The sequence below is a fragment of the Bacillus sp. ok061 genome (assembly GCF_900108285.1).
Taxonomy (GTDB): Bacteria; Bacillota; Bacilli; order Bacillales; family Bacillaceae_G; genus Bacillus_A; species Bacillus_A thuringiensis_S.
The window spans coordinates 1-56,815 of sequence record NZ_FNUW01000016.1 but is presented as its reverse complement, the minus strand read 5'-3'; the positions used below and the strand labels follow the sequence as shown (position 1 = coordinate 56,815).

Sequence of the window (56,815 nt, the reverse complement as noted above, 5' to 3'; positions counted from 1 at the left end):
AATTTACAGATTTATCAATAGAAGCACAAACATATAACGGAAAAATATACGGTTTACCAAAAGCGATTGAAACACCAATCTTTATTTATAATAAAAAAATGATGCAAAAAGCACCCGAAACGATGGATGAACTGTTTAACTTCTCAAAAGACTTTACGAAAGATGGAAAATACGGATTTTTAGCACTAGGAGATAACTTCTACTTCGCTAATGCATTTATGGCAGGTATGGGTGGTTATGTATTTGGTGAAAAAGATGGAAAGCCAAATGCAAATGATATTGGATTAAATAATAGCGGTGCGGTACAAGGTGCTGAATATATTCAAAAATGGTACAAAGAAAAGTTATTCCCGAAAGGTATTATCGGTGAATCTGGTGGTTCAGCTGCAGATGGATTGTTTAATGAAGGAAAAGCAGCATCTATTATGAATGGTCCATGGGCATTCCAAGCGATGGAAAAGGCTGGAATAGATTATGGTGTTGCTCCAATGCCGAAATTACCAAATGGTCAACCGATGAAAACGTTCGTTGGCGTAAAAGGATGGCATGTAACAAGCTTCTCTAAACAAAATGATTTAGCTACAAAATTTACTGAGTGGGTTACAAATGAAGAAAATGCTAAAATTCGCTTTGAGAAAACGAAAGAAATTCCACCAGTAAAATCAGTAATGGAAGATCCAATCATTAAAGAAAATGAGGCTGCAAAAGCGGTTGCGACGCAATCGGAAAATGGAATTCCAATGCCGAATATTCCAGAAATGCAGGAAGTTTGGAAACCAGCTGGGGATGCGCTTCAATTAGTTGTATCAGATAAAGAAGCACCAAAATCCGCACTTGATAGTGCAGTGAAACAAATTAAAGGTAATATTGAGGCAAATCATAGTAAGAAAAAATAAGGTGAAATTCGTGCCTCTAATATGAGGGGCACGAATTCTCTCCCTTCCATGTGGGAAGAAAAAAGGGGGAAGGAACATGCAAACATCTATGGAACCTGCAAAGGGGTTAAACCATTCAAAGCATAGGAAAATGGCAACCGTGTTATCAATCATTCCGGGCATGGGCCAAATATATAATAAACAATTTGTAAAAGGTCTTATTTTTCTAGTATTAACAGGTTCATTTATTGTAGCCTTTGCTGATTTATTAAATATGGGATTATGGGGCATTGTAACGCTCGGTACAGAAGTTCCACGTGACCATTCTGTCTTTCTATTAGTAGAAGGGATCTTGGCACTTATCGTTATCGCGTTTGGGCTCGGCATATATGCATTTAACTTATATGATGCATATCAAAATGGAAAGAAACGTGATATAGGAACACCGTTAAATTCTGTAAAAGAGCAATACCGTAATTTGTTAGATCAAGGCTTTCCTTATTTAATGGTTTCACCAGGTTTTCTACTACTTATCTTTGTTGTCGTATTTCCAATCATCTTCGTAATTTTAATTGGATTTACAAACTATGATTTATATCATTCTCCTCCAGCTAAATTAGTAGATTGGGTGGGTTTTAAAAACTTTATTGATATTTTCACATTACCGATGTGGAGAGATACATTTTTAAGTGTATTTTCTTGGACTGTCATTTGGACATTCGTTGCAACAACATTACAAGTTGCACTTGGTATTTTTTTAGCGATTATCGTAAATCAGCCTGGTATTAAAGGTAAGGCAATTATTCGAACAATCTTTATTTTACCGTGGGCTGTTCCAGCATTTGTATCTATTCTTGTATTTGCTGGTATGTTTAATGAAACATTTGGAGCAATTAACAACCAAGTATTAGCTTTATTCGGGATTGAAAAGATTGCTTGGATGACAGACCCGTTTTGGTCAAAGATTGCTTTAATTATGATTCAAACATGGCTTGGTTTCCCGTTCGTCTTTGCAATGACAACAGGTATATTGCAATCGATTCCAGGAGAATTATATGAAGCGGCTACAGTAGATGGAGCAACTGCTTGGCAACAGTTTCGTAAAATTACATTGCCACTTGTGTTATATGCAACAGCACCAATATTAATTACGCAATATACGTTTAACTTTAATAACTTTAGTATCATCTATCTATTTAATGGTGGAGGTCCTGCTGTAGCTGGACAAGACGCAGGTGGAACGGATATTTTAATTTCATGGATCTATAAGTTAACGATGACTTCGGCTCAGTACGGTAAAGCAGCAGCTCTTACAATGATTTTATCGTTAATTGTTATTACAGTTGCGTTATGGCAATTTAAGAGAACAAAATCATTCCAAGAAGAGGATATGATGTAAATGAATATTAAACGACAAAAGATCCTACGTCTTTCATTAAGTTATTTAGTTATCTTCATAATGTGTGCGATTATTTTCTATCCATTACTATGGATAATTGGCTCATCGTTTAATCCAGGGGATAGTTTATCTGGGTCAAGTATTATTCCGAAAAATGCCACATTAGATCATTATCGCAAGCTACTTGATCTCGATTCAAGTAATTACTTACTTTGGTATAAAAATACTTTGAAAGTTAGCGTAATGACGATGATTTTCTCTGTACTAGCTATTAGTTTTACTGCTTATGCATTTTCGAGATATCGTTTTGTTGGAAGAAAGAATGGTTTATTAACATTTTTAATTCTGCAAATGATCCCGAATTTTGCAGCGTTAATCGCACTATATATATTAGCTCAGTTAACAGGATTACTTGATACACATCTTGCATTAATTTTAATTTATGTGGGCGGAGCAATTCCGATGAATACATGGCTTATGAAAGGGTATTTTGATACGATTCCGAAAGAGTTGGATGAATCAGCTCGAATGGATGGAGCAGGGCATTTTCGTATTTTTTGGCAAATCATTATGCCACTTGCAAAGCCAATCGTAGCGGTTGTAGCGTTATTTACTTTCATTGGTCCATTTACAGATTTCATTTTAGCGAGTATTATTTTGCGAACACCAGAAAATTATACTTTAGCAGTTGGATTATATGAAATGGTTGCGAAGAAATTCGGTAATGAATTTACAACGTTTGCAGCGGGTTCTGTGTTAATTGCGATCCCAATTTCAATTTTATTCCTATCACTACAAAAATACTTTATTTCTGGTTTAACAGCTGGAGGTACAAAAGGATGAAAAATGGGACATTACGTCCCATTTTTCTTTTCATCTCCCTATAAATAAGTTTATAGGGAGATGAAAAGAGATTTGACATCACATGTGAAAAGAAGTGAAATAAATAGTATATTATAGTATAGGAAAAAATAGCTATATCCCTTACAATACATGAAGAGGGAGAATAGGATTAGTTTTGCAAGATATAAGAAATGAAAGTTTATGACTTGCAATGAGTGCGAGATAAAATATATGAAAAATGGCAGAGAAATGAGAGGAGGGGGATTTTTATGACAGTTACAATTAAAGATGTGGCGAAGCAAGCGAATGTTGCACCATCAACAGTTTCTCGTGTAATTGCTGATAATCCAAGTATAAGTGAAAAGACAAAGCGCCGTGTTAGGAAAGTGATGAGTGAATTAGGGTATCATCCCAATTTAAATGCGAGAAATCTTGCGAACCAAACGACGAAAACACTTGGTCTTGTTATGCCAAGTTCTGCAAGTAAAGCTTTTCAAAATCCATTTTTCCCAGAAGTTATAAGAGGGATTAGTTCATTTGCACACGTAGAAGGTTATGCGCTTTACATGTCGACAGGTGAAACGGAAGAAGAAATTTTTAATGGTGTCGTAAAGATGGTACAGGGACGCCAAATTGGTGGCATTATTCTTTTATATTCAAGGGAGAATGATCGGATTATTCAATATTTACATGAACAAAATTTCCCGTTTGTTTTAATAGGAAAACCATATGATCGAAAAGATGAAATTACATATGTAGATAATGACAATTATACAGCTGCAAGAGAAGTGGCAGAATATTTAATTTCATTAGGGCATAAGCAAATCGCGTTCATTGGTGGTGGATCAGATTTACTTGTAACGAGAGATCGTTTAGCTGGTATGAGTGATGCCTTGAAATTAGCAGACATTGTATTACCAAAAGAATATATTTTACATTTTGATTTTTCGAGGGAAAGTGGTCAACAAGCTGTTGAGGAATTAATGGGACTGCAGCAACCGCCAACGGCAATTATGGCAACGGATGACTTAATTGGACTTGGTGTGTTAAGTGCTCTTTCTAAAAAAGGATTCGTTGTACCGAAAGATGTTTCTATTGTAAGCTTTAATAATGCTTTATTATCAGAAATTGCGAGCCCTCCACTTTCGACAGTTGATGTGAATATTTATCAGCTAGGATATGAGGCAGCAAAAGCTTTAGTTGATAAAGTAGAGAATGCAGAATCCGCTGCAAAGTGTATCATTATTCCTCATAAATTACTAAAACGTCAAACTTGTGATCATTATGCATAAAAAAGCTAAGAGTTTAACTCTTAGCTTTTTTCATTAGAAAGGCTTCTAATCGGTCGCAGCCTTCTTTTAAAATTTCGATACTATACGCATAGGACAAGCGAAGGTAGCCTTCACCGTATTCAGAGAATGCTGTTCCAGGAACTACAGCTAGTCCCGCTTCTTTGACAAGATCAAGTGCAAAATCAAATGATGAAGATGTCAAATGACCAACATATGGGAATAAGTAAAATGCACCTGTTGGCTTTTCAACTGTTAATCCCATTTGAGTGAGTCTATTATATACGTAATCACGGCGTTTTTTATATTGGTGGCGCATCATTTTTGGTGCGTCTTTAGCTGCTGTTAATGCTTCAATTGCAGCGTATTGAGCGATTGAAGTAGCACACGTTACATTGTATTGATGAACTTTTAATATGTGTCCTGCTAAATAGCTTGGTGCGAATAAAAGTCCAACACGCCAGCCGGTCATAGAATGTGATTTAGATAAACCGTTAATGACAATTGTCTTTTCACGCATTTCTGGGAAATGTGCGATAGATGTATGCTTTTGTTCATATACAAGCTCGCTATAAATTTCATCTGAAAGGACGAAAATATTTTTATCTTTTAAAACATCTACAATATCTTTTAATTCTTCTGTGGATAAAGTTACACCAGTTGGATTAGAAGGATACGGTAGTACGATACATCTTGTTTTTTCTGTAATAGCATTTTTAAGCGCTTCAGCTGTTAAACGAAATCCAGTTTCACGAACATCTACAAAAATAGGCGTTGCACCGCATAATCGAATAATAGGTTCGTAGCCTGGATAAATAGGAGCAGGTAAAATTACTTCTGTTCCTGGCTCTAAAATCGTTCGGAATGCAACATCAATTGCTTCGCTAGCACCGATTGTAACGATGGTTTCGTTTTCAGGTGAGTAATGTAAATCGTAGTTATCTTTTACGAAGTTACAAGCTGCCTTACGTAATTCTAGTAAACCAGCGTTATGTGTATAGCTTGTATAGTTTTCTGTAATAGCCCGTTTTGCCGCTTCTTTCACGAGAGAAGGTGTAGGGAAATCGGGTTGTCCAATTGTTAAAGAAATCAAATTACCATAGTTTTGAATCATGTTAGAGAATTGACGGATTCCAGAAATTTGGATGTCCTTCACTCTAGGGTTAATGAATTGTTCCATTGTATCTCCCTTTCTTCCGTTTGAAAATTAAGTTCATTTTATCATATTTTCTATGATCGCGCTTTGTATATGTAATTTAGAAAGAGAGAGAAAAGAGAAAAAAAGCCGCTATAAGCGACTTTTTAATATCCGTATTCCCAATCTATTTCATCTTCATTCCAGAGTACAGAGGATACCTTGCCAAGGTGAACAACTGATTCGTTCACAGCACATGTGCAATTTTCATCTCCTGCTTTATGCTGTAACTCTTCATATACTGATTTTTCAACATTTTCTAGAACAACCAAATTTTCTTCTTTTAAAACAAGCGTAGTACCCGCCATATTTATCTTCCTCCTACTAAAGTAATGATCACTTATTTGTAAACATAGATAGTATGGATTATATGCTGTATTTTGCTATAGTTGTCCGTCTAAAAAAGTATTTTTATATTTTCTTTGTAATCCGTATTCATTGTATACTGCACGAAGGAAATTTGGTACAGGGTTTACAATCATTTCGAAAATCTGTAACAATTATGATGAGTTGTTAACAAAGAATTAACAAATATATTAAGAAAAATCAAAATTTTAAAACAAATACACCTATAAAATGATATAATCATATCAAAATACATATAGGGGATGAGAGGTTATGGAGCTTATCCGTGATTTATTGATTCAAATTGCCATCATAATTTTGCCACTATTTTTATATGAAGCGATTCGTTTAAATCGCTATCAAGAAATGCCTCCGAAGCCAAATCGTTACTTTATTATGTTTTTATCTAGCGTTACGCTCATTCTCTCCATGACATACTCTATTTGTTTTGGCAATGTGTGTGGATATAACTTTCACCCCATTCCAATTGTCAGTGGTTTTTTATATGGTGGGATTGTTGGTTTAATCCCAGCGGTTATTTTTGTTGCATATGAATGGTTACTAAAGGGAATGAGCTTTCTTCCAGTTTTAGAAGTAATATTTCTATTGATAGTTCCGCTATTTTTATCAAAGAAATGGTCTCTTTTTTCAAGGGATAAGAAATTAATTTTAGCATTTATGATTTCATCATTTTATGTGCTTGTTTCTTTAGTATTAGGCATGATTAATGTTCTTTTGGAAACAGGATTTACACCGTATATTTCGCAAATATATAGCGGATTTATATTTGCCTCGCTTATCATGGTCATGACAATGGTATTTCAGGTGTATTTAACTGAATATTTAAATGAAAATGCATTGCTACGTACAGAGATGCAAAAATCAGAAAAGCTTAATATTGTAAGTGAGTTAGCAGCAAGTGTGGCACATGAAGTTCGAAATCCACTTACTGTTGTTCGTGGATTTATCCAATTGTTAGAAAGTACGGAAGATGTGAAGAATAAGGATTATATGCGTCTCGTATTAGCTGAATTGGATCGGGCGGAACAAATTATTTCAGATTACTTGAATTTAGCAAGGCCGCAAATTGAGAAAAAAGAACACATTTGTTTATCAGCCCAATTAATAGAAATGACCACTCTCATGTCGTCATTTGCAGCGATGCAAGGTGTATATTTACAAGTTGAAATTTCAGAAAGTCTTTATACGATTGGTGATAAGACAAAATTGAAGCAAGCTATTATGAATGTTGTTAAAAATGGTATTGAAGCAATTCAAGGAAATAAAGGATATTTAAAAGTAACAGCTATTCAAAAAGACGAAACAATCATAATAAGAGTTAAAGATAGTGGTGTTGGTATGACAAAAGAACAGTTAGCAAGACTGGGACAACCATATTATTCTTTAAAAGAAAAAGGGACAGGATTAGGGCTTATGGTAACATTTAGTATTTTACAAGCGCATAATGGTACATTGGAATATAAGAGTGAAAGTGGAAAAGGCACTGAAGCAATTATTATATTACCAGCTGTACAAAATAAGGAATAAAAGTTACCGATGGAAGGTAACTTTTTATTTTATATTGTTTATTCATTTGTTTTTTCTTGTTTTGCTCGGTTAAATAAACTTTTAAATGATTGAAAGAAGCTTTGCTCTTTTGAGGCAGCAACCATTCTTTTTGTTTCTTGAATTTCTCGAATAACTTGCATAAGCTGTGCATCACGGTTACTGTCCTTGTTATAAATTTGACTAACAAGTTTATTCATTTTTTCTTCCTGTTTGGATTCTCGTTTATACATATGATTCATTAATAAGTCCATCTTTTCTTTTTGCAATGCATCTGTTTGAGCGGCGTGATCGACTAACTCTTGAAGCATTTTTTCTTGAGAGCCTTCTTTTACATAAACTTGTTGCATCAATTCGTCTAGTTTCTCATCCTTTAAACGATTTTGTGTAATTAGAGTAGAATTTTGATGAATAATTGCCTCATTTAATTGAGCTAGCATTTCAAGTTTTAACATGAACTCCTCAAAGTTACGCCCATCTTCTTTTTCTTTCGGTTGTATCTCTTGTTTATCTTGTATAACTGGTACAGGTGGGGCCTCTTTTTCTTTTAAAATAATCGGTATCGTTTCTGAAATGTCTTCTTGTAATGTAGCAGCTCTTTCATGTATAGATTTCAATAGTTTTAAATCATCAAGTTTATAAATACGAGCATCAGCTGTTTTGGAAATCATATAACCATGTTCCTCTAACAGTTGACTATATTTGCGGACTATATGTTTTGGGATGCCTGTTTTATTCGTAACATCTTTCGTTTTATAGGTAGCTTCCATGATATTTCCTCCCCAAAAAGTATCGTATATATCATTTCAATCTTTTATGAGGACTTCCTTTGAAAAAGAATGTCGGAAGTCTATTAGTTTTCTACAGCATTAGTGAAAAAATGAAAGTTTTTGGCGGAATGGCAAGGAATAACTAAGATAATGTCTGAAAACATATACAGGAGAAGTTTGTTATAATAACGGAGGAAAAAAGAAACTGGTAGAAACATGGAGGTATACATGAAGCAATTAAAAGGTATTATCATTTCAATTATCGCAATTCTGTCTATTGTAGTAGCAGTTTATGAAGTACTTGTGCCAGAGGAAACAAGTGTAAAGAAAACGAATACGTATGATCAAGTGTTAGAATTTCCGAAAGAACGTTATCCAGAGACAGGAAAACATATTACGGATGCTATAAAAGAAGGGCATTCAGAAGTTTGTACAATCGATCGTGGTGGTGCTGCAGATAGAAGGAAATTGTCGTTAGCACCATATCCTTCAAAAAAAGGGTATGATCGTGATGAATGGCCAATGGCGATGTGCAAGGAAGGCGGAAAAGGAGCACATATTGAATATATAAGTCCGGCGGATAACCGCGGAGCAGGCTCTTGGGTAGGGAATAAGTTAGATAAATATCCAGATGGTACGCGTGTGAAATTTGAAGTGAAGTAGTAGTTGTACATTTCATAATGAAGGAGAATGGGAACTATGGAGTTAACAATTTCTTATTCGCAATTAATGTTGATGAACTATGACGGTGAGCAGCCTTATGTAGACTGGACGGATGAAGATTTTGAAAGAGGTTATGCTCAGGCAGAGGGAACTGTTATTTTTGAAGCACTTTCTGATTATACTTGTGAAGTGAAAGTGACTTGCGAGAAACATATTGAAAAAGAAGAAGTGGTTAGAACGATTACGGTTCCTTTTACAGTTGAAAATGAAAGTATCGTTATAACGAGTATTCTTTCAAATAAATTTCAAATACCTATTCCAAATGGTGAGTATACAGTGGTCTTACAAGCAATTCCTCTTGAAGAGCCAACGGATGATGAATTATATAAAATACAATACGAATTCTTTTTTGAAAGTAAAGAATAAAAAATGGGTTATCCTGAGAAAAGGATAACCCATTTTTGTTATGCGTTTGTTTTTAAAAGGGAACGAGCATCTTTCGCTGCTTGCACCATATGTTCTAAAGCTGGAATAACTTCTTCTGTTCTTCTCGTTTTTAAACCACAATCAGGATTAATCCAGAAATATTTAGGATCGCATACTTCTAAAGATTGTTCTACAATTTTATACATTTCATCTTTACTCGGTACACGTGGGCTATGAATATCATATACACCTAGGCCGATGCCTTTTTCATATGTTGTATGTTTTAAAGTATCAATAAATTCTCCGTGACTTCTTGATGTTTCAATAGAAATCACATCTGCATCTAATGCGCGAATCGCGTCAACAATATCTTCGAAGTTACTGTAACACATATGAGTATGAATTTGTGTTTCATTTGCTACAGAAGAAGTTGCTAAAAGGAAGGATTGTACTGCCCATGTAATATAAGCATCCCAATCTTTTTCTTTTAGTGGCATTCCTTCACGAAGTGCGGGCTCATCGACTTGGATTACTCTAATTCCGGAAGATTCAAGTAGTTCAATTTCGTGACGAAGAGCTAGTGCAATTTGATACGAAACTTCTTTTCTTGGAATGTCATTTCGAACGAAGGACCAATTTAAAATTGTAACAGGGCCAGTTAACATTCCTTTTACAACTTTCTCCGTTAAGCTTTGTGCATAAACTGTTTCCTTAATAGTCATTCCGTTAATAAAGGCTACATCACCATAGATAACAGGTGGTTTTACGCAACGGGAACCGTATGATTGTACCCAACCGTTTTTAGTGAATGAGAAACCAGCAAGGCGCTCACCAAAATATTCGACCATGTCAGTTCTTTCAAATTCACCATGTACAAGGACATCAAGCCCAATTTCTTCTTGGTAACGAATCCATTTTTCTGTCTCTTTTTCAATAAATTGTTCATATTGTTCATTTGAAATAACACCGTTACGCCATTCTTTTCGCGTTTGACGAACTTCAGTTGTTTGCGGGAAGCTACCAATAGTCGTTGTTGGTAATAGCGGTAACTCCAGGGCAACTTGTTGTAATTCGTATCGTTTTTCAAATGGAAGAGGACGTGAAAAATCTTCTTCTTTTAGTGCTGTTCGTGCTGCTTTGACATCTTCACGGTTACGTGCAGCAGATGAACGAATTGTATGATGTACATTTCGGTATGTTTCCAGCTCATTACTAATGCTTTCTGTACCTTGAGTGAGAGCGGAATGAATAAGAACTAACTCTTCTAATTTTTGATTTGCAAATGCTAACGCATCAAACAGCTCACTCGATAAGTGAGTTTCTTCTGTTTTATCGATTGGTGTATGCAATAAGCTACAAGAAGGCTGAACGATGAAATCTTTCGTTTGGACTTGTTTTTGTAACGTTGTAAATAACGCAAGAACTTCATCAAGGTCAGCTCTCCAAATGTTACGGCCGTCTATACAACCGACAGCTAAAGTTTTATCAGCTGGGAATCCATATTTTGAAATAGCATGTAAATTACCTTCTTTACCATGAATGAAATCTAATCCAATACCGGATACCGGGAATGTAATAATTTCTTCATAGTTTTCTTCTACGCTATCAAAATATGTTTGTAAAAGAAGAGTCGCATTTGGAACTTCTTTACGAATAGCTTCATAAATTTCTTTTGCTTGTTGAACTTCTTCTTTAGTTAAAGAAGCGAAAATCGGTTCATCAACTTGAATGGCTTGTGCACCAGCTGCATGTAGTTCTGAAAGCAGTTGTACGTAAGGTGCAACTAACTGTTTTAAAATGGTAGAAAATTGTTCTTGTGTATAGCCTTTTGCTAATTTTAAGAAAGTATATGGTCCTAAAATAACAGGCTTGCCATCTACTCCTAATTCTTGTTTTGCCTCTTCGTATAAGCGAAGTGGACGATTATCTTTTAAAGAGATTTGTAATCCCTCTTCATATTCAGGAACGATATAGTGATAGTTTGTGTTAAACCATTTTGTCATTTCGGAAGCTACGTGATCTTTAGAGCCACGCGCCATTGCGAAATATACATCAAGGTAAGATGTAAACTCAGAAAAACGTGATGGGATAAATCCTAGCATATAGGCAGTATCCAAAACGTGATCATAATATGTAAAGTCGCCAATTGGAATGAGTTCAATCCCTTTTTCTTGCTGTACTTTTACGTGTTGAAGGCGAATTTCTTTCATTGTTGTTAAAAATTGTTCTTCATCGATTTTATTGGACCAAAAAGCTTCCAATGTTTTTTTCCACTCTCGTTGTAGTCCGATACGTGGATAACCTAAGTTACTTGTTTGAATTGCCATTTTAAATTCCTCCCTAATTGAAAGTAAGCATTTCCGTTTACTAGGAAATACCTATAACAAAAAGTACAAAGACATAGAAAATAAGCCTTCCTTTTTGTTTTAACACCTCATCATCATCCGTGAATCTATCAGTGTTGTTAAAACAGGCAGGTCTCCTGACTTATGCTTCATATAATTTCTTTCACCTTCCCGTTTTCACAGTGGCACTAAAAAGAAATCTCAGCATTTACAGTGGCGGGACCGTGTTGGAGTTTCACCAAGCTTCCCTTTTAAACACGAAACGAAACTTTCGTGTACCTATTTTCCTTTTGAAAGGAATTTAACAAGCGATATGATATTGAAACAAATTCTAACACAATTTTTGGAATTTTGTCTACTGTTTTAAAATAAGAAAATTCCAAAGTTTTTATTTCTTATTATTCTGACTTTTTTATTCTGAAGTAACTAATAATATTACAGTATAAAAAGAGAAATTGAGCTATGAAAGAAGTAGGGATGTCTTCTTTCATAGCTCAATTTTCATCTATAGCAACTTCTGAAAGTCGGCCTGCTATAGCATCTTTAAGGAGGGTGTTTAGCCATTTTAATTCAACTGTAATATGCTCAATTACACTTTGTAAAATATATAGTTGTGCACGTGGAACTTTTCCTTTATTACAATCATATATCGTTTGCATAGTATGTAAATATTGAAGAGTATCGTTTTTCTTTTTTTCTAAAATAGGAACTAATTCGTGATCATTGCTAAAGTGAGCGAAAGATAAGGCTGAATAAATAGGTTTATATATTTGGTTTTTTGCTTCGAATTGTTTTAATAGTAAAGTGTGGAATAGTTTTTTGCCTTCTTCTGTTATATGAAAAATCGTTTTGTCAGGTCGATTTGTGTCTCTAATTACATTTGTAATATGAATTGCGCCTTGCTTTTCTAATTGCTCGAATGCGTAATAAAGTGATCCTTTAGCATATTTAATGTAACAATCCATTTGTCGTTCTTTCATAATATGCTGCACTTCATATGGATGTTTATCTCCTTCGAGTAGCAAGCCGAGAATGACTAATTTCATGCTCATGCTGTCTCAACTCCTGTATATAAAAACTTTATCCGGCATTAACGGGCAGCAAGACACCCACCCAAAAATTCAGCAGAACCAAAGAAGTTAGGTGGGGGGGCGGGCTGTCCATAAAAGCCCGATTGGTTCAATTAATAATCAGTGGGGGATGAACAAAACCGCCACTGATTAAAGATTCACTTTATACATATTATAAACGGCATATCCTTTTTCATAAAGGGATATGCCGCTTCTTTTTTATATTAACTGACTTGCTTTTGTTTTTCTTTCTTTTTAGGGCCTGTAAAGAGGCGTTCATTTCCCATAAGTAAAATACAAATAATACTTAGTACAGCCGGAATAAGTGCCCAGAAGAATGTGTTCGCAATAGATGTAGCGAGAGCTTCTTTAATACCCGCTAATATTTCAGCAGGAATTTTTGCGGTAGCGCCTGGTGATAATAAGAAACTTGTGTCTCCACCTTTTGGAGCTAATTTTGCTAGTTCAGGGGGGAACACAGAGTTTAGTTTATCTGTAAAAATATGATTTTGAATTGTACCGAAAATCGTTACACCAAGAGTCATACCGAGTGATCGGAAGAATGAGTTTGTTGATGTCGCCGAACCACGGTCTCGCATTTCTAACTTGTGAATAGAAGACATACTTAATACTGAGAATGAGAAGCCAACACCAAGCCCAGCGAGAATCATAAATAGTGTTACGAGTAAACGAGGTGTGTCCATTGTTAAAGTACTTAATAAATAAATACCAAGAACGAAGAAGACGCCAGATACCATCATAATGTTACGATAGCTTGTTCGAGAAGCTAATTGTCCTCCTGTTTGACTTCCAATTACAGAACCAACCATCATTGGTGTTAAAATTAATCCAGCATTAGAGGCGGAACCTCCAAGAACGCCTTGAATGAAGATTGGAATATAAACTGTACAGATAATAAAAGCGGCACCATAGAAAAAGGCAACTCCTTGACTAGCTGCGAATAAAGGTTTTTTAAATAGATGGAACGAAATAATAGGCTCGGTTGCTTTTCGTTCTACAAAGAAGAAAATAATAAGCTTAATAACTACTGTTGTAAATAAGCCAATAATTACATTGGAATTCCAGGCATACTCCTTACCACCAAGTTCTAATGCGAACATTAAGCAAACGATACTTATGACAAGTGTAATAGAACCAGCCCAATCAATTTTTTGTTTTCTAAATTCTAGAGACTCACTGTAGTATTTAGTAATGAAGAAAAAGGAGATAAGTCCTAATGGAATATTGATATAGAAGACCCAATGCCAACTTATATAGTCTGTAATATAAGCGCCTAATAAAGGACCGAATACACTAGAGGTCCCGAAAACAGCACCGAATAGTCCTGTCATCTTCCCGCGTTTTTCTGGTGGGAAGATATCGTACATAATTGTGAAGGCGATAGGCATAAGAGCACCACCACCGATACCTTGAATAGCTCTATAAATACTTAATTGCTCAATACTTGAAGCTGTTCCGCAGAGCGCAGAACCGAATAAGAAAAGAATGAGGCCACCAATATAAAAACGTTTCCGCCCATACATATCAGAAAGTTTCCCGAAGATAGGCATCCCTGCCATTGTTGCTACCATATAAGCTGATGTGACCCAAACAAACTTATCAAATCCTCCTAAGTCTCCAACAATTGTTGCCATTGCGGTTGCAACGATTGTATTATCCATTGCGGCCATTAATATACCAAGCAGTAAACCAGCAACAACAAATTTTGTCTTGTTGGCGTCTTTTTTTAATGGTTGAGTTTCCAAATATAACCCTCCTTTAGAAATAAGTAAACTATATTAAGTTTTGAGTGCAGTGGATAAAAAATTTAAATGTATAGTTGATTTTAATTTCTTTTCCATAAGTGCACTGATATGCCATAAAGAATATTATAGTCAAATTTGACTATAAGGCAAACTTTTTCTTCCGTCAAAATATTCTTTCGTATGAGTAGAGAACGAGTGAGCCATACTGAATATTGCCATAAAGTAAATTGTAAAAAAATTTCATTAAGAACACCTTCTGTTAATAGATGAAAAATGGTTTTTTCTTCATATTGTCGAATAGGATAAAAGGAAGAGAAATATTAAACATTGCTTGTAGTAAGCTTTAGTAATTTGGGGAATTCATTGTGTGTATGATACATCTGAAATGAGGTGAATATATATTATGAAAATATGGGGGCGAATTTCGGATACAGGAAAGTATTCAATACCGCTACAACCAGTATTGTGGATTGACGGATCGAAAAAGGAAAATGAATTTCCTCAAGTAGCCGTTACATTAAAAATTGGTAGTATGTATACAGAACAATTTTCGTATGAATTGACCTACGATGTAAACGACATACTTATTATGAGAATTGAAGTGGAAAATAAAGGGGTAGAAATGATTTCGAGAGTTGTTGTAAGTCATATGATTCGAGATTACTTTGCTTATATTCCTAATTCTTTAAAAGTTGATAAGGGGATAAGTGAGTTTTTATTCCAGCTTGTAAGGTGGCGAATTGATGATTTGTTACCGAATGAAAAGGTGGAACTACGTTGTAAAATAAAAGCTAATAAAGATAAAGCTCTTAAACAAGCATTCTTTCAGGCTACATATACATTTCAAGATAAAGAGATATCATATGGTCCACTGCAAACAAATGAAGTTGTTGTGCGTCAATAATAAAAAGGAACCTGTACAAAAGGTTCCTTTTTTTAGTGAAGGTTGTGTTTTTTGAGTATTTTCTTTTGCTCCATTCCTTTTTTTCCTACATAGTTATTTTTGTAGCCAAAGTATAGAATAAATAAAAATGAAACAACATTAACAATAGCGTCGATTTGATCGTTTGTAATAAAGTGTATGCCGAAAGAGGTAAATAATAATTTTAATGATAATAGAAAACCAGCTAGTAAACGCATAGCATCTGATAGATTCTCTTTTTGTAGCATATAGATTACTCCTTTCTATAAAAGTTATATATTATATATATGAAATAGAGTAGAAAAGGTATACAAGCTTAAGCAGAAATGTACATTGGATATGTACATTTTTTATTTTGTAGAAAAACATTATTGATATAGAAACATATATTGGTATAAAAGGGGGAGAAGTATGAAACATAAAGGGAAAATTAGTGGATTATTACTTGGAAATACAGTGGCAGTTACAGAATGGATTGCACTTCAGGATGTAATTGCAAAACTGGATTCACGATCATTTTATACCGTCTTTATTATTTATATATTGCAAATGATACTAAGTTATTATTTTGGACATTGGTACGATAAAAGAGCGAACAAGCGTATGAATGTAGAAGTAGGAGGAATGGCAAGCAACGATTTTGTTGTTGATTTTTTTGGGAAAGTAGCCGCTTTATCTGAAAGAGCTTCCCGTAATATTACAGTTTACATTCTTTCTGTAAAAGAATGGGAAGGATTAAAAGACGCGTTGCAAGAAAAAAAATTGGGAGTGTTAGTACAAAAATTAGAGAGTACCATTGTAAAGTCAATTCGGAAGGGAGATGTTGTTACAAAGTGGGATGAAAATAAGTATGTTATTGTAGCAATTGATAATGGTCATGAAACATCAACAATAACAAACAGATTAATGAAAAATATTGAAAGTGAAATAGAAGGTGATTTACTCAGTGTCACTCTTTTATTTGGAGCAGCTAGCTATCCAGTAGAAGGAAAAACGTTTGAAGAACTGTTGAGAAAGTCGCAAAATCAATTGTACCAGTATAGAAATTTGCAAGAAAATGAGTGAAGCTTTGATTTGAAGATATTTGATAGGAAGAAGTTTTATTTGTAACATTTTTTTGACTTTTATTACAAAAAAACGCTTCGTTTGTAATAAAAGTCTTTAAAAATATATGAAATAAGCATATAATTATGATGGTAGTGCCAATGCAATTTGCACAATGTGTTTTATTTTAAAAGTGTAGAGGAAAGCAAGCTCTACACTTTTCCTTTTTAGGAAATGAAAAGAATATTTGTAAGTTGTTGCGAGATATCGATTGTACTGTGTAAAATGAACAAAGAGATTATTTGATAGAAAGCTGGAAAGGGAATGATAGACGTGAGAGCGGAACGATCACCTTTTATCAGGTGAACTATTATAGTCTTATTAAGACTGAGGTGAAATTCTGTGGCCATTAAGGTAATACATAGTGTGAACAGGTTTTAAAAAACACGAAGTACTATACTTAAAGATGGAGATGGAACTGCTAAATACTTCAAAAAGAATAATGTAATATTAAGTAATAATTTGTACAAACAATATTAATGATCTTCGTAAAAAAGATGCGAGTGTATAGAACAATTACATATTTTATAACTTTTTTATATTACACGATGGTCGTTTATAAGTAGGAGGAAGAGATGTTGAAATATAGTAAATTAGCAATTATAACTGCATTATCAATGACTTTATTAGCTGGTTGTTTTGGACCGAAACCAGAAGAAGAATTATATGTAGCGTTTGAAAACGCTGCTAAACAAGAAAAAACAATGTTTGAAGATGCAAAAAAACTTGAGGCTTTAGAGAAAGAAGGACAAGAATTATATAACCAGATTGTGCAAGAAGGAAAAGATAATAATCAAACTGTTAAAGAAAAACTGAATCAAGCAGAAAAGAATACAACTGAACGAGAAAAAGTACTTACAAAAGAAAAAGAGGCCTTAAATAAAGCGCAAGAAGAAGTGAAGTCAGCTGATAAGTATGTGAAGAAAATTGAAGATAATAAGTTGAAAGATCAAGCTGATAAAGTGAAAAGTATGTATGAGAAACGACACGATTCATTTAATAAAATGTATGACAGCTATAATAAATCTTTAAAACAAGAAAAAGAGTTATATACAATGTTACAAGATAAAGGTACTAAATTAAAAGATATTAGTGAAAAAGTAAAAGTAGTAAATCAATCTTATAAGGATATTGAGTCAGAAAAAGATAAATTTAATGAATTCACAAAGTCTTATAATACAGAAAAAGTAGCTTTTTATAAACAAGCAAATATTAAAATTAAAGAAGAGAAAAAATAAAACAGTTTGGCCTACACTTGGCCAAACTGTTTTATTTTTTTGTATAAGTACGACTATACCATGGAACCGGTTCACTTAATTTTTTTTCTTGTTTCAATGCTTCAGGCCCAATATAATCTTGAAGTGTTTTTTTTGCTACTGTTAAAGATAAGGTTGTTTTCGGATTTCGATAGGAGGATTCAAGATGACCAAGATGCGGTAGAATTCGAAAATCTTCTTTCGTAGGAGGGATGTGGAAAAAATAATCGCCTAAACGTATAAGGACATCAGATTGTTGTTGGCTAAAACGTGGGTTTCTAGAAAAATGTAATCCTTCTTTAATTGCTTTTTTTTCAGCAATCAAACGCTCTAAAGCTGTCTTTTTTAACCAGTATAAATATTTAGGATTAGTAGCTGCTTTAGCATGACGATTCACAACGAAAATAGATTGAGCTAGTCGATTAATAGAATGTTGGTTTTGTAATTGAGATTGTGGTTGTGAAGGTTTCATATTGAATCTCCTTTCAATTTTTCATTATTATAGCATAAATAAAATAGGTTTTTATTATATGCAAAAAGTGATTGTATATATTTTCAATATTAAAGCAATATTGTTACAAAAAACAACTATTTTGTATAATAGTAATAGAATATGTTTTTGAAATTTGATAATGAAAGAGTGAGAAGTTTGAAAGAAATATTAAAACAACAGTATGCCATTATAGATATTGGATCTAATACAATGCGTTTAGTTATTTATGAAAAGCAAAATGGAGGTTTTTATAAAGAGATTGAAAATACGAAAGTGGTTGCTAGGTTAAGAAATTACTTAATTGATGGTGTGTTGAATGAAGAGGGAATAGAAGTATTATTACAGACATTATTTCAATTTCAAGAAAGTACAAGGTTCCATCAGTTGCATCATGTACTTTGTGTTGCAACAGCAACAATTAGACAGTCTGAGAATCAAGAGGAAATTAAGAAGCTTATTGAAGGACAAACGGACTTTACTCTTAGAGTATTATCAGAATATGAGGAAGCGCGTTACGGATACTTGGCGGTTATGAATTCTACATCGTTTTCAGAAGGAATAACGGTAGATATTGGTGGGGGAAGTACGGAAGTTACATACTTTAGAAATAGAGAGATTTTAGAGTACCATAGTTTTCCTTTTGGGGCACTTTCTTTAAAGCAACAATTTATTAAAGGTGATATTCCTACTAAAGATGAGTTAGAGGGAATGCAACAGTATTTAGAATTTCAATTTCAAACGTTACCATGGTTAATCAATAAGAAATTGCCTCTTATTGCAATTGGTGGTAGTGCGAGGAACTTAGTAAAAATCCATCAAAATTTAATATGTTATCCTATAGCAGGATTACATTTATACAAGATGAAAGAAGAAGATATTGAAAATGTAAAAGATGAATTGGAAAAATTGTCGTTCATAGAACTTCAGAAATTGGAAGGATTGGCAAAAGATCGAGCGGATACGATTATTCCAGCGGTTGAAGTATTTCATACACTTGCTAATGTTATAGAGGCACCGGCATTTGTATTAAGTAGAAAAGGGTTAAGAGAAGGTGTTTTCTATGAAGAGTTGACAAAAGATTTGGGGATTTCATATTATCCGAACGTAGTTGAAGAAAGTTTGCATTTACTATCACATGAATACGAAATGGATATGGAATTTGTTATTCAACTTATTAAACATGGAAGACTAATTTGCAAACAACTTGAGGAAATAGGGCTTATTTCTATGTCAGTAAAAGACTGGGAAGTGTTCCATCAAGCAGCGAAAGTATTTAATATAGGCAAATATATAGACGAAGAAGCGAGCCGTTTACATACGTTTTATTTATTGGCGAATAAAACAATTGATGGCATGATGCATAAAGATAGAGTGAGGTTAGCGCTTATTGCATCTTATAAATCAAAAATGCTATTTAAACAACATTTATCTCCATTTGAAGGTTGGTTTGATAAAAGTGAACAAAAAAAAATCCGCCTATTAGGAGCTGTTTTACAATTTTCAGCTGCTTTAAATGCAAGGCAACGATCGCTTGTTGAAACCATATCTATAACAGAAAGCAAAGAGGCATTAACGTTTAAAGTTTTATGTGAACAGTCTGCATTAGCAGAAAAAGTGCAAGCTGAAAAACAAAAAAAACAGTTAGAAAGAGTATTAAAAACGAATATTAACTTGTTATTTGAACTAAAACATTAGGTCGTACGGATGTCTTTACGAAAAATTTACACTTTGTAATATTGTAATTTGATAAAATAAAATTAACTAAATTATAGTAAAAAAGTTTCAAGGGGAAGTGTGAAGAGAATGGAATTATTGAAGGGGAATGCAGTAAATTTAAATGATACAGCTTATTACAATAATCGAGAGTTAAGCTGGCTAGCATTTAATGAACGTGTACTACAAGAAGCGCAAGATGGAAATAATCCACTTTTGGAAAGATTGAAATTTATTAGTATTTTTAGTTCGAATTTAGATGAATTCTTTATGGTACGTGTAGCGGGATTAAAGGATCAAGTGAGTGCTGGATTTAATCAGCCAGAAAATAAAGCTGGCTTAACACCAAAAAAGCAACTAAATAAAATTGCGATAAAAGCCCATGAACTAATGACAGTACAATATGATACATTTAAAAATTATGTATTGCCAGCGCTTGAGTTAGAGGGAATTGAACGTTTAACATTCCATGATTTGACGAAAGAGCAGCGAGAATTTATAGAAGAGTATTTTGATGAGCAAATTTTTCCGGTGTTAACCCCTGTAGCTATTGATGCATATCGCCCATTTCCAATGTTATTAAATAAAAGTTTGAATTTAGCTACTCTTTTATATGATGAGAAGCAAGCGGAGGAAGAGAATCGGACGAAGCTAGGAATTGTACAAGTTCCTTCATTACTTGAGCGCTTCATATTTTTACCGAGCGAAGGGCAAAAGTATAAATTTATTTTATTAGAAGACGTAATTAGTAGTTTTACTCATAAATTATTTACGGGATATACAGTATCATCTGTTACTCGTTTCCGTATTACACGCAATGCAGATTTAACGATTCATGAAGAAGGTGCGAGAGATTTATTAAAGGTAATTGAAAAAGAATTAAAAAAGCGTAAGTGGGGGGGGGCTGTACGTTTAGAAGTTGGGAAAGAACACATTGATGAAAGAGTATTAGCGTTATTATATGAGGTTCTGGAAGTAAAAGATGAAGATGTATATATAATGGATGGGCCATTAGATTTAACATGTTTGTTTTCTTTATATAAAAAACTAGCTCCTTTATATGAACATCTTGTATATCCGGCTCTTATTCCGCAACCGCCTCAAGATTTAGGTGATGAAGAAGATGTATTTGAAAAAGCAATTGAGCATGATATTTTATTACATCATCCTTTTGAATCATTTCAGCCGGTAGTTGATTTTGTCCGTGATGCGGCAGACGATCCGAATGTACTTGCGATTAAACAAACGTTATATCGAGTAAGTGGTGATTCACCAATTATTCAGGCGTTAAAGATAGCGGCTGAAAAGGGAAAACAAGTGACGGTATTAGTTGAATTAAAGGCAAGATTTGATGAAGAAAACAATGTTCATTGGGCTAAAGAATTGGAACAGGCAGGCTGTCATGTTATTTACGGTGTAAGTCACTTGAAAACACATAGTAAAATTACGTTAGTTGTAAGAAGAAAAAACGGAAAAATTGAAAGGTTCGTACATCTTGGAACTGGAAACTATAATGATGCAACAGCGAAGTTATATACTGATTTTGGATATATTACATCAAGAAAAGACTTTGGGGTTGATGCAACCAATTTCTTTAATTATTTAAGTGGTTATACAACAAAGCCACATTTTCATCATTTATCGGTTGCTCCATTTGATATAAGAGAACAATTTATGGATTTAATAGATGAAGAAATCCGTTATCATAGGCAATATGGAAATGGATATATTATCGCTAAGATGAATTCATTAACAGATAAACCATTAATTAAAAAAATGTACGAAGCATCACAAGCTGGAGTAAAGGTAGAGCTCATTGTTCGAGGAACATGTTGTTTAAGACCTGGTATTCCAAATGTAAGTGAAAATATTCGTGTAGTTAGTGTTGTTGGAAGATATTTAGAACATAGCCGTATTTATTATTTCCATCATAATGGGGAGGAGAAAATATATTTATCTTCAGCTGATTGGATGACGCGAAATATGGAGAAGCGAGTGGAAATATCTTTCCCGATATTAGATATTGAAATGAAGGCACGAATTAAGGCGATTTTACAGCTTACATTAGCTGATAATGTGAAAACACGTGAACAAAATAAAGATGGTGATTACTATTATGTTATTAATGGTAGTACAGAAGAAATTGATAGCCAAGTGAAGTTGTTTAAGATGGCGTATCAAAATACAGATGCTGAATAATGAAAAAAGTAAAAACCTCTTATGTCTATAAGAGGTTTTTACTTTTTTCTACTCATATGCTCCCAAAATGGAAGGATGAGTAGAAACAATAGTTTTATTATAAGCGTGTAATAAGATGGCTCGTTGAGAGAATAACATTTGAAATAATCGTTATTTTAACTTAGTAATAGTATGGTTGTTGACATGGTCCACCGTAACAAGGATAAGGTGCTGGCGGCGGGAAAGGTGGTGGATAAGGTGGGTAAAATGGTCGAGGGCCGAAAGCTAATGCTCCGCCGAGTAATCCACCAGCAATTCCAGCTAGAAAGGGAACGCCAAAAAACGGGAAGAAGCGTGAGTCGCCTACTGGACCAATAGGTGCTGAACGGACTGGGATTGGTTGATAATATGGATACATGAACATACCTCCTTTATTGGACTCACTTTCATCATATGGTAAATGAAACGTGGATGAGCGCGTACAAGAAAGGATGTGCAAGAAAATAGGCGAATTATTACGAATGTTGGAGTGTAAAAAGTGTAATTTCAGGTTTTGACATAAAACGAAATGGGACACGTGTTCTTCCCAGGCCTCGATTAACATAGAGAGTTAAATCCTGAATTGTATAGAAGCCTTCAATATAGTCTTTGGCGAGTGAAGGTGTAATAATAGCTCCTAAAAAAGGAATTTGTACTTGTCCGCCGTGACTATGACCAGAAAGTTGCAAGTTGATTGGATATCTAGAAACTTGGGGCGCGATATCTGGTTCGTGAACAAGAACAATGTTATAAGTATTTTGCCGTGCATGCGCTAATGTTTTCTCTATTTTTGGTTTGCCTAGTAGTATATCATCGAGACCGAAAATAGAAATTTCACTATTATCCATTAGACGAATTCTTTTTTCACTATTTAGCAATAGTTCAAATCCTGATTCACGCATGATGTGCTCATAGTATTCAGTTCCATATCCACCGTGATCATGGTTACCATAAATAGCGAATTTACCGAAGGGGGCTTGTATATTTTTTAAAATGGATGCAACGAAAGGAGTGTCAGTATACGTTTGATAATTATCAATGAGATCTCCAGTAAAAAGGACAATATCTGGATTTACAGCATTAATTTTAGAAACAACTTGAGATAAATGTTGAAGCGAGAAATAGTATCCGAGATGTAAATCGCTGAATTGAAGAATTTTCATCCCATGAAAACTTTTTGGGATGAGTTGTGATTTTAATGTGTGCTGTGTAAAAGAAATGAAATGGGGCTCTATATATTTAGCATAGTAGTATCCGATGCTACTGGTTATAAATGAATAGAGACAAGTACGCATACCAATTTTTAAAAAATTTCTTCTTGTAATGTGCTTCATAAAAATATGAGTATACCTCAATGTTTTCATTCTATTTATAGGCTACTCAAATCTCCTTTCAGTTTATTTAAAATATACTTTACATAATAAAAAGTAGTATAGATTACGAAAAAAAATGAGTAAAAAGAAAGTTCTTTACGCTAAAATATCAGAAAAGTTTAAAAATATAAAGATTTCTATTAAATAAAGTGATAAAATGAATGTGTATTCATTTTTTGGAGGGGATGTATGTGAAAGAAAAGGTAGTTATTATAACAGGTGGATCGAGTGGAATGGGAAAAGGAATGGCGACTCGTTTTGCAAAAGAAGGGGCACGAGTTGTTATTACAGGACGTACAAAGGAAAAACTAGAGGAAACAAAGTTGGAAATTGAACAATTTCCAGGGCAAGTATTACCTGTACAAATGGATGTAAGAAATACGGATGACATTCAGAAAATGATTGAACAGATTGATGAGAAGTTTGGTAGAATTGATGTTTTAATAAATAATGCAGCTGGAAACTTTATTTGTCCAGCAGAAGATTTATCTGTGAATGGCTGGAATTCAGTCATTAATATTGTATTAAACGGTACGTTTTACTGTAGTCATGCTGTCGGAAAATATTGGATTGAAAAAGGTATAAAAGGGAATATCATTAACATGGTAGCAACATATGCATGGGATGCTGGTCCAGGAGTTATTCATTCGGCTGCAGCGAAGGCAGGAGTATTAGCGATGACGAAGACGCTCGCTGTTGAGTGGGGACGTAAATATGGAATACGAGTTAACGCTATCGCGCCAGGACCAATTGAACGTACGGGCGGTGCTGATAAATTATGGATTTCAGAAGAAATGGCTAAACGTACGATACAAAGTGTTCCGCTTGGAAGGCTGGGTACGCCAGAAGAAATCGCTGGTCTAGCTTATTATTTATGTTCAGATGAAGCTGCGTACATAAATGGAACTTGCATGACAATGGATGGAGGACAACATTTACATCAATATCCATTTTAAAAGGGATAAAAAAATGAATATTTGATTCATTTTTTTATGGCTAAATGTGACGGAATTGTGACATATGAAAGAAAAGTGTTTACAAGAGGTCATATATACGTTATATTTAAGACCTCTTTTTTCTTCATAGTAGAATTGCTAATTCCCCTTAGCATTTTACCCCTCTAATCCCTTCAGGAAAACTGAAGGGATTTTTTATTATTTTTCCGTAAATATCATGTTATAATTTTTGAAAAGTAAAGGGAGGGAAGCACGTTGATAGATGCATTAGATGTAATGAGTAACTTGGATAAAGTCCTTCCTTATTATCAAGCTATTTTTAGTGCTGATGAGCATACTGTAATTGGATACGAAGTAGTAGGACGTATTCAAACAGAAGAGGGCATACAAAGTTTAGCTTCTTTCTTTCACGATGATTCGATTCCAAGTGAATTTCAACTGGAAGCGGATAATATTATAGTAGAAAAAGCTTTAAATCGTTATTTAGAAAGCAATCAAAAATTATTATTATTTATACATCGGAATGCTAATGTATTAATGAATGATGATGATGAAAGCTTGCTTCAACTTTTATTGAGGTATGAAGAACAAGGTTTAAATTTAAAACAAATTGTTTTAGAGATTACAGAGCATGAATGTAAAGAAGATATAGAGCAATTTAATCATTTGCTTATGTATTATCGTACATATGGTATTCAAATTTCGATTAATAAAGTCGGAACGGGCACAAGTAATTTAGAGCGTATTAGCGTGTTAGCACCTGATATTTTAAAAGTAGATTTAACGAACTTAAGGCAAACAGCACTTTTACAATCTTATCAAGATATTTTATATTCTTTATCATTACTTGCTAGAAGAATTGGTGCAACTTTGTTATATGAAGAAATAGATGCTTTTTATCAACTGCAATATGCTTGGAAGAACGGCGGAAGATATTATCAAGGTAATTATTTGAAAGAATGTTTACCTGATTTTATTGAAACGAATGTTTTGAAAGAGCGACTTGGTAATGAATGTCATCAGTTTATTCAGCATGAAAAGAAGAAGTTACAAAAAATTTATAATTTAACAGAGATGTTACGCGATCGCATTGGCGATGTTTTATCAAAACAAAAAAAGAATGAAGATATAAATGATTGGTTATTACAATTTAGTCAAAGTGTATCACAGTGTAGTTTTCGTATATTTATTTGTAATGAAGATGGTTTCCAACAATCAGGAAATGTTATGAAAAAAGATGGAGAATGGATTGTGATGCCGGATTATTATATGAAGAACTGGAGTTGGCGCCCGTATTTTCTCGAGAATATCATGAAAATGCGTTTTGAGAATAAGGCGAGGCTTTCAGATTTATATGCAGATATTGAAACGGGAGAAATGGTACGAACATTTTCTTTCCCGATTGATGATGACAACTTTTTATTTATAGATTTATCTTATGAATATTTATATGAAGAAGATGTTTTATTTTAATGCACGAAGAGATTCGTGCATTTTTTGTTTGTTTTTATCATAAATTGGTAATAGTGAAAATGGTGATGAAAATGCTGTCTATCGTTGTAAAGATTTTACGAACGAAATCTGTCCTGTCTTTGCATAATCATTGTTACAATGAATACTACAAAGACAAGTTCTTTTAAAAGGAAGGTGAAAAAATGAGGAAATATGGAATATGGCTTGTTCTATTTGTATGTGTTGCCTTTCTAGTTGGTTATAGTGTTACGACTGTTTTAGGAAAAGAGGAAGTGGAAGTCGATCGGAAAGAAGTATTTACAACGATACAAAAAGGCTATGAAACCCAGTTTTCAATTCGTGGGAAGCATTTGCCGATGAATAAGATGATAGAGACGTTATCACCGTATTTTACAGATAATTTCCTTCAAGTATTTACAGATGAAAATAGCAGAAGTGATAAACAAAGTGGTGAATATTTACTTCCGGCAAAAGAAGCACCGTTTTCTTTTAATTCAGAAACGAAAATGTCGTATGATGAAGAACATAAAAATTTATATGTATATGAGCGGACAAAAAGTGGACAATATCAAATTGTAACATTGAAAAGGGATCAAGATAAATGGAAGTTAGCAGGATATCATGAAAGTCAGGAACTCTTAACTGAAATAAAAAGGTTGCAACAATTATAAAGTGAAACTTTTAACCAGTGGGAGGGATTACTAGCCCATCTAACTCCTTTGCTTTAGCTAAATTTTTTGGGTTTTACTACCTACAAATAGCGGGATAAGAATAGGAATAGGCATTTACCTATTCCTATTCTATATTGAGTAGTTTTTGTAACTTTTCAATTTGAAAACCTGCAACTACTTCGCCATCAATTACGACTGTTGGAGTTGAATAAGAATCATAGTCGTTTAAAAGACGATTGCGAGCAGCAGCGTCTTTTTTTACGTCAAATTCTTCATATGCAACGTTATTATGCTTCAAAAATTCTTTAACAATAACACATGGCGTACAATCAGGTTGTGTATAAACCTCAATTTTTTTCATTGTAATTCCTCCTTTTTTCTGTTTTTTATTATATTCTTCCAGTATAAAAACCGCAATAAAGAAGGGGAAATATGTTCTTTCTGTTTTTTCCTTCGCATTTCGACAAATTTTTAGTTGAGTTTCTGGCCAATAACCTTTATCCTAGAGTGTGGAACATTTTTTCTGTTATGACGGATAGAATGAGTATAGCTGTAAAACCTATTGGTAGGAAGATCAGAGAAAGGAGAGATTTCATGTCTCTACTCCAAGGAATTTTAACTCGACTTGTTAGTCTACAAGAACAAGCTGAAAGCGGTGAAGTAGCACAACGCTATTTTGAAGTGAACGGTGAGCGCAAATGTAGCGTGAAATTTTTCGATAAAAGTGAAATGTATGAGTTAGAAGTGTATCAACAAGGTGAAAAACCTCAAGTGTACCAATTCGATAATATCGACATGGTTGCAATTGAGATTTACGATATCATTTCTTGATACATATAAAAAAGGTACTGCCATGTGGCAGTACCTTTTTTAGTTCTATTACTTTCCAGCGTAATGTATAGAAGTTTTTTATTTTTCCTACAATGGTATTAAAATGAAAATTTAATCTGTGTAAGTTTGCCTATCTATGTGGATAAGTAGTCCCGCTAACCGGATGAATATGTGAAGCTAAACTTCTCACAATTGCTGGGTTCTGCAAATAGTGGGAGAAATATAACTAGGAGGTTATCGTATGGAACATTTACCAATTGTGATTTGTCCTAATTGTCAAAGTTCTGCTGAGATTATTCATGTATTAACGGCTCAATCTAATCAAAATGTAATTTATACGTGCCAAGTTTGTCACTTTGTAATTCGAAATATTGAAACGAATAAAGGATAGGAAGTTATAATTTTAGTTTTTGTCCCATACAATGAGAATACGAAAAGTCTGTCTAATTGAAAGGACGTGACTCTGTGGACGGTGCACATAAATTTTACAATGTTTCAGAGAGACATTTAAATTTTGATATGGTCTTTAACCGTATTTGTAGTTTCATTGAAAAGGATCCACGAAATTTATATCGATTATCCATTGGGACAGACTCGCAAGCACATCAAAAGGATACGAGGTTTATTACAGCAATCCATATTCATCGTGTTGGAAAAGGTGCCTGGGGTTGTTTACACCATAGATCAGTAAAAGATAAGCCAGCAACCTTACGTGAGAAAATATATTTAGAAACGCAGTTTAGTCAAGAAATCGCATGTCTATTTACACCTACTCATATACAAACAATATGGGAGTTATTGCATCCTTATGCTCAAGATGGGGCTGGATTCATAATGGAAATTCATTTAGACATTGGGAATGATGGTTTAACAAAGGAATTTATTTTAGATATGACAGAAAAAATTCGAGCGATGGGATTAACTGCAAAAATTAAGCCGGATGCTTATGCGGCGTTTAGCTATGCAAATCGATATACGAAATGATTTTTTGTATGTTTACAATTGCTACATATCTTTTGGTAAAAACTGAATATTACATCTATTAAATAGGTTAAATTTTTTATATAATAAGAGTAACGATGCGATTGTAAGGAGAGGGGTATATGCAAAGGGAAGTTGTTTTAACGAAGGAAGAAGAAAGTTTACTACTAGATATTTTATTTCAGCAAAATTATGCAAGTGAAATTTTAGCTGTGGAACTTACAGATATTGAGAATGGTTTGAAACAGACGGATGTGATGCAATATAAAAAAATCACAAGGTTATTTTACAGATTAAAAAATAAAGGGTATTAAGCGCTACCGGAATGGTAGTCTTTTTTTTGTGCTGTATGCTAAAATAGCTGTGTGATTGTATTTTTATTGAAATAAATTTAGGACAAAATAATAATATGAAAACGCTGTCATAAAATGTGAATAGAGTTATGAACATAAGCAGGAAAAAGGGAAAATGGGGGATGTAATATGATTAGTATTCCGAAAGACGAATTTCAACAAATTCTTGTGAAGGATTTAATGATTTCATCGGAAAAAGTAGCTCATGTCCAAATTGGAAATGGTTTAGAACATGCTTTACTCGTTCTTGTGAAATCTGGATATTCGGCGATACCTGTCTTAGATCCAATGTATAAATTACATGGTTTGATTAGTACTGCCATGATATTAGATGGTATGTTAGGATTAGAGCGTATTGAGTTTGAAAGACTTGATGATATGAAAGTAGAGCAGGTGATGAAGGAAGATATACCTTTTCTTAAATTAGAAGATTCGTTTGCAAAAGCTTTAGAAATGACAATTGATCATCCTTTTATTTGTGCTGTTAATGAAGAAGGCTATTTTGAGGGGATTTTAACACGTCGTGCTATTTTAAAATTGTTGAATAAGAAAGTAAGGCAACATAATCGATAACGTGAGAAAAGTGACTTCATGGAAACGAAGAAGTCACTTTTTTTCGTGCATATCACTTGTGTATGTATTATATTTAAAAAGACATAAAACATAAGGAAAGTTTGCGCTGGAAAATTGTATTTTCTGAATGAAAGCTTGTTGAAATAAGGTGTATGGAAGCTAAGGAAAGAGGGAGAAAGTTGCAAATTGATGATTTTCAAATGATGGTTGTGTTAGCTCAGGAATCAAATATGAGAAAAGCGGCGGAACGTTTATTTGTTTCCCAACCTGCGCTGAGTCAACGATTACAATCTATGGAGAAACAATGGGGAATGAAGTTTTTTATTCGCTCACAAAAAGGATTGACAATTACACCTGAAGGGGAAAAAGTTGCAAATTATGCCAAAGAAATGTTGCAAAAGGAAGAGGATATAAAAAGTGAGCTAGCTGTTTTTAGAACGGAAACTCATGGAACGTTAAAAATAGCTGTTGCATCAGTTATTGGTCAATATTGGCTTCCTCCTGTTTTGAAAAAGTTTGTGCATAAATATCCTTCTGTAAAGATATCACTGTTTACTGGTTGGAGTAGTGAAGTGCAAAAGCAGTTTTATGAAGGAGACGTTCATGTTGCTATACTGAGGGGAACACAAGAATATAAAGGTCAAAAGCAAAAATTATTTGAAGATGAACTGTATTTAGTTGATAAAGAAATAAAAGATATTTCGATGCTAAAAGAAACAAATAGGCCGTTCATTCAATTTAAAAGTGACTCGACTTATTATGGACAAATACAAAATTGGTGGTATGGTTTATTTTCTAATCCGCCTAAGCGAACGATTGTAGTTGACCAAATTGAAACATGCAAACAACTTGTTTTAAATGGTATAGGTTATGCCCTTTTACCTTCTACTGTTTTAAAGGAAGTACAGGAAAATATGTATAAAACACCTGTTCAATTGACGAGAGAAACATGGTTGTTAACAAGTGACTCAGCAAGGCAGTTGAAGCAAGTACAAGCATTTTTAGAAATTATAGAAGAAATTCAAAGGGAAAAATAAGATTATTATCTTGCTACTCGCTCTTTCGTTTGGTAGAGTAACATTATAAATGGATTTAGGAGGCAACAAGAATGAAAATGATGGACGCTAACGAAATTATTTCGTTTATTCAAAAAAGTGAAAAGAAAACTCCTGTAAAGGTATACATAAAAGGGGATTTAAAAGAAGTAACATTCCCTGAAACAGTACAAGCATTTGTGAATAAAAAATCAGGTGTATTATTCGGAGAATGGTCTGAAATTAAGACAATTCTTGATGAGAATAATAAGCACATCGTTGACTACGTTGTAGAAAACGATCGTCGTAATTCTGCAATCCCAATGCTTGATTTAAAAGGTATTAAAGCTCGCATCGAGCCAGGTGCTATTATTCGTGACCATGTTGAAATTGGTGACAACGCTGTAATTATGATGAATGCAACAATTAACATTGGTGCTGTAATTGGTGAAGGTTCTATGATCGACATGAACGCAGTACTTGGTGGACGTGCAACAGTCGGTAAAAACTGTCACGTAGGTGCAGGTGCTGTACTTGCAGGTGTTATTGAGCCACCTTCTGCGAAACCAGTTATCGTTGAAGATGATGTAGTAATCGGTGCAAACGTAGTTGTTTTAGAGGGTGTTACAGTAGGTAAAGGTGCAGTTGTAGCAGCGGGAGCTGTTGTAACAGAAGATGTGCCTCCATACACAGTTGTTGCAGGTACTCCAGCACGTGTAATTAAAGAAATTGATGAGAAGACAAAAGCAAAAACAGAAATTAAACAAGAGCTTCGTCAATTAAACCCAGAGAAATAAAAAGCAAAAAAAGCGTAAGAGCGTAAATGGGCTCTTACGCTTTTTATAGATAGAGGTGCAAAAATGACAGTAAGCAAATTTGTCCAAATTCGTAGAGATCTACATAGAATTCCAGAAATCGGATTTAAGGAATGGAAAACACAACAGTATATTTTAGATTATATAGGAACGCTTTCTCATGAATTTGTGGAAGTGAAGACATGGAAAACGGGTGTAATCGTTAAAGTAAATGGAAAAAATCCAGAAAAAATAATAGGTTATCGTGCAGATATAGACGGTTTACCAATTACAGAGGAAACTGGATATGAGTTTGCTTCTATTCATGAAGGAATGATGCATGCATGTGGCCATGATGTACATACAACAATCGGTTTAGGCCTTCTAACGAAAGCTGTGAGCGAAAGAATAGATGATGACCTTGTATTTCTATTCCAGCCAGCAGAAGAAGGACCAGGCGGTGCTCTTCCTATGTTAGAAAGTGAAGAGTTAAAAGGATGGAAACCAAATATAATTCTTGGTCTTCATATTGCACCAGAATACGCTGTAGGGACAATTGCAACGAAAGAAGGACTGTTATTTGCCAATACTTCAGAATTATATATTGATTTAAAAGGGAAAGGTGGCCATGCTGCCTATCCGCATACTGCAAATGATATGATTGTTGCAGCGAGTCATCTTGTTACACAGCTTCAATCCGTTATTAGCCGCAATGTAAATCCTCTTGATAGTGCAGTAATTACAATCGGGAAAATTACAGGTGGTACGGTTCAAAATATTATTGCAGAAAAATCTCGTTTAGAAGGAACGATTCGAACATTATCAGTAGAATCAATGAAGCGTGTGAAAAGCAGAATTGAGGCAATTGTTGCAGGTATCGAAGCTTCTTTCCAGTGTGAGGCGATTATAGATTACGGAGCAATGTATCATCAAGTATATAACCATGAAGAGTTAACGAGAGAGTTTATGCAATTTGTACATAAACAAACAGATATGAATGTTATTACATGTACTGAGGCAATGACAGGTGAAGATTTTGGTTATATGCTTCGAGAAATCCCTGGATTTATGTTTTGGCTTGGAGTAAATTCAGAATATGGTTTACATCATGCGAAATTAAAGCCAGATGAAGAAGTGATTGAAAAGGCAATTACATTTTTAAGCCAATATGTAAAGTGGAAAGGGAATAGAAAATAAAACTTCCGCTTTCTTGAAGTTTCCAAAATTTTTTTTGTTCTGAGGTGTAAGTAACGCTCGTATAGATTGATTTTAGACATTTACATACAAATGAAAGAATAAAGTTAATTGGACTGTTTTAATAATGAGCAGGGGGTTTTTAGCCACTGCTCATTATTAATTATTTGACTAACTTATATATGTTTACTTTTAGTATGAAAAGTGTGTAAAATCAATGTGAAACATAGAAAAAAGGGTGGGGAATTACGTGCAAATTAGCAGTGCGATTTTATGTTTCGTCTTATATGCGTATGTTATTATTGCGGCGGTTTATTTTGGGATAAGTTTTTATGCCTATCGTCTAGTAGATAATAATGAATATGACGAAACATACAAATGGGTGAAGAGATATTTATCACCTGTACTAGAAATTATGAATGGGTTTGTGCTCTTTTTATTTATTGGATTAATTGCTTTCTCAACGAGTTTAGTAGGGAATAAAACTACGTTATTTGTATTGGGTATCATTATTTTTATGCTGTTAGGAATAAGGATTGGTAATACGGTCTTTTGGAATGAAAGAAAAGTAGATGGTTGGACGGGAATGTTAATTCCGTGTATGTTAGCTGCAATCGTGACAAATATAGAACATGAATATTATCAATTACATTTTTGGCTCATTATCGTTTTAACAATTCTTTCTGTTTTGTATATAAGCACAGTAGTACTAACATATATTGCACATGAAAAAGGAGATGTTAAAGGCACTCGTTTCTTTAGAGGACGGGCATTATTTTGGAGTGTGCCGACGATGGCAGTTATCGCGCTTATTGCGATATTAGTAAATGGATATCAATTTACTAATTGGCAACTATTTTTAGAAAATTGGTGGATCTTTATCTTTTCGTTTATTGCTTTTTTAGGTGCAACGCATTATTTATTTCATCAACATCATTACATATGGGCGTTGTTATTTGCATTCACACAGCTGCTATTTGCCTTTTTTGGTCAAGAAACATTATTATTCGTTTTTGAAACATTTAGTTCGTTTGGAAATATATTTGTATTTGCTATGTTACTTGTTGGTATCGCTTTTTACTTGCAACAATATTTTTATATACAAAAACAGAAATAAGAGCTAATTACAGTTTTTGTGACGCATATAAAGTGTGTTACACTGAAAATAAATAGTACTTGAAGTTATTGGAGGAATTCCTGTGGGTGAGAAAGAAAAAGAATTTGCTGTCATTGGACTTGGTCGCTTTGGTGGAAGTATTTGCCGAGAACTAGCTCAATTAGGTATGGAAGTAATGGCAATCGATTCAGATGAGGATAAAATTAATGAATTTGCAAATATAGCTTCGCATGCTGTAATTGCAGATTCAACAGATGAGATGGTATTAAAAAGCCTTGGTATTCGAAATTTTGATCATGTAGTCGTTGCTATTGGAGATAATTTAAATTCAAGTATTTTAACGACTTTGATTTTGAAAGAGTTGGGTGTAAAAAATATTACTGTAAAAGCTCAAAATGATTATCATGAAAAAGTGTTAAGTAAAATAGGTGCAGATCATATTGTGCATCCAGAACGTGATATGGGAAAAAGGATTGCTAATAATATTGCATCAAGCAATGTGTTAGATTACCTTGAGCTTTCAGATGAGCATAGTATTGTAGAGATTATTGCGAATAAAAAAATTGATGGGCACTCTTTAATTGAATTAGATATTCGTGCGAAGTTTGGATTGAATATTGTAGCAATTAAACGAGGTAAAGAAGTTATCGTATCCCCTCGGGCTACGGAGAATATTCAAGCAGGAGATATATTAATTGTCATTGGTCATGACGATGAAGTGGATCGATTTAAACACTTTTTAAGATAAGAGAAAAGAAAAGGACAATGCCTTCATAGCATTGTCCTTTTTCTTATATTTCCATAATGATTGGTAAAATCATTGGACGGCGTTTCGTTTTCTCATATAGGAATGGAGCTAATGTGTCTGTAATTTCATTTTTAATTTCAGACCATTGTGTTGTTTTACGCTCCATTACTTTTTCTAAATGAGTTGTAATTAATGTTTGTGCATCATTGATTAAATCACTGCTTTCACGCATGTAAACGAAACCGCGTGAGATGATATCAGGTCCTGCTGCAACTTTAAATTCTTTCATATCAATGCTTACAACTACAATTACAAGTCCTTCTTCAGAAAGGATACGACGATCTCGTAATACGATATTGCCGATATCTCCAATACCGTTTCCATCAATGTAGACCGAACCAGATGGGATTTTTCCAGCTACGCTAGCTTCATCCGAACGTAAAGCAAGAACATCGCCATTATCCATAATGAAGCAATTTTCTTCAGGGATACCACAATCATTTGCTATGTTCATATGCATACGCTGCATACGATATTCACCATGAATTGGCATGAAGTACTTCGGTTTAATTAGACGTAACATTAACTTTTGTTCTTCTTGCCCACCGTGTCCACTTGTATGGATATTTGAAAGTTTCCCGTGAATTACATCAGCGCCAGCGCGGTACAACATGTTAATTGTACGACTTACGCTAATTGTATTTCCTGGAATTGGTGAAGAAGAGAAAACAACTGTATCTCCAGGAATAATTTGAATTTGGCGGTGTGTACCGTTTGCAATACGTGAAAGTGCTGCCATCGGTTCACCTTGACTACCTGTACATAAAATAACAACTTTATTAGCTGGTAAGCGGTTTAGTTGAGATGCATCTATGAATGTATCTTTCGGGCAACGAATATAACCAAGGTTTTGTCCGATTTCAATCGCTGCTTCCATACTTCGACCAAACACAGCTACTTTACGGTTGTTTTCAACAGCAGCTTCAATAACTTGTTGTAAGCGGTGAATATTTGATGCAAAGGTTGCGAATATAATCCGTCCGTCTACTTTACGGAAAATGTCTTGAATGCTATCACCAACGCGACGCTCAGACATAGTAAAGTTTGGAACTTCACTGTTCGTACTATCAGATAATAGACATAGCACGCCATCTTTACCGATTTCAGCCATTTTTGTTAAATCAGCTGGTTCACCAACTGGTGTGAAATCAAATTTGAAATCACCTGTATGAACAACTTGACCTTGAGGTGTTTTCACAACAACGCCGTACGAATCTGGAATACTGTGAGTTGTACGGAAGAAGGATACAGACGTTTTTTTGAATTTAATAACGTCATCTTCTTGAATTTCGTAAAGTTTTGCTTTACGAAGTAAGCCGTGTTCTTCTAATTTATTTTTGATGAGTGCAATTGCTAATTTTCCGCCGTAAATCGGAATGTTCACTTGACGTAATAGATAAGGAATTCCGCCGATATGATCTTCGTGACCATGTGTAATGAATAACCCTTTAATTTTATCTTCGTTTCGCACAAAATAAGTGTAGTCTGGTATTACATAATCGATTCCGAGGAGTTCGTCCTCTGGAAATTTAATTCCAGCATCAATTATAATAATTTCATCTTGAAATTGAACAGCGTATGTATTTTTACCGATTTCACCAAGCCCACCGAGAGCAAATACAGCAACTTGGTCGTTTTTTAGAAATTTCATATCGCTATACGATTTCCGCTAATGTTAAATCAGCGTTTTCTTTTTCATATTCAAGATGAGCGCCAGTAACAGACTGAACAAACTCGATATTATATGCGAACTTATTTAATTTTGTACGAACATCTTTTTCAGACGTAGCCTCTAAATATAAAACTTTTGTATTTTCACGTACTGGAACCTCAGTTAATTTTTCTTGATAAAATACTTTAAAAATCATTTGGAAAACCTCTCCTTGTCTATGTTTTGCATTATCTGTTACTTATTATAAAGCAAACAGTCACGATTTTCATGTTTTTTCGAATGAGAATGAAGAAAAAGCCCGAAATGGGCACAAGTTAAGCGATTGTCTTTTTACGGACTAGACCGTTTAAATAACGCTTGAGCTTTTTCTTCAGCTTCTTCAGCATGATTACTCCTTCCTTTCCTTATTTTAAACATGCCTATTACTAGTGAAAACTCTATCTCTGATATAAGAGATAGGACAAAAGTGAATGGTGAATCTTGTCCTTTCCCATACAGTGAAAGTTATTCTATAGTAACGATTAGTAGCCGTTAGTTATAGGTATAGTATGAGGAAGAATGGAAAAGAAAATTCATCCGAACAAGTATCCACATGTTTTACTAATATATATATGCAAAGTTTATAAATAAGGTCAGAAAGGGAACGCTTTCTTCACAGATGTTTAATATGTTATACTTTTTTTTAGAATTTGAAAAGCGATATTCAAAATAGGAATATAGAGTGCCAGAAAGGATTTTGACAAATGAATGATAAAATTGTTTTTTTTGATATTGATGGAACATTATTAGATCATGATAAAAAAATTCCGCAATCTACACGAGATGCAGTAAAACAGTTACAAGAAAAAGGTGTACATGTAGCAATTGCGACAGGGCGCGCGCCATTTATGTTCGAAGATATTCGCAAGGAACTTAATATACATAATTATGTTAGTTTTAATGGACAATATGTTGTCTTTGAAGATGAGGTAATATTTAATAATCCGTTACATCCAGATGCTTTACATAAGTTTACTCAGTTTGCAAAACAAGAAGGATATCCACTTGTATACCTTGACCATCAAGATATGAGAGCATCAGTGGAATATCATGATTATGTGAAAGAAGGCTTTGGAAGCTTAAACTTCGAGCATCCCGCATATGAGCCTAATTTTTATGAGGAACGTAATATTTATCAAACACTACTTTTTTGTGAAGTAAATGAAGAGGAAAAGTTTATTAATCATTATCCAGATTTTCATTTTATTCGTTGGCATGCATATTCAATGGATATCATTCCGAATGGTGGTTCTAAGGCAAAAGGAATTGAGAAATATATTGAAAAGTTAGGTTTTAATCGTAATCAAGTGTATGCATTTGGAGATGGCTTAAATGATTTAGAAATGATCGAAGCCGTTGGCACAGGTATTGTGATGGGAAATGGCCATGAAGACTTGAAAAAACTTGCAAATCATGTGACAAAGGACGTTAGTGAAGACGGTATATATCATGGACTAAAGTGGGCTGGATTGCTGTAAGTGAATATGGAACCCATTTCATAATAAAAAGGCGGAAGATTAACTTCCGCCTTTTTATCCCGCTATTTGCCGGGTAGTAAGACCCCCACCTCAAAATTCAGCGAAAGCAAAGAAGTTAGGTGGGGGGGCTGCTGCCCGTAAAAGCCCGATTGGTGAGGGCTAATAATCAGTGGGGGATGAACAAAACCCCCACTGATTAAAGTTTCACTTTATTATTATCGCTCTAGAGGTTTGGAATCATCAGGAGCGACAAATGGATTTTCTTTATTAATATGGTCATAGAACATAACGCCATTTAAATGGTCAATCTCGTGCTGGAATACGATTGCTGGTAAACCTTTTAAACGTAATTTTACTTCTTCCCCGTTAATAGAAGTTGCTTTTACTGTAATTCTTGTATAACGAGGAACATAACCAGGTACTTCGCGGTCTACAGATAGACAGCCTTCACCGCCCTGTAAATATGTACGTTCAACAGAATGGCTAATGATTTTTGGATTGAATAATGCATGGCTATATAATGTACCGTCCGCATCGGTTACATGAACTGCAATCATTTTTTTTGAAACACCGATTTGCGGAGCCGCTAATCCGATTCCAGGGCGTAAACTATATTTTTCAGCCATTTCAGGATCTTGGCTATTTATTACAAATTCAATCATTTCTTTTAAGGTAGTTGTATCTTCTTCGCTTGCCGGTAATGACACCTCTTCTGCAACGTTGCGCAAAATAGGATCTCCTTCGCGAATAACATCTTTCATTGTAAGCATATGTAATCTCTCCTTTCCTCTTTAGTCTACCAAAGGAGATGGAAAAAGTCATCGGCAAGAAAGGGAAGGCATTTTGGAAATCGTTCTATTATAGAGTAGTTATGTATGTAATAAAAAGAAAAAGACGGCAAAGCCGTCTTTTTCTTTCCATAGTTGTTTCGTTTTACATTAGCGAATGCAAGCAGCACCAACGATAATTAAAAGAATAAACAACACAACGATTAAGGCGAAGCCGCGTCCAGATCCGCCACAAGAACCGCCATAACCGTAGGAAGGATATGAACAAGTTGGATAGCAATATGAGTATCCGTACATGAGATGACCTCCTTTATCATTTCCCGCTAATACTGCGGTTATTATAATGTATGGAAGAGAGGGTAGGAATGTATAGGTATTTACCTAAAAAAGGAAGAGTAGTTTGTATATTTTTGTTACGAAGAGAGAAAAACTAAAGAGAATTAAATCGTTTACATATTATTCTAAGAGAAAAAATAAGTGAAAAAGGGAATAATATAACAGTAGGTCAATGCTTACTAATACAGATGTAAAAAATAAAAACACGTTTGTGTAGTAGAAACCTGCATATTATTTATAAAAAAACGTATTCAAAGTAATTGACATCGTAATTAGAATAGTTGTAAACTAAAAAACGTGATCAAGATTGTATTAATATGTTTCTGAAAAAACATTAGTACAGATTGTTAGGTACACAAAATTATTCTCAACCGACAGACAAACATGTTGGTTTACATCGTTGCGCTTTTTAAACTGGAAAATAGCCAGTGAAAGCGTTTCAGAATATGGTTCAAGAGAGGAAGAGGTGAACGGAATGGGTACTAAAACAAAAAAGACCCTATTTAATGTTGATGAGCAAATGAAAGCTATCGCAGCTCAATTTGAAACATTACAAATTTTAAATGAAAACGGTGAAGTTGTGAATGAAGCAGCTATGCCTGAATTATCTGATGATCAATTAAAAGAATTAATGCGTCGTATGGTGTATACTCGCGTATTAGATCAACGTTCTATTTCTTTAAACCGTCAAGGACGTTTAGGTTTTTACGCACCTACAGCTGGACAAGAAGCTTCTCAATTAGCGAGTCATTTCGCACTTGAAGCAGAAGACTTCATCTTACCAGGATACCGTGATGTACCACAATTAGTATGGCACGGATTACCATTATACCAAGCATTCTTATTCTCTCGTGGACACTTCATGGGTAACCAAATGCCTGAGAATGTAAATGCATTAGCTCCACAAATCATTATCGGTGCGCAAATCATCCAAACTGCTGGTGTTGCGTTAGGTATGAAACTACGTGGTAAAAAATCTGTTGCAATTACTTACACTGGTGACGGTGGTGCTTCACAAGGTGACTTCTACGAAGGTATGAACTTTGCAGGTGCATTCAAAGCTCCAGCGATCTTCGTTGTTCAAAACAACCGTTATGCAATCTCTACTCCAGTAGAAAAGCAATCTGCAGCTAAAACTGTAGCACAAAAAGCAGTAGCAGCAGGTATTTACGGAATTCAAGTAGACGGTATGGATCCATTAGCTGTATATGCAGCAACTGCTTTCGCTCGTGAGCGCGCAGTAAATGGCGAAGGCCCTACTTTAATCGAGACTTTAACATTCCGTTACGGTCCACATACAATGGCTGGTGATGACCCAACTCGTTACCGTACAAAAGATATCGAAAACGAATGGGAACAAAAAGACCCAATCGTACGCTTCCGTAAGTTCTTAGAAGCTAAAGGCCTATGGTCTCAAGAAGTTGAAGAGACAGTAATCGAAGAAGCAAAAGAAGATATCAAACAAGCAATTGCTAAGGCTGACCAAGCTCCAAAACAAAAAGTAACTGATTTAATGGAAATCATGTACGAAAAAATGCCTTACAACTTAGCTGAACAATATGAAATCTACAAAGAAAAGGAGTCGAAGTAAGCCATGGCTCAAATGACAATGATTCAAGCAATCACTGATGCTTTACGCGTTGAAATGAAAAATGATCCTAACGTACTTGTATTTGGTGAAGACGTTGGTGTAAACGGCGGTGTATTCCGTGCTACTGAAGGTTTACAAGCTGAATTTGGTGAAGATCGTGTAATGGATACTCCACTTGCAGAGTCTGGTATTGGTGGACTTGCAGTTGGTCTTGCACTTGAAGGATTCCGTCCAGTTCCAGAAATCCAATTCTTCGGTTTCGTTTTTGAAGTAATGGATTCAATTTCTGGTCAATTGGCTCGTATGCGTTACCGTTCTGGTGGACGTTGGACTGCTCCAGTAACAGTTCGTTCTCCATTCGGTGGTGGTGTTCATACTCCTGAACTACATGCTGATAGCTTAGAAGGATTAGTGGCTCAACAACCTGGTCTAAAAGTTGTTATTCCATCTACTCCATACGATGCTAAAGGTCTTTTAATCTCTGCGATTCGTGACAACGATCCAGTAATCTACTTAGAGCATATGAAATTGTATCGTTCATTCCGTCAAGATGTACCAGAAGGCGAATACACAATTGATTTAGGTAAAGCTGATATCAAACGTGAAGGTACAGATGTATCTGTTATCGCTTACGGTGCTATGGTTCACGCTGCATTAAAAGCTGCTGAAGAACTTGAAAAAGAAGGTATCTCTTTAGAGGTTGTTGACTTACGTACAGTTCAACCATTAGATATTGAAACAATCATCGCTTCTGTTGAAAAAACAGGTCGCGTAGTTGTAGTTCAAGAAGCTCAAAAACAAGCTGGTATTGCAGCTAACGTTGTAGCGGAAATTAACGACCGTGCAATCTTAAACTTAGAAGCTCCAGTTGTACGTGTTGCAGCTGCTGACACAGTATTCCCATTCTCTCAAGCAGAGAGCGTATGGTTACCAAACCACAAAGATATTGTTGAAGCTGTAAACAAAGTAATGAACTTCTAATTTTTAGCTTTTCATGTGCAAAAGAAATCAGCACATGCTGGTTTCTTTTGTACATATTCCATAATAATGAAATGAATCAGGGGGCTGAATTCCGTGGCATTTGAATTTAAACTACCAGATATCGGTGAAGGTATCCACGAAGGTGAAATCGTAAAATGGTTTATTAAACCAGGCGATGAAGTAAACGAAGACGATGTACTTCTTGAAGTACAAAATGATAAAGCAGTAGTAGAAATCCCTTCTCCTGTTAAAGGTAAAGTACTTGAAGTACTTGTAGAAGAAGGAACAGTTGCAATCGTAGGAGATACATTAATTAAATTTGATGCTCCTGGATACGAAAACCTTAAATTTAAAGGTGACGATCATGATGAAGCTCCAAAAGCTGAAGAAGCAGCAGTAGAAGCTCCAGCAGCGGAAGCTACTCCAGCAGCAACTGCAGAAGTAGTAAATGAGCGCGTAATCGCTATGCCATCTGTTCGTAAATACGCTCGTGAAAAAGGTGTAGACATTCATAAAGTAGCTGGTACTGGTAAGAATGGCCGTATCGTAAAAGCTGACATCGATGCATTTGCAAATGGTGGACAAACTGTAGCAGCAACTGAGGCTCCAGCAGCAGTAGAAGCTACTCCAGCAGCAGCGAAAGAAGAAGCACCAAAAGCACAACCAATTCCAGCTGGTGAATATCCAGAAACTCGTGAGAAAATGAGTGGTATCCGTAAAGCGATTGCGAAAGCAATGGTTAACTCTAAGCATACAGCTCCTCACGTAACATTAATGGATGAAGTTGATGTAACTGAGCTTGTTGCTCACCGTAAGAAGTTCAAAGCAGTAGCAGCTGACAAAGGTATTAAATTAACTTACCTTCCATACGTTGTTAAAGCTTTAACATCTGCATTACGTGAATACCCAATGTTAAACACTTCTTTAGACGATGCATCTCAAGAAGTAGTTCATAAACATTACTTCAACATCGGTATCGCAGCTGATACAGACAAAGGTCTATTAGTACCAGTTGTTAAAGATACAGATCGCAAGTCTATCTTCACTATTTCTAACGAGATCAATGATCTTGCTGGTAAAGCACGTGAAGGTCGTCTAGCTCCAACTGAAATGAAAGGTGCTTCTTGCACAATTACAAACATTGGTTCTGCAGGTGGACAATGGTTCACTCCAGTTATCAATCACCCAGAAGTAGCAATCCTTGGTATCGGCCGTATCGCTGAAAAACCAGTTGTGAAAAATGGTGAAATCGTTGCAGCTCCAGTATTAGCATTATCTCTAAGCTTTGACCATCGTTTAATTGACGGCGCAACTGCTCAAAAAGCGTTAAACCAAATTAAACGTCTATTGAATGACCCACAATTATTAGTAATGGAGGCGTAATAACAATGGTAGTAGGAGATTTCCCAATTGAATTAGATACAGTCGTTGTTGGTGCAGGTCCTGGTGGATACGTTGCGGCAATTCGTGCAGCACAATTAGGTCAAAAGGTAGCAATCATTGAAAAAGCTAACCTTGGTGGCGTATGCTTAAACGTTGGATGTATTCCTTCAAAAGCGTTAATCAATGCAGGTCATCGTTATGAGAATGCAATGCATTCTGATGACATGGGTATCACTGCAGAGAACGTAAAAGTTGACTTTACAAAAGTTCAAGAATGGAAAAACGGCGTAGTTAAGAAATTAACTGGCGGTGTTGAAGGCCTTCTTAAAGGTAACAAAGTTGAAATCATTCGCGGTGAAGCTTACTTCGTAGATGCTAATACATTACGCGTTATGACTGAAGATGCAGCTCAAACTTATACGTTTAAAAATGCTGTTCTTGCAACTGGTTCTACACCAATCGAAATTCCAGGATTCAAATACTCTAAACGTGTTATCAACTCTACAGGTGCTTTAAGCTTACCTGAAATTCCTAAAAAACTTGTTGTAATCGGCGGCGGTTACATCGGTATGGAATTAGGTACTGCATATGCTAACTTCGGTACAGAAGTTACTGTAGTAGAAGCTGGCGACGAAATCTTAGCTGGTTTCGAAAAAGCTATGAGCTCTGTTGTTAAACGTGCTCTACAGAAAAAAGGTAACGTAAATATCCATACAAAAGCTATGGCTAAAGGCGTTGAAGAAACAGAAACTGGCGTAAAAGTTAGCTTTGAAGTTAAAGGTGAAATCCAAACTGTAGAAGCAGATTACGTATTAGTAACTGTAGGTCGTCGTCCAAACACTCAAGAAATCGGTCTTGAGCAAGTTGGAGTTAAAATGACTGACCGCGGCATCATCGAAATCGATGAGCAATGTCGTACAAATGTACCAAACATATATGCAATCGGTGATATCGTTCCTGGACCACCATTAGCTCACAAAGCTTCTTACGAAGGTAAAGTAGCTGTAGAAGCAATTAGTGGCCATGCATCAGCTATCGATTACATCGGAATTCCTGCAGTATGCTTCACTGATCCAGAATTAGCATCTGTTGGTTACACTAAAAAACAAGCTGAAGAAGCTGGAATGACTGTAACTGTATCTAAGTTCCCATTCGCTGCTAACGGTCGTGCATTATCATTAAACAGCACTGACGGTTTCCTACAACTTGTAACACGTAAAGAAGATGGCCTTCTTGTAGGTGCTCAAGTTGCAGGTGCAGGTGCTTCTGATATTATCTCTGAGATTGGTTTAGCTATCGAAGCTGGAATGACAGCTGAAGATATCGCTCAAACAATCCATGCTCACCCAACATTAGGTGAAATCACAATGGAAGCAGCTGAAGTTGCTCTTGGAATGCCAATTCACATTGTAAAATAATTTAATTAATAAAAATAGCCCCTCTCTTATTGTAAGAGAGGGGCTATTTTTATTTTCATCAAATGACTTGCAAGGTCTTTAAACGTACTTGTCGAATGAATATATAATACTTTAACAAATGATTCATGCGTAATTTACTTCAAAGGTAATATGTATCATCCTATAATATGTAATTGATTCAAACTTAACCCCATATATTAATAAAATAGAGCATGTCAAAGGAGAAGGTTCCATGAAAATATTACATGTTATATTTTATCATTTACTACTATGGAGTGGCTTTTCCACTGTGTTAACATTATCGAATGGTGATAAGCTTCATTATAAAGTCATTCTTTTTTTCGTATTCCTGTATTTAGCCTATGTAATAGCATATTTTGTATTACACGTAAGAAAGCAAGCTTTATTTCTTACATGTTCGAATTGTATACTATTTTTAATCATATTATCTATTTTTTAAATTAACGTTTATAAAAATACATTGTTCTTCCATTAAATAATTGTAACTCTCCTTCTAATTTCTTCGCTAAAAAACGGCAAAATTCATTTGCTTTCCCTTTGTCACCATATGTTGCATTAGGTGGTAAAGAAACTTGGATGAAAGATTGTTCATTTTCTATACCAACACCAATATAAATTGAGTCATACCGGTCGTGATTGGATTGAAGTTTTAATGTTGTTGTAGATGTATCTAAAATTTCATAAGGAAAAGCGGTATTTGTATACGTGTAATTAATTTGGGCCCCAGTTTTATAAGTAACTGTTTTATAATAATGAAAAAGTTGTTTTATATCATCTATTGAAACAGATTGTTGATTGGATTTAGGTACAAGCGTAATAAAGGCATGTTGCATAGAACTTCCCCCTAACTTAGTAGAATACTATCATTCTACATCCTACTGAATTTTTTGACAATTAAAAGGAGTATTACATGTTTTGTTTAATATACTAGTAATGAAACGTGATGTAGAAAGGTGGAAACCAATGTTTGAAAAATTGTATGATGAGCATGAAAGTGTGAAGGTACGATTTTTAGGGTTTATGACACATGATACACGTTATGATTTTGGTGTTATTTATACAAATATGTTTTTTGGAAAGCCGCTCATTGTTTGTATGCAAACAGGAAGGTCTACTTTACTCGGACGAGATGATGTAGAGAATGTTCAATATATACAGGAGATTTTTAAATTAGGATCAGAAGAGGAAGCAAAGGAGTTAGCTCAGTTTTTCAAATTTCTAGTTCCGTCAACTTCTTTACATGCGGAATATGAAGAATAATTAATGTGAAACAGTCGTACTTATAAATATGGCTGTTTTTTTATTTTAATATCGCATACTAATTTAAATTTAAAATATTTAATGTGTTATACTAAAAACCTATTGACGTAAAAAGTATAACATATTAAAATGAAGACAGAAAGTTAAGCGGTTACAAAAAAGTTTTTGGGATTATAAACTTAGGGGGAAATGAAAAATGGGAACAATCGTATGTCAAGATTGTGAAGGTACAATTGCACACTTCGAAGATGAGAAAGTAACGGTACTTTACGGGAAATGTGGATCTTGCGGATGTGATCACACAGAGCATACAAAAGCCCAATAATTGATAGGAAATGGACAGCTAAAAGTTTTTAGGACCATAAACTTAGGAGGAAATGAAAAATGGGAACAATCGTATGCCAAGTATGTGAAGGAACAATCGGACATTTTGAAGATGAGAAAACGACGGTACTTTACGGAAAATGTGGAACAAATTGTGACTGTGCTAGAAAAGATAATGCGAAAGCTTAATGATAAATAAATAGATTACTATTAAAACTCAGGGGGAAATGAAAATGGGAACAATCGTATGCCAAGTATGTGAAGGAACAATTGGACATTTTGAAGATGAAAAATCAACAGTACTATACGGGAAATGTGGATCTCATTGCGAATGTGACCATAAAGAACATACAAAAGCTTAATAATAAGAAAAAGCGCCTACATGTGTAGGCGCTTTTTTTAATAAATTGTAGTTGTATGGCCAACTGTTGCAACGATTGCATCATCTCTAATTGGAATAAAGCTTATGGATGTCTGTGGTGTACTAGAAGAAACGTATTGGCTCATTATACGGCTATCGATACGGGTAATAGTATCGGTCAAGAAAGCTGAAATAAAAGCGTAAGGGACTCGTCGTTCATTTAATGAATAAATAATTTCTTCTTTTGTTTTTACACCTACGCCATGTCCGTAAAAAAAGAAATTTCCTAAATAGATTGTGTTTTCTCCTTGCCACTCAATCGTAGCTGGATTCACTTGTGGGTTTTTAAAGTAAACGAGGTCACCTGGAACAAGATCGCCACCGGTTTTTGTTATGAGCCTTAGATCTTGATCGTAGTCCCATGTATAAAGTAAAAGGTTTGCAAATAGACGATTGAAAGTTTCTTCCTCATACAATGATAATAAAGCTTTATAAAAAATAATGATCATAGCGGTTGCGCATTCAGTTCCATATAGTTTTCCGTTTTTGAAAATATCTTGTATGGCAATAGAAGGTGGTATGTTTGGAAGAAGCTCGAATCCTCCAAGGGACGTTCTTTTCCAATACTGGGGGTTGCAAAAGGATTGTTGAAATGTGCGAAACTGAAATCCACTTTGAAAAAGTTCTAGTGCAGAGATAATAATATTAACTCGTAAATTGAGATCAAAGCTGAGTTCATCAGCTGTTCGGAAGGAATAAACTTCTTGATTTCCTGCCATTATTGATAAAATTTGTTGTTTCTCTGCTGCAAATGGCTCATATTCATTTGTAATATAAGGATGTACAATAGAACGGCCTATTACAATCATAATAGTATCCCCACCTATACGTTACATTCTTTAGTATCGTATGAAGAATAGGAAAAAAGGTGAAAAAAAAGCCTATCAACTGATAGGCTTGTACTCTTTAATAACACGTAATGTTTGTAATGTCATATCTTCAGGACCTTGTACAGGTAAACCTGCTTCTAAGTTTTTACGAATATACTCTAAGTTTTCTTGTGTAATAATTTCCCCCGGAGTAAAGATTGGAATCCCTGGCGGATAAACCATAACAAAATCAGCTATAATACGACCCGCTGCATTTTCAAATGGAATGACTTCTGTTTCCGAATAAAAAGCATCTCGAGGAGAAAGTGCTAGCACTGGAATTTCTGGAATCTCTACTTGTACTTGAACACCTTTATCTGCCCTATTTCTAAATGTTGCTGCTAAATCTTGTAATGCTGCAATAAGTGTATTTGTATCACTTTCTGTATCTCCCAAAGTGATAAGACATAGTATGTTGTATAGATCTGAGAGTTCTACTTCAATGTTATATTTCTCTCTAAGCCATACTTCAGCTTGGTGGCCGGTAATACCTAAATCTTTTACAGATACAATTATCTTTGTAGGATCATAGTTAAAGGTAGCATCTGTACCTAACATTTCTTTTCCAGGACAGTAAAGATGCTCAATAGAATTTATAGCATCACGAACATGTTCAGCTAATTGTATTGTTTGTGCTATGAGTGCTGTTCCTTCTGTAGCAAGACGTTTTCTGGCAACATCAAGGGATGCTAACAAGATGTAAGAAGTTGATGTAGTCGTAAGCATGCTAATAATAGATTGGACATGCTTTACATTCACCAAGCCTTCTTTCACATTAAGAATAGAACTTTGAGTTAAAGAGCCTCCTAATTTGTGAACACTTGTTGCTGCCATATCTGCACCCGCTTGCATCGCTGACATCGGCAATTCATCGTGAAAATGAATATGAACACCATGAGCCTCGTCGACTAGTACAGGGATGTCATAAGAATGTGCTAATTGTACAATCTGTTCTAAGTCTGCAGCAAACCCAAAGTACGTTGGATTAATAACAAGTAAGCCCTTTGCATCTGAGTGCTCTTCAAGTGCTTTTTTGACAGATTGAATTGTGATTCCATGAGAAATACCGAGCTTCGGATCGATTTCAGGATGCATGAAAATCGGTTTTGCACCTGAGAAAATAATAGCTGACATTACTGATTTATGCACGTTTCGTGGTACTAGGATTTTGTCACCAGGACCGCAAACGCTCATCACCATTGTCATAATAGCGCCACTTGTACCTTGAATAGAAAAGAAAGTATGATCTGCACCGAATGCAGCGGCTGCTAAATCCTGTGCTTCTTTAATCATACCTTTTGGATGATGTAAATCATCGAGTGGCGCAATATTAATTAAGTCAATTGCTAATGCATTATGCCCAATAAATTCGCGAAATGTAGGATCCATGCCCTGTCCTTTTTTATGACCAGGAATATGGAATTGAATTGGATTTCGCTTACTGTGCTCAACTAAAGCGGTAAACAATGGTGTTTCGTATTGGGACAATCTATACACCCCTTCTTCTTCATAATATTTAGTATAATTTGTTTTATATAATCCTGCTCTAAAAAAGGTAAGTCTTTTTTTAGAATGAGGCTTGTTTTTCTGCCATTCAAAAAATCGTTTTTGAGATGGTAGCTTCACTTTATTTTCTATAAAACAAAAGCATTATATCACCAATAATTATAGATGTATAGAAAAAAATGTTTTTAAGGTGAGTATGTTTAATAGTTAGCCTCAACTAATGAATAGAGGAAGACAATTCCATTAAAATGAATAAATAGTGTATAATGCAGAGTGGCTATAATGAATAATAAAATATTCTCTTTAAGATAGCATAATGAAACAAGAAGAAATGATAAATGGGGTGCGAAATGGAATATCAATATCCGTTAGATTATGATTGGTCAAATGAGGAAATGGTTATAATTGTGAAGTTTTATGAAGCAATTGAGAAAGCTTATGAAAAAGGAATTATAAGAGAAGAATTAATGGGTTTATATCGTCGCTTTAAAGAGATTGTTCCATCGAAAGCAGAAGAAAAGAAAATTGATAAAGAGTTTCAAGAAGTAAGTGGATACTCTATATATCGTGCTATTCAAAGAGCAAAGGAAGTCGAAGAACAAAAGGTTGTAAAAATGTAAAAAATATTTTGAAAAATAAAAACTGAAGTGATATAATGTGATAACAACTAAAAACGGACAATATAAATTGTCCGTTTTCTACTATCGATTACAAAGTGCATATAAAGGAAGGAGTGATTGCATCGTAGATTCAATCTTAGCAAGGAATTGTTCGTTGGTCATTGCTGAAAACTCCTCTGGTGATATATGAATACCAACTAATAATTCTGCTTTTTTTACAGTAGCTAGTCGTTCAATCATCTTTTGTAAGTCTTCGGTTTCAAGTGTTTTATGTAATTTCACACTTGGTTTAGTATGGTCAATGGACCAAACGAAGTCATTTGGAATATTTGTTTTTAAATCATTTAAATGTTCTAAGAAGGCATGAGCCGTCTCAACTTTTTGTGGACACTCATAGATTAAACCAAAGTATATGAAGGCATGAGTACCCCATAAGCCGATTTGGAAATGCGGTAGCATTTTATATCCTCGTTTATTTGTTGAAAAAGCAACCCAAGTATCGTTTGGTGGATTGACTTTGCGACGTGCGTGTTTTGCAACATGATAAAAAAAGTTCTCATCAGTGTGTTGGGATAAGTATTCTGCAAATTGTTCCCCTAAAGCTTCTAGCTTAGGATGAATGTTCGTTTTAATTGCACTCATTCGTTCTTCGAGACCATCAACTGTAAAGACATCAAAATCAGTTGACTTGAATGTTTGTATTGTCATGATTGTTCCTCCAACTCCTATTTTGCTTTTATTTTAGCATAGCTTGTACTATTCATAAAAAAAACAGCACAAAAAAATTTAAATAAAAAAATATAATTTTGTTGCATAGATGATTTATCCAACATAGTATAGTATAAAACAAAAAATCAGAAAATTTAATTAATTCTAGTCCGAGGGCAGACGAATATTGGGAGGAGGCAAATAATATGAGACAGGTGATTAATGCGTTAAAGAGAACAGATGCCGAAAAGAGAATACCGGTGCTACGTTTGGAGCTAGATTATGAATTAGCAACTTTATATGATGCGATGATGGAAGATGATAAACAGAAAAAAGAAGAGTGTGTACAAAAGTTAGAAGTGTTAAGACTTGAAATGATTCGTTTAGAAGCGTAATAATAGTATATGTATAAAAAATTAGTTGGTGCGAACCTTATAAAGGGTTCGTTTTTTCTGTGAACAGTAAAGATCGGAGTGTTTAAACATGCAAGAAGTATGGAAAGACATCGATGCACACGCCAAACGGTGGATTCGGGATGCAGGAGAGCATTTAATGGCATCCATGAAAAAAGCACTTATTATAGAAACAAAATCCAATGCAGCTGACTTAGTGACAAATATGGACCGAGAGATAGAACAGTTTTTAATTGGGAAAATTAAAGAAACATTCCCGAATCATAATATTTTAGGAGAAGAGGGTTATGGAGACGAGATAACGTCTTCTGACGGGGTTGTTTGGTTAATTGATCCAATTGACGGCACGATGAACTTTGTTCATCAAAAAAGAAATTTTGCAATTTCAATGGGGATTTATGAGAACGGTATCGGAAAGATTGGACTTATTTATGATCCAGTACATGATGAACTATATCATGCAGTCAAGGGATCTGGAGCTTTTTGTAATGATATATCAATTCCTCCATTGGAAAAAGGAACTGTAGAGCAAGGTATTGTAGCTTTAAATGCGATATGGCTTACAGATAATCCATTGCTTAATATGGAAAGTATGATGGCACTTGTTAAGAAAGCAAGGGGCACGAGATCGTATGGCTGTGCAGCGTTAGAGATGGTGTACGTTGCAACAGGAAGAATAGATGCATATGTAACGCCGAGATTATCACCATGGGATTTTGGCGGAGGACAGATAATTGTAGAAGAAGTTGGAGGGAAGGTAACGACATTCTCTGGAGCGCCACTTTCTATCATAGAGAAGAGCAGTGTGCTAGTTGCAAAACCAGGAGTGTATGAAGAAGTGTTATCTTTTATATCAGAGCCACAAAAAAAGTAAGAGGCTATGTATAAGCTTCTTACTTTTTAGCGTTATTGTGATTTGCGCATTTTTCTTTTTGTTACAAAACCGTATCCAACTGCAACAAATGTACCGATAATGCAAATAATAATACCGATTGGACTATTTTCAGCAATCATAATGCCGATACCGATTAAGAAAATAACACCGATAATTGCGGTTAATAAAAAGCGATATTGAATGTGTTCCATTTCTTCACCCTCCAATCTCATTTTACTTTCACAAAAGTAAGAATACAACTATATTTTCATTCTTGCTTTTATTTTAATTGCTATTGTATCCCCTTCGCTCTTATAATAGAGAAGGATTAAAAAGACATTAGGAGTTGGACATGTTGAAAAAACGACAAGATTTACGTAATATAGCAATTATTGCCCACGTTGACCATGGTAAAACAACACTTGTTGACCAGTTATTACGTCAAGCGGGGACATTCCGTGCGAATGAACATATTGAAGAACGCGCAATGGATTCAAATGATCTAGAGAGAGAACGCGGTATTACAATTTTAGCGAAGAATACAGCGATTCACTATGAAGATAAAAGAATTAATATTTTAGATACACCAGGTCACGCTGACTTCGGTGGAGAAGTAGAACGTATCATGAAAATGGTTGATGGTGTTCTACTTGTTGTTGATGCATATGAAGGTTGTATGCCACAAACACGATTTGTTTTAAAGAAAGCTCTTGAGCAAAACTTAACTCCAATCGTTGTTGTAAACAAAATTGACCGTGACTTCGCTCGCCCTGATGAAGTAGTTGATGAAGTAGTTGACTTATTCATCGAACTTGGTGCAAACGAAGATCAATTAGAGTTCCCAGTTGTATTTGCATCAGCAATGAACGGAACAGCAAGCTTGGATTCAAATCCGGCAAATCAAGAAGAGAATATGAAATCATTATTCGATACAATTATCGAACATATTCCAGCACCAGTTGATAACAGTGAAGAGCCACTTCAATTCCAAGTAGCACTTCTTGATTACAACGACTACGTTGGACGTATTGGAGTTGGACGCGTATTCCGCGGTACAATGAAGGTTGGGCAACAAGTTGCTTTAATGAAAGTTGACGGAAGTGTAAAACAATTCCGCGTAACGAAATTATTCGGTTACATTGGATTAAAACGTCAAGAAATTGAAGAAGCAAAAGCTGGAGATTTAGTAGCTGTTTCAGGTATGGAAGACATCAACGTAGGTGAAACGGTATGTCCGGTTGAGCATGAAGAGGCTTTACCATTATTACGTATTGATGAGCCAACGCTACAAATGACATTCCTTGTAAATAACAGCCCATTTGCAGGTCGTGAAGGTAAATTCATTACATCTCGTAAAATTGAAGAGCGTCTTCGTTCACAATTAGAAACAGATGTAAGTTTACGTGTAGATAATACAGATTCTCCTGATGCATGGATCGTATCTGGACGCGGGGAACTGCATTTATCTATCTTAATTGAAAACATGCGTCGTGAAGGTTATGAACTACAAGTATCTAAGCCTGAAGTAATTATTAAAGATATCGATGGCGTAAGATGTGAACCTGTAGAGCGCGTACAAATCGATGTTCCTGAAGAGTACACTGGTTCTATTATGGAATCAATGGGTGCACGTAAAGGTGAAATGTTAGATATGGTGAATAACGGAAACGGTCAAGTTCGCCTTACTTTCATGGTTCCGGCACGTGGTTTAATTGGTTACACAACAGAATTCCTAACATTAACTCGTGGTTACGGTATTTTAAACCATACATTCGATTGCTACCAACCAGTACATGCTGGACAAGTGGGTGGACGTCGCCAAGGTGTTCTAGTTTCACTTGAAACAGGAAAAGCATCACAATACGGCATTATGCAAGTTGAAGACCGTGGTGTAATCTTCGTTGAACCAGGTACAGAAGTATATGCTGGTATGATTGTCGGAGAACATACTCGTGAGAACGACTTAACAGTTAACGTTGTGAAAATGAAACAACAAACTAACATTCGTTCTGCGACGAAAGATCAAACTTCAACAATGAAGAAACCACGCCTAATGACTTTAGAAGAATCATTAGAGTACTTAAACGATGACGAGTTCTGTGAAGTAACTCCAGAATCAATTCGTCTGCGTAAAAAGATTCTTGATAAGAGTGAGCGCGAAAGAGCTGCTAAGAAAAAGAAATCTGTTGAAGCGTAAAAACAAAAAAACAACGACCTTTTATAAAGGTCGTTGTTTTTTATTATGTTTATTTTTTAGAATATTTACTCTTTTTTGTGGACAGTATTTTTTTTGCGAGTTACTCTTGTATTAAGTGTATAAAGAAATTTGTATTTTACTGCTAGGGGGGAAGAGTGTGTTAGAAAGGATGTCTTTTTTTGCGAAATTGTGTAAGGTAGATGAAAATCCAGAGTTAGGAATGTGGTTACTTTATGGGACGATTATTATATTAAGTGCTCTCGTCTATAATTTAGGGTTTGCTAGAAAGTTGTCTGTACTTAAAAATATTGTGATATACATATCATTAGCAATTGGATGTACAGTATTAACCTTTTTTGCTGTATTTTTACCCGTTGGAGAAGGACTTGTTGTAGCGGCAATTGTACTTGGGATTTATAGATTACGTTTGCGTCAAGCGAAACAACAAAAAGCAGGATGAGGAAGGGGGAGTTTTTATGCGTTCAGTACAAGATGCACTATATAATTGGTTAACAATTAAAACAGTTGCTGAAGCACGTCCAGATGATAGTGCTGCAAAAGAAACGTATTTGTTATTTCAAAATATGATATATGAAGAACATAAATTAAAAAATGTGGAAGTCGAAAAGAACGAGGAGATGTATTTAATTACATATGAAATGAATGGGGAAAGGAAGTCTGCAAGGTTTCCGCTAGAAGCCATTGATTGTTTTTTGGATCAGATGAATCGTGAACCAGAAAAATATAAATAAGTCCTTATCTATATGAGTAAGGACTTATTTACATTTTACCAATCGTCTTCGATTTTTTTATCACGATATAATCGGAAATTACCACTTGCATGACGTTCCATTGTACGTTCTGCAATTCGTTCCGAACATTCCATGCACATATATGTATGAATAGGGCGATTACGCAGTTTTTTTGCCATAGGATTTTCATCATCTAACATATCTTTTTTATCACAAATCATACATTTGACTCTCATTTCGTCACCTCAATACGAATTCTATCAGTATAAGTATATCATGGAAGTATAATGTTTTTGAATAATAGTGGGAAAAAATAATATTTTCGCAATTCAAAAAATAAGTTATGATAAGGATATACCAAGTATGTTTGGAGGTGAAAATATGGCGAATGTAGTAGAGCCTACCTTAACAGAGGATTTAGTACAAACGTTGCGTAAAGAGTGTATTGTTATGATAGCAACGACAGATTTCGAAAAACAAGTTCCTAACGTAAGTGCTATTTCTTGGGTGTATGCAGTGAGTAAAACTAGTATTCGATTTGCAGTAGATCAACGTTCACGTATTGTGGAAAATATACGGCATAATACAGGTGTGGTATTGACTATAATGGCGAATGAATCCGTATTTTCCATAAGTGGTGCAGGTGAAATTTTGACAGATAGAATGGAAGGTATTTCTTTAAAATTAACTGTAATAGAAGTAAATGTGCAAGAAGTGCGTGATGTTATGTTTTATGGAGCGAAACTTGCAATTGAACCAACATATGAAAAAACATATGATCTTCGGGCAGCGAAAAAGCTGGATAACGAAGTGCTAGTAGGGATAAGAGAATTATAAAGATGCTAAATAAGAAATTCGTTTATTCACTTTTGTAATCGGTTATTGTGATTTAACGTTAATAATTATAATAAAAGGTAATATATTGAATAGAAATGAATAAAGAATAAATAAAAGGTTTAATGACTATGATTTTCGATTCTACCTCGTTTACACGGTACATATAATTATAACAATGGTTCGTCCATATTTTATGGATGAAACCCTTGTTCTACAAATTTAAAAGTGGAGTCAGGGGGTAACAGGTTGGATAAAATTTATGTGTTAGATACGAATGTACTTTTGCAGGATCCTTTATCTATTTTTTCATTTGAAACCAATGAAGTAGTGATTCCAGCAGTTGTATTAGAAGAGGTTGATTCGAAAAAACGTTATATGGATGAAGTAGGACGAAACGCTCGTTATGTATCTAAGTTAATAGATAAATTTCGTGAAATAGGAAAGCTGCATGAAAGTATCCCGCTAGAAAACGGCGGAACATTTCGTATTGAATTGAACCATCGTTCATTTGTGCAACTACAAGATATTTTTGTAGAAAAAACAAATGATAATCGAATTTTAGCTGTAGCAAAAAATCTATCTTTAGAAGAACAGGAAAAAGAGGACGGGAAGTCTGTTATTTTAGTAAGTAAAGATGTACTCGTAAGGGTAAAAGCTGATGCAATTGGTTTGAAGGCTGAAGATTATTTAAGTGATCGCGTAATTGAAGTAGAAAATATATATTCTGGCTTTTTAGAAGGATATATATCAAAAGAACAATTGGATTATTTTTATGAGAAAGGTGAATTGCCTCTATCTGAAATTGCGAATCATCCTTTTTATCCAAATCAATTTGTAGTAATGAAAGATGCATTGGGGGGCTCTAGTTCTGCGCTTGGCATCGTGGATCACTTAGGTAAGAAGGTAAAGAAACTTATTTTTCACAATGAACAAGTGTGGGGGATACGACCACGAAACGTGCAGCAAATCATGGGATTAGAATTGTTGCTTCGTGAAGATATTCCGCTTGTAACGTTAACAGGGAAAGCCGGCACAGGAAAAACGTTACTTGCATTAGCTTCGGGACTTATGCAAACAGAAGACTTAGGGTTATATAAAAAATTACTCGTTGCAAGACCGATTGTCCCAGTCGGAAAAGATATCGGTTATTTACCAGGAGAAAAAGAAGAAAAGTTAAGACCATGGATGCAGCCAATTTTTGATAACCTAGAGTATTTATTTAATACGAAAAAGCCAGGAGAGTTAGATGCTATTTTAGCTGGAATGGGTTCGATTGAAGTAGAAGCCCTTACTTATATACGCGGGAGAAGTATTCCAGATCAGTTCATTATCATTGACGAAGCACAAAATTTAACAAAGCATGAAGTGAAAACGATACTAACTAGGGTAGGGGAAAAGAGTAAGATTGTATTGATGGGAGATCCTCAGCAAATTGATCACCCATATTTAGATGAATATAATAATGGCTTAACGTATGTTGTAGAGAAGTTTAAAGAACAGCGCATTAGTGGTCATGTGAAGTTTGTTAAAGGGGAGCGATCTAATTTAGCTCAACTAGCAGCAGATTTATTGTAAAAAGGAGTGAGCTTAAGCTCACTCCTTTTCCAGGCTGTGGAGAAAGTCTTCTCCACAGCCTGTTTTTGTGTCTGAACCTCTTTTTATGTGTCAACACTGATAAAAAGAGGTAAAGGAGAGATTTTTTATGATGGGTGCTTTAAAAAATCATCGTGATGAACGTGTATCTGTTTCTGTAGAAGAGTTGGTTCCACAAGATCATTTCCTTCGTGCGATCGAAGCGACAATTAGTTTTGATTTTATTGAAGAGAAGTTACGCCCTTATTACTGTGAAAACAATGGACGTCCTTCAATCCATCCTATCGTTTTATTTAAAATGATGTTTATTGGATATTTT

At 34.8% G+C, this 56,815-nt stretch carries 64 protein-coding genes, 1 pseudogene and 1 riboswitch (1 of these 66 cut by a window edge); of the genes and pseudogenes, 44 read left to right on the top strand and 21 right to left on the bottom strand.

Going from position 1 to position 56,815, the window contains the following annotated elements; translation table 11 throughout:
- The 4 genes from C4S65_RS20370 to malR form a co-directional block, all read left to right on the top strand.
- Positions 1–896, top strand: the 3' portion of a protein-coding gene (locus tag C4S65_RS20370; protein WP_000709931.1) for an extracellular solute-binding protein. Its footprint begins 364 nt before the window's first position; 896 of the gene's 1,260 nt are visible here — the last part of the coding sequence; its start codon lies off the left edge, out of view; the stop codon is at positions 894–896.
- 76 nt (positions 897–972) lie between these two features.
- On the top strand, positions 973–2,274 hold the full coding sequence (gene malC, locus C4S65_RS20365; protein ID WP_086407640.1) for a maltosaccharide ABC transporter permease MalC: 1,302 nt from the start codon (positions 973–975) through the stop codon (positions 2,272–2,274).
- A complete protein-coding gene (malD, locus tag C4S65_RS20360) occupies positions 2,275–3,117 on the top strand; it encodes a maltosaccharide ABC transporter permease MalD (RefSeq protein WP_098838278.1) in 843 nt (280 codons plus the stop codon).
- 269 nt (positions 3,118–3,386) lie between these two features.
- A complete protein-coding gene (gene malR, locus C4S65_RS20355) occupies positions 3,387–4,409 on the top strand; it encodes a maltose operon transcriptional repressor MalR (RefSeq protein WP_000219052.1) in 1,023 nt (340 codons plus the stop codon).
- Between the two features lie 13 nt (positions 4,410–4,422).
- Here the strand turns inward: malR and C4S65_RS20350 are convergent, their stop codons facing one another.
- Both C4S65_RS20350 and C4S65_RS20345 read right to left on the bottom strand, forming a co-directional pair.
- On the bottom strand, positions 4,423–5,586 hold the full coding sequence (locus C4S65_RS20350; protein ID WP_103945414.1) for an aminotransferase A: 1,164 nt from the start codon (positions 5,584–5,586) through the stop codon (positions 4,423–4,425).
- Positions 5,587–5,708: 122 nt separating this feature from the next.
- Positions 5,709–5,909, bottom strand: coding sequence for a hypothetical protein (locus C4S65_RS20345; RefSeq protein ID WP_000929277.1), 201 nt, complete (start codon positions 5,907–5,909; stop codon positions 5,709–5,711).
- Between the two features lie 310 nt (positions 5,910–6,219).
- On the opposite strand from C4S65_RS20345, the gene kinB reads away from it, so the two are divergent.
- Positions 6,220–7,494 carry a sporulation sensor histidine kinase KinB gene (kinB, locus tag C4S65_RS20340; protein WP_000420361.1) on the top strand — a complete coding sequence of 425 codons (1,275 nt, stop codon included), beginning with the start codon at positions 6,220–6,222 and terminating at the stop codon, positions 7,492–7,494.
- Between the two features lie 38 nt (positions 7,495–7,532).
- Here kinB and C4S65_RS20335 read toward each other — a convergent pair whose 3' ends face one another.
- Entirely contained in the window at positions 7,533–8,282 is a 750-nt protein-coding gene (locus tag C4S65_RS20335; protein ID WP_000388465.1) for a DUF3967 domain-containing protein, read from the bottom strand.
- Positions 8,283–8,510: 228 nt separating this feature from the next.
- Between C4S65_RS20335 and nucA the strand changes: the two genes are divergently transcribed.
- Together nucA and C4S65_RS20320 are read left to right on the top strand one after the other, a co-directional pair.
- The gene (nucA, locus tag C4S65_RS20325; RefSeq protein ID WP_000811508.1) at positions 8,511–8,945 is read left to right on the top strand and encodes a DNA-entry nuclease; all 435 of its coding nucleotides are present in this window, start codon (positions 8,511–8,513) and stop codon (positions 8,943–8,945) included.
- Between the two features lie 36 nt (positions 8,946–8,981).
- A complete protein-coding gene (locus tag C4S65_RS20320) occupies positions 8,982–9,371 on the top strand; it encodes a competence protein ComJ (protein WP_000424036.1) in 390 nt (129 codons plus the stop codon).
- Positions 9,372–9,409: 38 nt separating this feature from the next.
- Here C4S65_RS20320 and metE read toward each other — a convergent pair whose 3' ends face one another.
- From metE to C4S65_RS20305, 3 genes are all read right to left on the bottom strand, one after another.
- Complete coding sequence (gene metE, locus C4S65_RS20315; protein WP_001007611.1) at positions 9,410–11,698, bottom strand: 5-methyltetrahydropteroyltriglutamate--homocysteine S-methyltransferase; 2,289 nt, start codon at positions 11,696–11,698, stop codon at positions 9,410–9,412.
- Positions 11,699–11,825: 127 nt separating this feature from the next.
- A riboswitch (cobalamin riboswitch) is annotated at positions 11,826–12,014 on the bottom strand.
- Positions 12,015–12,210: 196 nt separating this feature from the next.
- Positions 12,211–12,768, bottom strand: a complete 558-nt coding sequence (locus tag C4S65_RS20310) for a PadR family transcriptional regulator (RefSeq protein WP_086407639.1) — start codon at positions 12,766–12,768, stop codon at positions 12,211–12,213.
- A 242-nt stretch (positions 12,769–13,010) separates the two neighbouring features.
- Positions 13,011–14,552, bottom strand: a complete 1,542-nt coding sequence (locus C4S65_RS20305; protein ID WP_103945413.1) for an MDR family MFS transporter — start codon at positions 14,550–14,552, stop codon at positions 13,011–13,013.
- 403 nt (positions 14,553–14,955) lie between these two features.
- On the opposite strand from C4S65_RS20305, the gene C4S65_RS20300 reads away from it, so the two are divergent.
- Positions 14,956–15,456 carry a hypothetical protein gene (locus tag C4S65_RS20300; protein WP_000708116.1) on the top strand — a complete coding sequence of 167 codons (501 nt, stop codon included), beginning with the start codon at positions 14,956–14,958 and terminating at the stop codon, positions 15,454–15,456.
- A 32-nt stretch (positions 15,457–15,488) separates the two neighbouring features.
- Here C4S65_RS20300 and C4S65_RS20295 read toward each other — a convergent pair whose 3' ends face one another.
- Complete coding sequence (locus tag C4S65_RS20295) at positions 15,489–15,722, bottom strand: SPP1 phage holin family protein (RefSeq protein WP_000939448.1); 234 nt, start codon at positions 15,720–15,722, stop codon at positions 15,489–15,491.
- Positions 15,723–15,885: 163 nt separating this feature from the next.
- Here C4S65_RS20295 and C4S65_RS20290 point away from each other — a divergent pair, with 163 nt between their 5' ends.
- Together C4S65_RS20290 and C4S65_RS20285 are read left to right on the top strand one after the other, a co-directional pair.
- On the top strand, positions 15,886–16,539 hold the full coding sequence (locus C4S65_RS20290) for a diguanylate cyclase (protein WP_000680817.1): 654 nt from the start codon (positions 15,886–15,888) through the stop codon (positions 16,537–16,539).
- Between the two features lie 614 nt (positions 16,540–17,153).
- Complete coding sequence (locus C4S65_RS20285; RefSeq protein WP_086407636.1) at positions 17,154–17,816, top strand: YkyA family protein; 663 nt, start codon at positions 17,154–17,156, stop codon at positions 17,814–17,816.
- 31 nt (positions 17,817–17,847) lie between these two features.
- Here the strand turns inward: C4S65_RS20285 and C4S65_RS20280 are convergent, their stop codons facing one another.
- Positions 17,848–18,306, bottom strand: coding sequence for a YkyB family protein (locus C4S65_RS20280; RefSeq protein ID WP_000804864.1), 459 nt, complete (start codon positions 18,304–18,306; stop codon positions 17,848–17,850).
- A 141-nt stretch (positions 18,307–18,447) separates the two neighbouring features.
- On the opposite strand from C4S65_RS20280, the gene C4S65_RS20275 reads away from it, so the two are divergent.
- Both C4S65_RS20275 and C4S65_RS20270 read left to right on the top strand, forming a co-directional pair.
- Positions 18,448–20,022: a Ppx/GppA family phosphatase gene (locus tag C4S65_RS20275; protein WP_061666348.1), complete on the top strand. Its 1,575-nt coding sequence runs from the start codon at positions 18,448–18,450 to the stop codon at positions 20,020–20,022.
- 108 nt (positions 20,023–20,130) lie between these two features.
- Positions 20,131–22,239, top strand: coding sequence for a polyphosphate kinase (locus C4S65_RS20270; protein WP_086407634.1), 2,109 nt, complete (start codon positions 20,131–20,133; stop codon positions 22,237–22,239).
- 160 nt (positions 22,240–22,399) lie between these two features.
- On the opposite strand, the gene C4S65_RS20265 is transcribed toward C4S65_RS20270, so the two are convergent.
- On the bottom strand, positions 22,400–22,636 hold the full coding sequence (locus C4S65_RS20265) for a hypothetical protein (RefSeq protein WP_000283738.1): 237 nt from the start codon (positions 22,634–22,636) through the stop codon (positions 22,400–22,402).
- Between the two features lie 97 nt (positions 22,637–22,733).
- Positions 22,734–23,591, bottom strand: a complete 858-nt coding sequence (locus C4S65_RS20260; protein WP_086407653.1) for a metallophosphoesterase — start codon at positions 23,589–23,591, stop codon at positions 22,734–22,736.
- Between the two features lie 230 nt (positions 23,592–23,821).
- On the opposite strand from C4S65_RS20260, the gene fadH reads away from it, so the two are divergent.
- The 3 genes from fadH to C4S65_RS20245 all read left to right on the top strand — a co-directional run bounded on the left by fadH (position 23,822) and on the right by C4S65_RS20245 (position 26,730).
- Positions 23,822–24,586 (top strand): 2,4-dienoyl-CoA reductase, encoded by a 765-nt coding sequence (fadH, locus tag C4S65_RS20255; RefSeq protein WP_000660913.1) that lies wholly within the window; start codon positions 23,822–23,824, stop codon positions 24,584–24,586.
- A 255-nt stretch (positions 24,587–24,841) separates the two neighbouring features.
- On the top strand, positions 24,842–26,059 hold the full coding sequence (locus tag C4S65_RS20250; protein ID WP_086407633.1) for an EAL-associated domain-containing protein: 1,218 nt from the start codon (positions 24,842–24,844) through the stop codon (positions 26,057–26,059).
- Positions 26,060–26,241: 182 nt separating this feature from the next.
- Positions 26,242–26,730 carry a DUF3993 domain-containing protein gene (locus C4S65_RS20245; protein ID WP_001233804.1) on the top strand — a complete coding sequence of 163 codons (489 nt, stop codon included), beginning with the start codon at positions 26,242–26,244 and terminating at the stop codon, positions 26,728–26,730.
- A 124-nt stretch (positions 26,731–26,854) separates the two neighbouring features.
- Here C4S65_RS20245 and C4S65_RS20240 read toward each other — a convergent pair whose 3' ends face one another.
- Positions 26,855–27,091 (bottom strand): glutaredoxin family protein, encoded by a 237-nt coding sequence (locus C4S65_RS20240; RefSeq protein ID WP_103945412.1) that lies wholly within the window; start codon positions 27,089–27,091, stop codon positions 26,855–26,857.
- 233 nt (positions 27,092–27,324) lie between these two features.
- On the opposite strand from C4S65_RS20240, the gene C4S65_RS20235 reads away from it, so the two are divergent.
- The 10 genes from C4S65_RS20235 (at position 27,325) to C4S65_RS20190 (ending at position 34,355) form a co-directional block, all read left to right on the top strand.
- On the top strand, positions 27,325–27,561 hold the full coding sequence (locus C4S65_RS20235; RefSeq protein ID WP_000055151.1) for a YkuJ family protein: 237 nt from the start codon (positions 27,325–27,327) through the stop codon (positions 27,559–27,561).
- Between the two features lie 241 nt (positions 27,562–27,802).
- Positions 27,803–27,952 carry a hypothetical protein gene (locus C4S65_RS34520; RefSeq protein WP_000400649.1) on the top strand — a complete coding sequence of 50 codons (150 nt, stop codon included), beginning with the start codon at positions 27,803–27,805 and terminating at the stop codon, positions 27,950–27,952.
- A 74-nt stretch (positions 27,953–28,026) separates the two neighbouring features.
- Positions 28,027–28,545: a ribonuclease H-like YkuK family protein gene (locus C4S65_RS20225; RefSeq protein WP_000348489.1), complete on the top strand. Its 519-nt coding sequence runs from the start codon at positions 28,027–28,029 to the stop codon at positions 28,543–28,545.
- A 119-nt stretch (positions 28,546–28,664) separates the two neighbouring features.
- Entirely contained in the window at positions 28,665–28,856 is a 192-nt protein-coding gene (gene abbA / locus C4S65_RS20220; RefSeq protein ID WP_001188692.1) for an antirepressor AbbA, read from the top strand.
- Positions 28,857–29,024: 168 nt separating this feature from the next.
- Complete coding sequence (gene cbpB / locus C4S65_RS20215) at positions 29,025–29,468, top strand: cyclic-di-AMP-binding protein CbpB (protein ID WP_000623573.1); 444 nt, start codon at positions 29,025–29,027, stop codon at positions 29,466–29,468.
- Between the two features lie 152 nt (positions 29,469–29,620).
- Positions 29,621–30,505: a LysR family transcriptional regulator gene (locus tag C4S65_RS20210; protein ID WP_003261853.1), complete on the top strand. Its 885-nt coding sequence runs from the start codon at positions 29,621–29,623 to the stop codon at positions 30,503–30,505.
- Between the two features lie 71 nt (positions 30,506–30,576).
- Positions 30,577–31,299, top strand: coding sequence for a 2,3,4,5-tetrahydropyridine-2,6-dicarboxylate N-acetyltransferase (dapD, locus tag C4S65_RS20205; RefSeq protein ID WP_000783241.1), 723 nt, complete (start codon positions 30,577–30,579; stop codon positions 31,297–31,299).
- Between the two features lie 63 nt (positions 31,300–31,362).
- On the top strand, positions 31,363–32,493 hold the full coding sequence (locus tag C4S65_RS20200) for an N-acetyldiaminopimelate deacetylase (RefSeq protein ID WP_061666351.1): 1,131 nt from the start codon (positions 31,363–31,365) through the stop codon (positions 32,491–32,493).
- Between the two features lie 247 nt (positions 32,494–32,740).
- On the top strand, positions 32,741–33,607 hold the full coding sequence (locus C4S65_RS20195; protein WP_001167323.1) for a cytochrome c oxidase assembly protein: 867 nt from the start codon (positions 32,741–32,743) through the stop codon (positions 33,605–33,607).
- A gap of 82 nt (positions 33,608–33,689) precedes the next feature.
- Positions 33,690–34,355: a TrkA family potassium uptake protein gene (locus C4S65_RS20190; RefSeq protein WP_000504032.1), complete on the top strand. Its 666-nt coding sequence runs from the start codon at positions 33,690–33,692 to the stop codon at positions 34,353–34,355.
- A gap of 43 nt (positions 34,356–34,398) precedes the next feature.
- Here the strand turns inward: C4S65_RS20190 and rnjA are convergent, their stop codons facing one another.
- Together rnjA and C4S65_RS20180 are read right to left on the bottom strand one after the other, a co-directional pair.
- On the bottom strand, positions 34,399–36,066 hold the full coding sequence (gene rnjA / locus C4S65_RS20185; protein ID WP_000670375.1) for a ribonuclease J1: 1,668 nt from the start codon (positions 36,064–36,066) through the stop codon (positions 34,399–34,401).
- Between the two features lie 4 nt (positions 36,067–36,070).
- Positions 36,071–36,283: a DNA-dependent RNA polymerase subunit epsilon gene (locus C4S65_RS20180; protein ID WP_000576435.1), complete on the bottom strand. Its 213-nt coding sequence runs from the start codon at positions 36,281–36,283 to the stop codon at positions 36,071–36,073.
- A 547-nt stretch (positions 36,284–36,830) separates the two neighbouring features.
- Here C4S65_RS20180 and C4S65_RS20170 point away from each other — a divergent pair.
- Positions 36,831–37,604, top strand: a complete 774-nt coding sequence (locus C4S65_RS20170) for a Cof-type HAD-IIB family hydrolase (RefSeq protein WP_000998276.1) — start codon at positions 36,831–36,833, stop codon at positions 37,602–37,604.
- A gap of 215 nt (positions 37,605–37,819) precedes the next feature.
- Here C4S65_RS20170 and def read toward each other — a convergent pair whose 3' ends face one another.
- Both def and C4S65_RS20155 read right to left on the bottom strand, forming a co-directional pair.
- On the bottom strand, positions 37,820–38,374 hold the full coding sequence (gene def / locus C4S65_RS20160) for a peptide deformylase (RefSeq protein ID WP_000957050.1): 555 nt from the start codon (positions 38,372–38,374) through the stop codon (positions 37,820–37,822).
- A gap of 168 nt (positions 38,375–38,542) precedes the next feature.
- Positions 38,543–38,689 carry a YjcZ family sporulation protein gene (locus C4S65_RS20155; protein WP_000274562.1) on the bottom strand — a complete coding sequence of 49 codons (147 nt, stop codon included), beginning with the start codon at positions 38,687–38,689 and terminating at the stop codon, positions 38,543–38,545.
- A 514-nt stretch (positions 38,690–39,203) separates the two neighbouring features.
- Between C4S65_RS20155 and pdhA the strand changes: the two genes are divergently transcribed.
- The 5 genes from pdhA (at position 39,204) to C4S65_RS20130 (ending at position 44,561) form a co-directional block, all read left to right on the top strand.
- The gene (gene pdhA / locus C4S65_RS20150) at positions 39,204–40,319 is read left to right on the top strand and encodes a pyruvate dehydrogenase E1 component subunit alpha (protein WP_000536895.1); all 1,116 of its coding nucleotides are present in this window, start codon (positions 39,204–39,206) and stop codon (positions 40,317–40,319) included.
- A 3-nt stretch (positions 40,320–40,322) separates the two neighbouring features.
- Positions 40,323–41,300, top strand: a complete 978-nt coding sequence (gene pdhB / locus C4S65_RS20145; protein ID WP_000068163.1) for a pyruvate dehydrogenase complex E1 component subunit beta — start codon at positions 40,323–40,325, stop codon at positions 41,298–41,300.
- Between the two features lie 93 nt (positions 41,301–41,393).
- Complete coding sequence (gene pdhC / locus C4S65_RS20140; protein ID WP_000863420.1) at positions 41,394–42,683, top strand: pyruvate dehydrogenase complex dihydrolipoyllysine-residue acetyltransferase; 1,290 nt, start codon at positions 41,394–41,396, stop codon at positions 42,681–42,683.
- Positions 42,684–42,688: 5 nt separating this feature from the next.
- The gene (gene lpdA / locus C4S65_RS20135) at positions 42,689–44,101 is read left to right on the top strand and encodes a dihydrolipoyl dehydrogenase (protein ID WP_000260104.1); all 1,413 of its coding nucleotides are present in this window, start codon (positions 42,689–42,691) and stop codon (positions 44,099–44,101) included.
- Between the two features lie 232 nt (positions 44,102–44,333).
- Entirely contained in the window at positions 44,334–44,561 is a 228-nt protein-coding gene (locus tag C4S65_RS20130; protein ID WP_000697473.1) for a hypothetical protein, read from the top strand.
- Position 44,562: 1 nt separating this feature from the next.
- Here C4S65_RS20130 and C4S65_RS20125 read toward each other — a convergent pair whose 3' ends face one another.
- Positions 44,563–44,955: a DUF1885 family protein gene (locus tag C4S65_RS20125; RefSeq protein ID WP_061666352.1), complete on the bottom strand. Its 393-nt coding sequence runs from the start codon at positions 44,953–44,955 to the stop codon at positions 44,563–44,565.
- 130 nt (positions 44,956–45,085) lie between these two features.
- Between C4S65_RS20125 and C4S65_RS20120 the strand changes: the two genes are divergently transcribed.
- From C4S65_RS20120 to C4S65_RS20105, 4 genes are all read left to right on the top strand, one after another.
- Positions 45,086–45,382 carry a DUF3055 domain-containing protein gene (locus C4S65_RS20120; protein WP_000462038.1) on the top strand — a complete coding sequence of 99 codons (297 nt, stop codon included), beginning with the start codon at positions 45,086–45,088 and terminating at the stop codon, positions 45,380–45,382.
- A gap of 196 nt (positions 45,383–45,578) precedes the next feature.
- Positions 45,579–45,707 (top strand): GapA-binding peptide SR1P, encoded by a 129-nt coding sequence (locus C4S65_RS20115; protein ID WP_000536778.1) that lies wholly within the window; start codon positions 45,579–45,581, stop codon positions 45,705–45,707.
- A gap of 59 nt (positions 45,708–45,766) precedes the next feature.
- Positions 45,767–45,895 carry a GapA-binding peptide SR1P gene (locus tag C4S65_RS20110; RefSeq protein ID WP_000536803.1) on the top strand — a complete coding sequence of 43 codons (129 nt, stop codon included), beginning with the start codon at positions 45,767–45,769 and terminating at the stop codon, positions 45,893–45,895.
- Between the two features lie 44 nt (positions 45,896–45,939).
- Positions 45,940–46,068, top strand: coding sequence for a GapA-binding peptide SR1P (locus C4S65_RS20105; RefSeq protein ID WP_000536796.1), 129 nt, complete (start codon positions 45,940–45,942; stop codon positions 46,066–46,068).
- Between the two features lie 37 nt (positions 46,069–46,105).
- Here C4S65_RS20105 and C4S65_RS20100 read toward each other — a convergent pair whose 3' ends face one another.
- Positions 46,106–46,936 carry a protein-glutamine gamma-glutamyltransferase gene (locus C4S65_RS20100; protein WP_086407632.1) on the bottom strand — a complete coding sequence of 277 codons (831 nt, stop codon included), beginning with the start codon at positions 46,934–46,936 and terminating at the stop codon, positions 46,106–46,108.
- Positions 46,937–47,011: 75 nt separating this feature from the next.
- Positions 47,012–48,484: an arginine decarboxylase gene (speA, locus tag C4S65_RS20095; RefSeq protein WP_061666353.1), complete on the bottom strand. Its 1,473-nt coding sequence runs from the start codon at positions 48,482–48,484 to the stop codon at positions 47,012–47,014.
- Between the two features lie 368 nt (positions 48,485–48,852).
- Between speA and C4S65_RS20090 the strand changes: the two genes are divergently transcribed.
- Positions 48,853–49,122 (top strand): UPF0223 family protein, encoded by a 270-nt coding sequence (locus tag C4S65_RS20090; RefSeq protein WP_061666432.1) that lies wholly within the window; start codon positions 48,853–48,855, stop codon positions 49,120–49,122.
- 81 nt (positions 49,123–49,203) lie between these two features.
- Here C4S65_RS20090 and C4S65_RS20085 read toward each other — a convergent pair whose 3' ends face one another.
- Positions 49,204–49,830 (bottom strand): DUF1054 domain-containing protein, encoded by a 627-nt coding sequence (locus C4S65_RS20085; protein WP_000155318.1) that lies wholly within the window; start codon positions 49,828–49,830, stop codon positions 49,204–49,206.
- 206 nt (positions 49,831–50,036) lie between these two features.
- Here C4S65_RS20085 and C4S65_RS20080 point away from each other — a divergent pair, with 206 nt between their 5' ends.
- Positions 50,037–50,225: a hypothetical protein gene (locus tag C4S65_RS20080; protein ID WP_001250164.1), complete on the top strand. Its 189-nt coding sequence runs from the start codon at positions 50,037–50,039 to the stop codon at positions 50,223–50,225.
- A gap of 88 nt (positions 50,226–50,313) precedes the next feature.
- Complete coding sequence (locus C4S65_RS20075; protein ID WP_001158707.1) at positions 50,314–51,117, top strand: inositol monophosphatase family protein; 804 nt, start codon at positions 50,314–50,316, stop codon at positions 51,115–51,117.
- A gap of 32 nt (positions 51,118–51,149) precedes the next feature.
- Here the strand turns inward: C4S65_RS20075 and C4S65_RS20070 are convergent, their stop codons facing one another.
- The gene (locus C4S65_RS20070; protein ID WP_000400123.1) at positions 51,150–51,329 is read right to left on the bottom strand and encodes a DUF5325 family protein; all 180 of its coding nucleotides are present in this window, start codon (positions 51,327–51,329) and stop codon (positions 51,150–51,152) included.
- A 140-nt stretch (positions 51,330–51,469) separates the two neighbouring features.
- Between C4S65_RS20070 and typA the strand changes: the two genes are divergently transcribed.
- From typA to C4S65_RS20055, 3 genes are all read left to right on the top strand, one after another.
- Positions 51,470–53,314, top strand: coding sequence for a translational GTPase TypA (gene typA / locus C4S65_RS20065; protein WP_000914752.1), 1,845 nt, complete (start codon positions 51,470–51,472; stop codon positions 53,312–53,314).
- A gap of 157 nt (positions 53,315–53,471) precedes the next feature.
- On the top strand, positions 53,472–53,774 hold the full coding sequence (locus C4S65_RS20060) for a YlaH-like family protein (protein WP_000893662.1): 303 nt from the start codon (positions 53,472–53,474) through the stop codon (positions 53,772–53,774).
- A gap of 16 nt (positions 53,775–53,790) precedes the next feature.
- The gene (locus C4S65_RS20055; RefSeq protein ID WP_001258140.1) at positions 53,791–54,066 is read left to right on the top strand and encodes a hypothetical protein; all 276 of its coding nucleotides are present in this window, start codon (positions 53,791–53,793) and stop codon (positions 54,064–54,066) included.
- Between the two features lie 35 nt (positions 54,067–54,101).
- Here the strand turns inward: C4S65_RS20055 and C4S65_RS20050 are convergent, their stop codons facing one another.
- On the bottom strand, positions 54,102–54,302 hold the full coding sequence (locus C4S65_RS20050; protein WP_002082250.1) for a YlaI family protein: 201 nt from the start codon (positions 54,300–54,302) through the stop codon (positions 54,102–54,104).
- Between the two features lie 145 nt (positions 54,303–54,447).
- Between C4S65_RS20050 and C4S65_RS20045 the strand changes: the two genes are divergently transcribed.
- The 3 genes and pseudogenes from C4S65_RS20045 to C4S65_RS20035 form a co-directional block, all read left to right on the top strand.
- Positions 54,448–54,903, top strand: a complete 456-nt coding sequence (locus C4S65_RS20045; protein ID WP_000024597.1) for a pyridoxamine 5'-phosphate oxidase family protein — start codon at positions 54,448–54,450, stop codon at positions 54,901–54,903.
- A gap of 246 nt (positions 54,904–55,149) precedes the next feature.
- Positions 55,150–56,478 (top strand): PhoH family protein, encoded by a 1,329-nt coding sequence (locus C4S65_RS20040; RefSeq protein ID WP_000358083.1) that lies wholly within the window; start codon positions 55,150–55,152, stop codon positions 56,476–56,478.
- A 127-nt stretch (positions 56,479–56,605) separates the two neighbouring features.
- Positions 56,606–56,815: pseudogene (locus C4S65_RS20035) on the top strand (IS5/IS1182 family transposase); the annotation flags it as partial.

Excerpts from the sequence above, each read along its gene's own strand:
- malC (WP_086407640.1), top strand. The coding sequence starts at position 973 with ATGCAAACATCTATGGAACCTGCAAAGGGGTTAAACCATTCAAAGCAT.
- malD (WP_098838278.1), top strand. The coding sequence starts at position 2,275 with ATGAATATTAAACGACAAAAGATCCTACGTCTTTCATTAAGTTATTTA.
- malR (WP_000219052.1), top strand. The coding sequence starts at position 3,387 with ATGACAGTTACAATTAAAGATGTGGCGAAGCAAGCGAATGTTGCACCA.
- C4S65_RS20350 (WP_103945414.1), bottom strand. The coding sequence starts at position 5,586 with ATGGAACAATTCATTAACCCTAGAGTGAAGGACATCCAAATTTCTGGA.
- C4S65_RS20345 (WP_000929277.1), bottom strand. The coding sequence starts at position 5,909 with ATGGCGGGTACTACGCTTGTTTTAAAAGAAGAAAATTTGGTTGTTCTA.
- kinB (WP_000420361.1), top strand. The coding sequence starts at position 6,220 with ATGGAGCTTATCCGTGATTTATTGATTCAAATTGCCATCATAATTTTG.
- C4S65_RS20335 (WP_000388465.1), bottom strand. The coding sequence starts at position 8,282 with ATGGAAGCTACCTATAAAACGAAAGATGTTACGAATAAAACAGGCATC.
- nucA (WP_000811508.1), top strand. The coding sequence starts at position 8,511 with ATGAAGCAATTAAAAGGTATTATCATTTCAATTATCGCAATTCTGTCT.
- C4S65_RS20320 (WP_000424036.1), top strand. The coding sequence starts at position 8,982 with ATGGAGTTAACAATTTCTTATTCGCAATTAATGTTGATGAACTATGAC.
- metE (WP_001007611.1), bottom strand. The coding sequence starts at position 11,698 with ATGGCAATTCAAACAAGTAACTTAGGTTATCCACGTATCGGACTACAA.
- C4S65_RS20310 (WP_086407639.1), bottom strand. The coding sequence starts at position 12,768 with ATGAGCATGAAATTAGTCATTCTCGGCTTGCTACTCGAAGGAGATAAA.
- C4S65_RS20300 (WP_000708116.1), top strand. The coding sequence starts at position 14,956 with ATGAAAATATGGGGGCGAATTTCGGATACAGGAAAGTATTCAATACCG.
- C4S65_RS20295 (WP_000939448.1), bottom strand. The coding sequence starts at position 15,722 with ATGCTACAAAAAGAGAATCTATCAGATGCTATGCGTTTACTAGCTGGT.
- C4S65_RS20290 (WP_000680817.1), top strand. The coding sequence starts at position 15,886 with ATGAAACATAAAGGGAAAATTAGTGGATTATTACTTGGAAATACAGTG.
- C4S65_RS20285 (WP_086407636.1), top strand. The coding sequence starts at position 17,154 with ATGTTGAAATATAGTAAATTAGCAATTATAACTGCATTATCAATGACT.
- C4S65_RS20280 (WP_000804864.1), bottom strand. The coding sequence starts at position 18,306 with ATGAAACCTTCACAACCACAATCTCAATTACAAAACCAACATTCTATT.
- C4S65_RS20275 (WP_061666348.1), top strand. The coding sequence starts at position 18,448 with ATGTTTTTGAAATTTGATAATGAAAGAGTGAGAAGTTTGAAAGAAATA.
- C4S65_RS20270 (WP_086407634.1), top strand. The coding sequence starts at position 20,131 with ATGGAATTATTGAAGGGGAATGCAGTAAATTTAAATGATACAGCTTAT.
- C4S65_RS20265 (WP_000283738.1), bottom strand. The coding sequence starts at position 22,636 with ATGTATCCATATTATCAACCAATCCCAGTCCGTTCAGCACCTATTGGT.
- C4S65_RS20260 (WP_086407653.1), bottom strand. The coding sequence starts at position 23,591 with ATGAAGCACATTACAAGAAGAAATTTTTTAAAAATTGGTATGCGTACT.
- C4S65_RS20245 (WP_001233804.1), top strand. The coding sequence starts at position 26,242 with ATGAGGAAATATGGAATATGGCTTGTTCTATTTGTATGTGTTGCCTTT.
- C4S65_RS20240 (WP_103945412.1), bottom strand. The coding sequence starts at position 27,091 with ATGAAAAAAATTGAGGTTTATACACAACCTGATTGTACGCCATGTGTT.
- C4S65_RS20235 (WP_000055151.1), top strand. The coding sequence starts at position 27,325 with ATGTCTCTACTCCAAGGAATTTTAACTCGACTTGTTAGTCTACAAGAA.
- C4S65_RS34520 (WP_000400649.1), top strand. The coding sequence starts at position 27,803 with ATGGAACATTTACCAATTGTGATTTGTCCTAATTGTCAAAGTTCTGCT.
- abbA (WP_001188692.1), top strand. The coding sequence starts at position 28,665 with ATGCAAAGGGAAGTTGTTTTAACGAAGGAAGAAGAAAGTTTACTACTA.
- cbpB (WP_000623573.1), top strand. The coding sequence starts at position 29,025 with ATGATTAGTATTCCGAAAGACGAATTTCAACAAATTCTTGTGAAGGAT.
- C4S65_RS20210 (WP_003261853.1), top strand. The coding sequence starts at position 29,621 with ATGGAAGCTAAGGAAAGAGGGAGAAAGTTGCAAATTGATGATTTTCAA.
- dapD (WP_000783241.1), top strand. The coding sequence starts at position 30,577 with ATGAAAATGATGGACGCTAACGAAATTATTTCGTTTATTCAAAAAAGT.
- C4S65_RS20200 (WP_061666351.1), top strand. The coding sequence starts at position 31,363 with ATGACAGTAAGCAAATTTGTCCAAATTCGTAGAGATCTACATAGAATT.
- rnjA (WP_000670375.1), bottom strand. The coding sequence starts at position 36,066 with ATGAAATTTCTAAAAAACGACCAAGTTGCTGTATTTGCTCTCGGTGGG.
- C4S65_RS20180 (WP_000576435.1), bottom strand. The coding sequence starts at position 36,283 with ATGATTTTTAAAGTATTTTATCAAGAAAAATTAACTGAGGTTCCAGTA.
- C4S65_RS20170 (WP_000998276.1), top strand. The coding sequence starts at position 36,831 with ATGAATGATAAAATTGTTTTTTTTGATATTGATGGAACATTATTAGAT.
- def (WP_000957050.1), bottom strand. The coding sequence starts at position 38,374 with ATGCTTACAATGAAAGATGTTATTCGCGAAGGAGATCCTATTTTGCGC.
- C4S65_RS20155 (WP_000274562.1), bottom strand. The coding sequence starts at position 38,689 with ATGTACGGATACTCATATTGCTATCCAACTTGTTCATATCCTTCCTAC.
- pdhA (WP_000536895.1), top strand. The coding sequence starts at position 39,204 with ATGGGTACTAAAACAAAAAAGACCCTATTTAATGTTGATGAGCAAATG.
- pdhB (WP_000068163.1), top strand. The coding sequence starts at position 40,323 with ATGGCTCAAATGACAATGATTCAAGCAATCACTGATGCTTTACGCGTT.
- lpdA (WP_000260104.1), top strand. The coding sequence starts at position 42,689 with ATGGTAGTAGGAGATTTCCCAATTGAATTAGATACAGTCGTTGTTGGT.
- C4S65_RS20130 (WP_000697473.1), top strand. The coding sequence starts at position 44,334 with ATGAAAATATTACATGTTATATTTTATCATTTACTACTATGGAGTGGC.
- C4S65_RS20125 (WP_061666352.1), bottom strand. The coding sequence starts at position 44,955 with ATGCAACATGCCTTTATTACGCTTGTACCTAAATCCAATCAACAATCT.
- C4S65_RS20120 (WP_000462038.1), top strand. The coding sequence starts at position 45,086 with ATGTTTGAAAAATTGTATGATGAGCATGAAAGTGTGAAGGTACGATTT.
- C4S65_RS20115 (WP_000536778.1), top strand. The coding sequence starts at position 45,579 with ATGGGAACAATCGTATGTCAAGATTGTGAAGGTACAATTGCACACTTC.
- C4S65_RS20110 (WP_000536803.1), top strand. The coding sequence starts at position 45,767 with ATGGGAACAATCGTATGCCAAGTATGTGAAGGAACAATCGGACATTTT.
- C4S65_RS20105 (WP_000536796.1), top strand. The coding sequence starts at position 45,940 with ATGGGAACAATCGTATGCCAAGTATGTGAAGGAACAATTGGACATTTT.
- C4S65_RS20100 (WP_086407632.1), bottom strand. The coding sequence starts at position 46,936 with ATGATTGTAATAGGCCGTTCTATTGTACATCCTTATATTACAAATGAA.
- C4S65_RS20090 (WP_061666432.1), top strand. The coding sequence starts at position 48,853 with ATGGAATATCAATATCCGTTAGATTATGATTGGTCAAATGAGGAAATG.
- C4S65_RS20085 (WP_000155318.1), bottom strand. The coding sequence starts at position 49,830 with ATGACAATACAAACATTCAAGTCAACTGATTTTGATGTCTTTACAGTT.
- C4S65_RS20080 (WP_001250164.1), top strand. The coding sequence starts at position 50,037 with ATGAGACAGGTGATTAATGCGTTAAAGAGAACAGATGCCGAAAAGAGA.
- C4S65_RS20075 (WP_001158707.1), top strand. The coding sequence starts at position 50,314 with ATGCAAGAAGTATGGAAAGACATCGATGCACACGCCAAACGGTGGATT.
- C4S65_RS20070 (WP_000400123.1), bottom strand. The coding sequence starts at position 51,329 with ATGGAACACATTCAATATCGCTTTTTATTAACCGCAATTATCGGTGTT.
- typA (WP_000914752.1), top strand. The coding sequence starts at position 51,470 with ATGTTGAAAAAACGACAAGATTTACGTAATATAGCAATTATTGCCCAC.
- C4S65_RS20055 (WP_001258140.1), top strand. The coding sequence starts at position 53,791 with ATGCGTTCAGTACAAGATGCACTATATAATTGGTTAACAATTAAAACA.
- C4S65_RS20050 (WP_002082250.1), bottom strand. The coding sequence starts at position 54,302 with ATGAGAGTCAAATGTATGATTTGTGATAAAAAAGATATGTTAGATGAT.
- C4S65_RS20045 (WP_000024597.1), top strand. The coding sequence starts at position 54,448 with ATGGCGAATGTAGTAGAGCCTACCTTAACAGAGGATTTAGTACAAACG.